This window comes from Brevundimonas vesicularis, from assembly GCF_027105095.1.
In the GTDB taxonomy this organism is placed as follows: Bacteria; Pseudomonadota; Alphaproteobacteria; order Caulobacterales; family Caulobacteraceae; genus Brevundimonas; species Brevundimonas vesicularis_E.
Genome location: NZ_CP114278.1, coordinates 2,929,041 through 2,982,311, shown reverse-complemented (window position 1 = coordinate 2,982,311; position 53,271 = coordinate 2,929,041). Strand labels below are relative to the sequence as shown.

Here is a 53,271-nt window from a genome sequence, read left to right as displayed (position 1 = left end):
AGCGGCGGCCGCGAAGGCGCGCGGCCTCGTCGGCGGCGTAGGCGGCCAGACCCACGCCGACGGCCCGACCATTCGGGTCGATCAGACGCACGCAGTCACCCTTTTCGAAGCCGCCGGACACGCCCGTCACCCCGGCAGGCAACAAGCTCTTACCCGCCTTCAGCGCCGCGACCGCCCCGGCGTCCAGCGTCAGGACCCCCGTCGGCGACAGGCTGCCGGCGATCCACTGCTTATAGGCGGCCATCGGCCCGTCGGGGGCGGCGATCAGGGTGGCGCGCGCGCCGTCGCGGATGGCGCTTAGCGGCGACAGGGTCTGGCCCGACGCGATGATAGTGGCGCAACCCGCCGAGCGCGCGATCTGGGCCGCCGCCAGCTTCGTCGCCATGCCGCCGGTTCCGACGCCGGCATCCGCGTTGGCGCCCCCGCCCATGGCCAGGATGTCGGGGCTCAGCGTCTCGATCAGGGGTAAATGGGCGGCGGTCGGATCGCGGCGCGGATCGGCGGCGTACAGGCCGTCCACGTCCGACAGCAGGATCAGCAGTCCCGCCCGCGCCAGCTGGGCCGTGCGCGCCGCCAGCCGGTCGTTGTCGCCGTAACGGATTTCCTCGGTCGCCACCGTGTCGTTCTCGTTGACGATGGGGATGACGCCGTGGGTCAGCAGGGCCTCGACAGTCGCGCGGGCGTTCAGCCACCGCCGACGGCGTTCGGTGTCGTCGCGCGTCAGCAGAACCTGGCCCGCGATCAGGCCGTGCGGGTCCAACGCACCGGACCAGGCGGCCATCAGCAGGGACTGCCCGACGGAGGCCGCCGCCTGCTTGTCCTCCAGCTTTGCGCCCAGATCGGGCAGACGTCCCCGGCCCAGGGCGATGGAGCCGGACGAGACGACGATGACCTCGCGTCCCTCGGCCCGCAGCGTGGCCAGGTCCGAGGCGACGGCGGCCAGCCAGTCACGCGTCGGCTGACGCGTGGCCGCGTCGATCAGCAGGGAGGATCCGATCTTGACCACGACCCGCCGAGCGGCGCCCAGCGCCGAAGCAGCGTTCGGGCCGATGGGGAGGGCGGCGCGCTGGGACATGAAGCTTTCTCTAACGCCACGGTTCGAGCTTGTCTCTTGCCGTGTCTCGCCGCAATGCAGGCGGATGATGGAATCTCTTTCTCCGATCGCGGCGGGCGGTCTGGGCAGTCTGGCGGCGGGCATGATGACGGCGGTGGGCGCCGTGCCGCTGCTGTTCTTCCGCAAGGCGGGGGTGCAGACGCAGAGCGCCCTGTTGGGCTTCGCCGCCGGGGTCATGCTGGCGGCGTCCTTCTTCTCGCTGATCATTCCCGGCGTCGACGTGCTGCAGGCGGGCGGGGCCAGCCAGGCGGCGGCGGCCGGCGTCATGGGGGCGGCGGTGTTGATCGGGGCGACGGTGATCGGCCTGATGAACCGGTTCGCCCCGGTGGACATGCTGGCCATCGGCCCGGCGGGATCACGCGACCTGTCGCGGCGCATCTGGCTGTTCATCATCGCCATCACCCTGCACAACTTCCCCGAGGGCGCGGCGGTGGGCGTCAGCTTCGGCGGCGGCGACATGCATCAAGGGCTGTCCACGGCGCTCGGCATCGGCATCCAGAACATGCCCGAGGGGCTGGCGGTGTCGGCGGCGATGGCGACCCTGGGATACGGCCGCTGGCCGGCCTTTGCGGCGGCGCTGGCGTCGGGCCTGGTCGAGCCGGTCGGCGGGCTGATCGGCGCCAGCGTGGTCGATCTCTTGCCCGGCGCCCTGCCGTGGGGGCTGGGGCTGGCGGCGGGGGCGATGATCTATGTCGTCACCGCCGAGATCATTCCCGAGACCCGCGAGAAGTCCAAGGGCGAGGGGTCCATGATCGGCCTGATGATCGGCCTGGTCGGTATGATGTTCCTGGACATCGCCCTGGGATGATGGCGGCGAAACGCGGCGTGACCGCGCAGCGGGGCGTTACATCGATTTACATGGCAGGCGGGGGTTGAAGCCGTCGGGGCCGAGAGGCTAGGCCTCTCGCTTCGCTGCTCGATTGTCCCCCGAAAGGAGCGCCAGCCTAAATGACGCGACCTCTCAAGCCTGCGGCTTCCCGTAGAAATTTCTTGTCTGGCCTGGGGCTTTTGGCCCTGATGGGCGCCGGAGTGTTCCCCATGCCTGTTTCCGCCCAAGCGTCCCGCACCGTCGCCCGTCACCGCCAGAAGATCGAGGATCTGATCGCGGCCATGACGGTCGAGGAGAAGGCGGGCCAGCTGAATCTGCTGGCCGATCCGTTCCGCTGGATGCCCACGGCGGTGAACCCGCTGGACGGCACGGGCGATCCCGCGCGCGTCACGGCTCTGATCCGCGAAGGCAAGGTCGGCAGCCTGTTCAATGGTATCGGCGCAGAGGCGGGCCGTCGCATCCAGCGCGTGGCGATGGAGGAGAGCCGGCTGAAAATCCCGCTGCTGTTCGCGGCGGACGTGATCCACGGCCTGTCGACCATCTTCCCGGTACCCCTGGCCGAGGCGGCGGCCTTCGACACCGAACTGGCGCGGCGCACGGCGCGGGCCGCGGCGGTCGAGACGGCGGCGTCGGCGGTTCACCAGACCTACGCCCCCATGGTGGACGTGGCGCGCGACCAGCGCTGGGGCCGAAACGTCGAGGGTGCGGGCGAGGACGTTCTGCTGAACAATCTGCTGGCCGCCGCCCGCGTGCGCGGCTTCCAGGGCGAAAAGGGTCTGGACGACCGTGACGCGGTCCTGGCCACCGCCAAACATATGGCCGCCTATTCCGCCGCTGTCGGCGGGGTCGAATACAACACCACCGACATGAGCGAGCAGACGCTGCGCGGGGTCTTCCTGCCGCCGTTCAAGGCGTCGGTGGACGCCGGCGCCCTGTCGATCATGAGCGCCTTCAACGACGTCAACGGGGTGCCGGCGTCGGGCAGCCGCAAGCTGCTGACCGACATCCTGCGCGGCGAATGGGGCTTCGAGGGATTCGTCGTCTCCGACTACACCTCCGAGCAGGAGCTTGTGGCCCACGGCTTCGCCGAGGACGGCCGCGACGCCGCCCGCCTGGCCTTCAACGCCGGGGTCGATGTGTCGATGGTGTCGGGTCTGTATCTGGAACATCTGCCCAGCCTCGTCGCCTCGGGCGAGGTGTCGATGGCGCGGCTGGACGAGGCGGTGCGCCGCGTCCTCAACACCAAGGCGGCGCTGGGCCTGTTCGACGACCCCTATCGCGGCACCGATCCGGTGCGTGAAAAGGCGGTGGTCGGGGCGCGCGAACACGTCGAACTGTCGCGCGAGGCGGGCCGCAAGTCGGTCGTGCTGCTGAAGAATGACAACGGCCTGCTGCCATTGAAGAAGAGCCAGAAGATCGCCTTGGTGGGCCCGTTCGCCGACGACGTGGACAATGTCTGGGGGCCGTGGACCATCTGGGGCGCGCCCGAGCGCCGCGTTTCGCTGGAGGCGGGCTTCCGCGCGGCCATGAGCGATCCGCAGAACCTGACCCTCGCACGCGGCTCGGGCGTCGAGACGCCGCTGGACGGCGGGATCGAGCAGGCCATCGCCGCCGCCCGCGACGCCGAGGTCATCGTCCTGGCCATCGGCGAGGCGACCAACATGTCGGGCGAGGCCCAGTCGCGCACCGAGATCGTGGTGCCCGCGCCGCAGGTCGCCCTGGTCGACGCCATGGCGGCGCTGGGCAAGCCCATGGTCATCCTGCTGAGGAATGGCCGGGCGCTTGCGCTGGAAGGCAATGTGAAGAACGCCCAGGCCATCGTCGTGACCTGGTTCCTGGGCGAACAGATGGGCCATGCCGTCGCCGACGTCCTGTTCGGCGATCATGGCCCGTCGGCGCGCCTGCCGGTCAGCTTCCCGCACAAATCGGGCCAGCAGCCCTATTCCTACGACCGCAAGACCACAGGCCGCCCGGCCAATCCCGATCTGGCGAGCGAGGAATACAAGGCTCGCTATCGCGAGACGACCAATACGGCGCTTTATCCCTTCGGCTATGGCCTGACCTATGGCGCGGTCAGCTATGGGCCGGTCGAGATGGAGAGCGACAAGCTGGCCTGGGCCGGCACGCTGGATCTGGCCGTGACCGTGACCAACACCGGATCGCATCCGGCCGAGGAGCTGGTGCAGCTCTATATACACGACCGGGTCGCCAGCCTGACCCAGCCGGGCCGATTGCTGAAAGACTTCAAGCGCGTGTCGCTGAAGCCGGGCCAGAGCACGAAGGTGAGCTTCACCCTGAACGCCCGTCAGCTGGGCTTCATCGGCGCGGACGAGACCTGGCGCATCGAGCCCGGTCTGTTCGACGTCTGGCTGGCGCCGCACGCCCAAGGCGGGGCGAAGGCGACGTTCCAGCTGATCGGTCCGGCGTCGATCACCGACGGGCGGTGACGCGCGCCACGTTGACGGGGCAGGCGGCAGGGCTTAACGACGCCGCCGTTTGCCTTCGGCCTTCGTATCGGCCGGATTCGATTTTAGGAGCGCGCCCATGACGACGAAGATTCTTCCGGGCGCCACCGGCGTTCTCGCGCTCGCGGACGGTACGATCCTGCAGGGCGTCGGCGTGGGCGCGGTCGGCTCGGCCCTGGGCGAGGTGGTCTTCAACACCGCCATGACCGGCTATCAGGAAATCCTGACCGACCCGTCCTACATGAGCCAGATCCTGGCCTTCACCTTCCCGCACGTCGGCAATGTGGGGACCAATGTCGAAGACATCGAGCAGATGGGCGGCGGGTCCGACACCTCGGCGCGCGGCGCCATCTTCCGCGACGTGCCGACCGATCCGGCCAACTATCGCTCGGACGCCAGTTTCGACGACTGGATGAAGCGGCGCGGCGTCGTGGGTCTGGCCGGCGTCGACACCCGCGCCCTGACCAAGATCATCCGCGACAAGGGCGCGCCCCACGCCGTCATCGCCCACGACCCGGACGGAAACTTCGACCTGGAGGCCCTGGTCGCCCAGGCCAGGGGCTGGACCGGCCTGGTCGGTCTGGACCTGGCCAAGCCCGCCTCGACCTTGCAGGCGTTCGAATGGAACGAGGGCCTGTGGGACTGGCCTGAGGGTCACCCCAAGACCGAGGGCCGCAAGGACGTGGTGGTCATCGATTACGGCGTGAAGCGCAACATCCTGCGCGCCCTGGCCTCGACCGGCGCGCGCATCACCGTGGTCCCGGCGACGACGACGGCGGAAGAGGTTCTGGCCCGCAATCCCGACGGCGTGGTTCTGTCGAACGGACCGGGCGATCCGGCCGCGACGGGCGAATACGCCGTGCCTGAAATCCAGAAGCTGGTCGCCAGCGGCAAGCCGCTGATGGGCATCTGCCTGGGCCACCAGATGCTGGCCCTGGCGCTTGGCGCCAAGACGGTGAAGATGGATCAGGGCCACCACGGCGCCAACCATCCGGTCAAGGATTTGACCACCGGCAAGGTCGAGATCGTGTCGATGAACCACGGCTTCACCGTCGATCGCGACAGCCTGCCCGACGCCGTGACCGAGACCCACGTCAGCCTGTTCGACGGCACCAACTGCGGCATCGCCGTCAAGGACAAGCCGATCTTCAGCGTCCAGCACCACCCCGAGGCCTCGCCCGGGCCGACCGACAGCCTGTATCTGTTCGACCGGTTCGCCGATCTGATGGGCGTGCGCTGAGGCCATGAAGCAGGGCGCGGTTCGGTCGGACTATCTGGACTGGCTGGCCGAGGCGTTCGAGGTCGCTCGCCGGTTGGCGCCCCTGCCGGACGGTGATGTCGTCGTCGGCTACGCCACCGGATACGACGCGGCTGACATCGCGCCCTTCGTCCTGTCGCTGCGGGCCGTGTTTGAGGGTCCTGTGGCCCTGGTGGTCGACGCCGAACCGGATTTGCGCGCCTTTCTGGCCCAGCATCGGGTGACCGCCGTCGATGCGCCAGTCTGGCGCGGATGGGGGCCGCATCCGGTGATGCAGCGGTTCGTGGCCTTCGCCGGTCTGCTAGGCGAGCGGCCCGGCGCGGCCCTGGCCTGCGACGTGCGCGACGTGATCTTCCAGGCGCCGCCCTTCGATCCTGCGCCCGAGGGGCTTGAGGCCTATGTCGAGGCCGAGACGCCGCTGGCCGATCACGCCTTCAATATGAAGTATCTGCGCGCCCTGTTCGGCGAGGCGCAGGCGCGGCAGTTGGCCGACAAGGCCTGTCTGTGCGTCGGCACCATCGTTGGGCCTCGCGCCGAGGTCTCGCGCCTGTCGCGACTGATCCTGTCGCTGGCGGCGACGCCGCGATCCGAGATCGGCGGGGCGTTCGGCGCCGATCAGGCGGCCTTCAACATGGCGATCCATCAGGGTCTGACGGCGATGACCGTGCGCCCCAACTACGGGCGCGTGGCGACCCTGGGCCTCACGCCCGGCGAGACGCTGAAGTTCGAAGGCGGCAAGGTCGTCAATCCCGACGCCAGCGTCAGCCCCATCGTCCATCAGCATGATCGCCATCCGCATCTTGAAGCGCCGGTCCATGCGCTGTGGGGTGGAGGGCTGGAGCTGCGGCGGCGGGTAAGGCCCAAGTCGGCGGGGCAGAAGTTCGAAAGGCTGAAAGCCTCGCTGCGCCGCCGGTTGCCCGAACTGCGCTGAGCCGGCTGTGCCAGGCCCAGGCGCTGGCGACGATGGAGGCCAGGTCCGACTGGCATGGCGCAAAGCCCAGCGCCTGACGCGCCAGGGTGATGTCCGACACAAGATGCGACGGGTCGCCCGCGCGGCGCCCTCCGGCCACGTCGGGCAGACGAAGGCCGCTGTGGTTCGCGATCGCTTCCAGCACCTGCCGCACCGAATGGCCGCGACCGGCGCCCAGATTACAGGCGAAGAAGCCGCGGCGATCGCCGAGCAACTGGCTCAGGGCGGCGAGGTGGCCCTGAGCCAGGTCGCAGACGTGGACATAGTCGCGCACCGCCGTGCCGTCGGGCGTCGCATAGTCAGTCCCATGAACGGCGAAGTCGTCGATCTGGCCTCGCAAGGCCATCATGGCGCGCGGGATCAGATGGGTCTCAACCGGCCGGTCTTCGCCGATCAGGCCTGACGTCGAGGCGCCGCTGGCGTTGAAATAACGCAGCGCGATCACATTCAGCCCGTGCGCTGCGCTGGCGTCCGACAGGATCTGTTCGCAGCCCAGTTTGGATCGGCCATAGGGGGTGACGGGCGCCAGCGGCGTCGCCTCCGTGATCGGATCGTCGCCGGGATCGCCATAGACGGCGCAGGTGCTGGAAAAGACCAGCCGGTTTACACCCGCTTCCCGCATCCCGCCCAACAGGCCGAACAGACCGCCGACATTGTTGCGATAGTAGTCCAGCGGCGCGCGCACCGATTCAGGGACCACGGACGAGCCGGCGAAATGCATGACGGCGCTGATGTCGTGGGTGATGAGGGTGTGGCGCACCTTGTCCGCGTCCCAGACATCGCCCTCGACCAACGGTCCCCAGCGCACGAAACGGCGCCGGCCGGTGGACAGGTTGTCGTAGGTGACGGGACGATAGCCGGCGGCCGCCAGGGCCTCGCACACATGAGCGCCGATATAGCCCGCGCCGCCCGTGACCAGGATCGCCTTCGCAGATGTCAGCGCCGATCCGACTTCGCCCATCCGCTTTTGTCGGATACCAAGGGTCGGTAAATCAACCCCAAATCACCCACGTATGTATTCAGGGATGTGTGACGACTGTCAGGGGATCGGCGAGAAACTGCGTTCTTCGCGCAGGGCGCTGGCTTTCCGGACGGCGATCGGTGCGGCATGCAGCCAATAGTCGGCGTCTTCGAGACGCTGCTCTCTGCGGCGCTCCAATCCGCGCATGCGGCGCAGGGCGGCATTTTCGAGAAGACGCGCATGCAGGGCGCGGGGCGACAGTTCGGCGATGGCGGGAGAGCCGGGGACGGCGACGGCGTCGGGGCCTTTGGGCTCCACCGCCGGGCGGGCGATGGCGATGAACATGAGGATCTCGGTGCAGGAGGGAGAGGCGCTTCTGCGCCGAGCTAACGAGGGGTTAACCACAGTCCCTGTGGATAGTTCCTGACTGCGTCCGAAAAAAGTCCGTGAATCGAAAGACTTACTGCCCGTTTCCGAACAAAATAGTTACCGAAATCTTAATCCGGGATCGAAGCGTTCGCTCGACAATGGCCGGGAAGGGCGCTGCAAAGGCGCCGCCGGTGGCAGTCCCTAGGGGAGTCGAACCCCTCTTTTCAGGTTGAAAACCTGACGTCCTAACCGATAGACGAAGGGACCGCGGCCGGGGCGGCGCATTTGCCCCGGTTCGGCCCCTCCTGCAAGCAAAAAGTTACGCGGCCGCAGCGGTTGCGGGCACGAGGGCGTCCAGCGCCGGGAACAGGTCGGCGATCAGATCCTCGACATGCTCCAGACCCACCGACAGGCGCACCAGGCCGTCGCCGATGCCGGCCGTCGCGCGCTGTTCCGGCGTCATGGCGGCGTGGGTCATGGTGGCGGGGTGGGCAATCAGGCTTTCGACGCCGCCCAGCGATTCCGCCAGGGTGAAGATCTCCAGCGTCTCGACCAGATCGCGCACGGCGTCCGTGCCGCCTCGCAGTTCGAAGCTGAGCATGGCGCCGGGGCCGGCCTGCTGGGCCGCGACCAGGGCGTGGTTGGGGTGCGACTTCAGGCCCGGATAGTGGACGGCCTTCACCGCCGGGTGGGCGGCAAGCTTTTCGGCGATCTTGCCGGCCGTGGCCTGTTGCCGCTCGATGCGCGCGAACAGGGTGCGCACGCCGCGCAGGGTCAAATAGGCGTCGAACGGCGAGCCGGTCACGCCGGTGCAGTTGGCCCACCAGGCCAGGGTCTGGTGGTCCTCGGCGTCGGCCGAGATGACGGCGCCGCCGACCACGTCGGAATGGCCGTTGATGAACTTGGTCGTCGAGTGGACCACGAAGTCGGCGCCCAGTTTGATCGGGTTTTGCAGCGCCGGCGACAGGAAGGTGTTGTCGCACACGACCTTGGCGCCCGCCGCATGGGCGCGGGTGCAGATGTCAGCGACGTCGACCAAACGCAGCAGCGGGTTGGACGGGGTCTCGACCAGCACCAGCTTGGGCTTCAGCGCCAGGGCGGCCTCGAAGGCGACGGGATCGCCCTGATCGACCAGCAGCAGTTCGAAATGCCCCTTTCGGGCGCGGGCGTTCAGCAGGCGACAGGTGCCGCCGTAACAGTCGTGCGGCGCGATCAGCAGGTCGCCCGGCTTCAGCAGGGTCAGCGGCAGGTCAACCGCGGCCATGCCGGTGGCGGTGATGACGCAGCCGGCGCCGCCCTCCAGCTCGGTCAGGGTTTCGGCCAGCACGTCGCGGGTCGGATTGCCCGAACGGCTGTAGTCGTACTTCCGCTTCTGATCGAAGCCGGCGAAGGAATAGTTGGACGACAGATAGAGCGGCGGCATGACCGCGCCGTGGGCCGTGTCCGTATCCACGCCCGTGCGGGCGGCGATGGTGTGCGGATTAGCGGGACGGGCGGTCATGCTTTGATATCCTTCAAGGCGGCGCGGAGGATGTCGCCGACGAAGGCGTCCTCCTTCAGAAAGGCGTCGTGGCCATAGAGCGAGGGCGCTTCGACGAAGCGCCACAGGGTCGGCAACCGCGCGGCCAGTTCGCGGATGTCGTCGATCGGCACCAGACGGTCGGAGGTGAAGCCGATCAGAGTGACGGGGGTCGTGATGGCTTCCGGCGTCACGCTGTGGCGATCCAGAGAATCGGACATCGACAGCCAGCGGGCCGGGGTGGTGTGGGTACGGTAGGCCTGGCCCCGCGCCGTCAGATAGTCGCAGACGGGATAGGCACCGCCGACAGCCGCGGGCGCGGTGGTGTCGAAGCGGTCGTCGAACTCCTCGGCCGTCCGATAGGTGGTCATGGCCAGTTCGCGGGCCAGGGCGACGCCTTCCTCGGGACGGCCGGCGGCGACGGCGAACTGCAGGATGCGGCGCTGGATGCCGCGCCAGGCGGTGGCCTGGGGATGGGCGCGGTGGGCGGCCGACACGATGATCAGCTGCTCGGCCCAGTCGGGGAACAGTTCGGCGAAGGCCAGGCCGACCATGCCACCATAGGAGCAGCCGACGAAGGCGGCGACGCGCTCGATCTTCAGATGGTTCAGCACCAGGGCCAGCAAGCGGGCCTGATCCTGGGTGGTGATGGTGACGGGCGCATCCAGGAACTCGGCGCCGGGGGCGAAATCGACCGCCAGGACCTGAAGCCGGCTCAGGTCGATGGGCCCGCGCACGGATACGGCGCCGGACCACCAGCCCAGGCCGTTGGTCTCCGTCCGGTGGACGAAGCGTCCGGCCGAGATGCCGCCGGCGACGACGACGACGGGAGCGCCGATCCGGCCATGCAGGCGGCCGACGATATTGGGCTGGTTCAGTTTTTCGCCCGAGGCGAGGCGGAAATCGGCGGGAATGGGAACGATGACGTCGCGGGCGCCGCCGCGCTCACGCGTCGGTTCGCGGACAGGGGGAAGGGCTGTCGCGCGGCGACAGTCGGGGTCTTCGAGCAGGGTGGTTTCGGCCAAGGTCATCGTCGTTCCGCATCGTTCTCGCTCAGCAAGTCTCGATGCGGTGACAGAGCGTGGAGCGTCGTCTCGTCGATGCTCCACTCATCTCTCGCGACCCCGAAGGACCCCGCAGGAGTTGGCACCGTTTCGAGCTGTGAGACCCGATGGTTGCCCCAGCGTCAAAGGGCCTAATCCCTCGGCTGGTCTTGATGAGTGACTTTACGTTGCTGATACGGGCGGCGCCGGTCAAGCGAAAAATTCAACCTCATTGACGGCTTGAGTCGACTCGATGGGGGTGAAAACACACGATAACCGACATGTCGTGAAAAAATCATCCAATCCGACTTGACAGGTCGGGGGTCGTCCGATCACCCTAGGCTCAGATTTCAACCGGACCTGCCCTGTGCAACAGCGCTCGCTCATCGCCGAAGTTTCGACCGTCGCCGGCCTCGCCGCGACGCGTTTCGGCATGATCCTCGGCGGCACGATTATCGGCGGTACCACCGGCACCACCGCCATGCCCGAACGGGCGGGACGAGTTTAGCGCGCCGAACCCCGGCAACCGCAGAACCCGAACCCCGCCCGGTCCGCCAGGCGGGGTTTTTCTTTTCACCCCACCCCATCCCGACCTTTACCGAGAACCCCGATGTCCGCCCAACTCGCCGTCGTAGAAAAATCCGAAAGCCTCGACCCCAGCAGTCAGCCATCACCTGACTTGGTTGGGCCCGAGGTCGTGGTGCTGAAGTTCGGCTCGTCCATCCTGCGCAGCCCGGCGGAGGCGCCGCTGGTCGCCTCGGCCGTCTATGGCCATGTGCGGGCGGGGCGGAAGGTGGTGGCGGTGGTCTCGGCCTTCGGCGGGGCGACGGACCGGTTGCTGGGCGAGGCGAGGGCGCTGGGCCTGGCCCATTCCAACGACCTGCTGCCCGGCTATGTGGCCTTGGGCGAGGAGAAATCGGCGGCTCTGGTCGCCATCGCCTGCGACCGGATCGGGCTGGACGCCTGCGCTCTGTCGGTCCGCGAACTGGGCATCGTGGCGGAGGGCGAGCCGGAGCATTCGCGCCCCTGCGGTCTGCGACCCGACCATCTGAAACAGGCGCTGGACCGGCACGAGGTGGTGGTTGTGCCCGGGTTCGGCGCGGTGCGGCCGGACGGCACGGTGGCCCTGCTGGGACGGGGCGGATCGGATCTGACGGCGGTTTTCCTGGCCGCTGAGCTGGGGCTGAAGAAGGTGCGGCTAGTCAAGGATGTGGACGGCCTCTACGACCACGACCCCAACGACAAGACGGCCCCGGCCCTGCGCTATCGCCGCGCGTCGTGGGACGTTGCGCGCAAGCTGGGCGGGGCGCTGGTCCAGCATGACGCCATCGACCTCGGCGAAAGCCGCGGGGTCGAGATCGAGGTGGCGGCCCTGGACCGCGCCGACGGCACGGTCATCGGCGACAAGTCGGCGCCGCCCGGCCCGGCGCCCGCCCTGCCGCCGCTGAAGGTCGCGGTCGCCGGATGCGGCGTCGTCGGCGGCGGCGTGCTGGGCAAGCTGCTCAATGATCCCCGCTACGAAGTCGTGGGCGTGCTCGTGCGCAACCCGAAAAAGGCCCGCGACGTCGACTGTCCGGGTTCGTTGTTCACCTCCAACCCGGCGGACCTGTGGGCCAAGAAGCCCGACATCGTGCTGGAGGCCCTTTCGGAAGGCGAGGCGGGCCATGCGGTGATCCGCGCCGCGCTCGAGGTCGGCTGCGATGTCGCCAGCGCCAACAAACAGGCGGTCAGTCGCGATCCGGGCGGGCTGCAAGAACTGGCGAAAGCCAACGGGCGGCGCATCTTCTGGTCGGCCTCGGTCGGCGGCGGATCGCCGATGATCGAGACGGTGCGCGCGGCCCGCGCGGCCGGCGAGGTGGTCGGCTTCGAGGCGGTGCTGAACGGCACGGTCAACTTCATGCTGGAACGGCTGGGCGACGGAGCGGCCTTCAACGAAGCTCTGGCGGACGCCCGGGCGGCGGGCTTTGCGGAGGAGGACCCGTCCTCGGATCTGGAAGGTCTGGATGCGGCGGCCAAGGTGCGGCTGCTGTGCCACGAGGCGTTCGGCCGGTCGCCCGACGGCGACGTGCCGCGCGATCACCTGACCGAGGCGACCTCGGCCGCCGGCGGGGTGCGCCAGATCGGCGCCGCCCATTTGAAGGACGGGGTGATCCGCCCGTCGGTGTCGCTGAACGCCGACCATGGCGATCCGCTGTTCTCGACCCTGCGCGGCGAGGGCAATGCGTTGAAGGTCTATGGCGCCGACGGCCGCGTCTGGCGCTGCCGGGGCCGGGGCGCCGGGCGTTGGGCTACGACCGAGAGCATCATGGCGGACCTGGTCGAGATCGTGCGTGCACGGCGCGCCGATGCGGGCCTAAACTAAGCCCATGGCCGTCTTCACCCGCGTTTCCATCGCCGACGCCAAGGCCTTCCTGGCCGGCTACGACATCGGCGAGGTGGTCGAACTGACGGCCATCGCCGAGGGGGTGGAGAACACCAACTATCGCCTGGATACGACGCGCGGCCGGTTTGTGCTGACCCTTTTCGAGGGGCGGACGGACGAGGCCTCGCTGCCCTTCTGTCTGGGGCTGACGGCGCATCTGGCGGCGCGCGGCTTTCCTTGCCCGACGCCGATCGAGGACCGGTCTGGAGCGTGGCTCAGGCGGTTGAACGGCCGGGCGGCGGCGGTGATCGAATGGAAGACCGGCGCCTGGCTGCGCACGCCGTCATCGGCCGATCAGGCGGCGGCGGGGGCGGTGCTGGCGCGGCTTCACCTGACGGCGGCTGACTTCGAGCTGGAACGCGCCAATCCGGTCGGGCCGGCCATGTGGCGAAGGCTGGCCGATCGCTGCGTCGAGGGGGAAGGGCGGGCGTCCGACGCGGATCGCGCGCTGATTAGACAGGTCCAGTCGACGCTGGCGCGGCTGGGCGATCCCTTTACAGACGATCTGCCGGGCGGGGCGATCCATGCCGACTATTTCCCCGACAATGTGCTGTTCGAGGACGGCGCCGTGTCAGCGGTGATCGACTTCTATTTCGGCTGCACGGGCGCCTTCGCCTATGACTTGGCCATCGCCCTGTCCGCCTGGGGCTTCGACGCCGAGGGGCGGGCCATGCCTGACGCGCTGGCGGCGTTTCAGCGCGGCTATGAATCCGTGCGGCCGCTTAACGGCGCGGAGCGGGAGGCCCTGCCGCGTCTGGGCGAAGCGGCGGCCCTGCGGTTCACTGTGACCCGGCTGCACGACCGCATTTTCCACGATCCCGCCAATCTGGTGACGCCCAAGGATCCGGCGGTTTTCCTGCGTCGGATGGACCATTGGCGCTCGACCGAACCGGCCTGAGGCGCCTGCGCGGCTTCGTCGCTGGAACCGAAAGCTTGGCCGGGATTTTGATGGTGCAACGGCGACGTGCGCCGCTCCCCGAGGACGAAGATCATGACTGACGAAACCATCAACGGCGCCGCCTCGCAGGCGCAAGGCAAGTTCCAAAAAGGCGTCGGCACGCTGGTCGGCGACCAGAAGCTGCAGGTCGAAGGCGCCTACAACGACGCCAAGGGCCGCTCGCTGGAAACCTTCGGTAAGGCGATGGATTCGGTCGATCGTCTGGTCGAGAAGGTCCCCGTCGACTACCGCGACAAGGCCCGCACCGTCGCCGCCGAGGCGCGCAAGCGTCCGCTGGTCACGACCCTGTCGGTCGCCGGCGTCGGCCTGCTTCTGCTGCGCGCCCTCACCGGCGGCGGTCGTCGCTAGGGCGAATGTCTTCTGAACCAGTAGCAGGCGGAACTATCCAGCCTGCTACTGCTTTTGAATAACGCCGTTATTGACAACTTGTGATTGTTGTGGCGGTCTCTCAGTGAAGGGGGACCGCCATGATCTTGCGCCTATTGATTCCGTTGGCCTGCATTTTCGCCACGAGTGGTTGCACGACCTTGGCGCTTAAAAAGGATGGGGAGCTTGGGGCCGGCGGTTCGGGCCATCGTCTCGGGTTAGACGCCATCACCGCCCAAACTGTGAGCGACGCCGAAACCTGGATGGACGACGAATGGCTGAAATGGCCGTCAGGTTCGCGCGAGAAACAGTTGATGTACGCCCTGGTCGCGGAGTCTGACCTGCGTTGCGACCGCTATCTGACCGCCGTATCGATCGACCGCAACGCCACCCGCGGCAGTCTTGAGATCGTCGGCCTGGCTCTGGGAGCCATCGGCGGCGTCGCTTCGCCCAACTCCAGCGCCAACTGGTTCTCTGCAGGCTCCACCTTGGCCCAGTCTTCCAGGCGGTCTTTAGAAGATACGGTGCTTGGCGGGCGAGAGTTCAGCCTGATTTACACCGCGATCTGGCAGGGGCGTGACGAAGCGTCAAAGGCCCTGTTGGCCAAGGCTGACAAGGGTGACTTCACGGGCTGGAATTGGCGGCCGATCCTGTCGCTGGCGCGCCAGTACGACGTCAAATGCGGTCTGAACTATGGCCTGTCGCGTCTGACGCTGAGAGTCGCGGCGTCCTAAAATCTGATTAGGGACAGGATGGCGGCCAGATCGGCATCGACCACCTTCATCCGTTCCTGCTTATCGCCCAAGGCGGCGATGACGGTTGCGGGTTCGGGTTCAAAGCCCAAGACGTTCAAGACGAAATCGCCGAACTTGGACGGATGGGCGGTGGACAGGGCGACGACGGGGCCTTTCGAGCGGTTTTGCCGACGCGCGGCGGCCAGCGCCACGGCCGTGTGCGGGCACACGACACGGGCCCAGGCCTCATAGGCGTGGGCGATCTCGGCGCGCGTCTCATCCTCGTCAATGGAGACCGCCGAGACCTGGTCACGTAGGGCGGCGAGAAGGTCCGGATCGAAGGCGATGGCGCCGTCGCGGGCGAAGGTTTCGAAAACCGTGCGGGTCGCCTGGGCGTTGCGGCCCGTCGCCTCGAACACCAGACGCTCGAAGTTGGACGGCGCCTGCACATCCATGGACACGCTGCCGCTTTCGACCGCCGGACGGCGTGAATACAGGCCGTCGTTGAGGGCGCGGGCCAAGGCGTCGTTCTGGTTCACGGCCGCGACGAAGCCGTTCGACGGCAGGCCCATCTTCGTGGCCGCGATGCCGGCGAAGGCGTCGCCGAAGTTGCCGGTCGGCACGACGAAGGTCGCGGCGTCGCCCAGCTGGGCCGTGGCGGAGACATAGTAGGGAATCTGGCCCGCGAGCCGCGCCCAGTTGATCGAATTGACGGAAGACAGGCGGCCGCGTTCGCGCAAGGCCTCGTCGGCCAGCAAGCCCTTCACCAGACGCTGGCAGTCGTCGAAATCACCGCGCACGGCCAGGTTCAAGACATTGTCCGCCTCGACCGTCGTCATCTGTTTGCGTTGAACCGGCGAGACGCGGTCCAGCGGGTGGAGCACGACCAGATCGACGGACTTGGCGCCGGCGAACGCGCGTACGGCGGCGGCGCCGGTGTCGCCTGAGGTGGCGGTCAGAATGGTCAGACGCTCGCCTGAGGCGGCCAGGGCCTCGTCCGTCAGGCTGGCGACCAACTGCATCGCCAGGTCCTTAAAGGCGGCGGTCGGGCCGTGAAACAGCTCCAGCACGAACAGCCCCGGCTCCAGTTCGACCAGAGGCGTGACCAGCGGATGATCGAAACCGGCGGTCAGTCGGTCCAGCGCGCGGTCCAGCGCGCCGTCGGGCAGGGCGTCGCCGATGAAGGGGGCGATGGCTTGCAGCGCGATGGACTTGTAGTCGGCCTTTCCAGTCCAGCTGTCGGGCGACAGGCTGGGCCAGGCGGTCGGCATATAGAGGCCGCCGTCGGGCGCGATGCCGCGCAGCAGGGCGTCGGTGAAATCCGTTTCGGGCGATTGGCCTCGGGTCGAGACGTAGCGGGCGCTGGAGGTGCTCATGACGCCGATGGTCGTAGCCAGACGAGGCGGCGTCGTCACCCGCTTTCTGGATGATTTCGTCGGGTTTTCGCGAGCTGTGGCCCGACAATCCGCGTCGGGACGTTGCAGTAGCGTTTTAGGCGCACATTTTTGCCGCTTCAGAGGCAATGTCATCGGTCCTGCAAGAGGGTTGCGACATCGCCCCGCTGGCGCGGATCGCTGCGACGGTCCATGTCAGGAGCATGAGACGACGCGATCTTCTGATCCGGCTGGGGCTGGTCGCCGGCGGCGCAGGCGGGGCCTGGTGGCTGCGCGACCATGTGGTCTGGCGCGGGCCGACGGTCGCCTTCGCGGCGAACGGCTCCAGCGGCTGGCTGCCCTATGCCGAGCCGCGCGCGCCGACCCCGACGGTCGAGGTGACCGTGAACGGACAGCCGGTGCGCGCCCTGATCGATTCCGGGGCGCAGTATTCGGTCATCGATCGGTCGCTGGTCGAGCGGCTGGGCCTGACCAATGTCTTCAACATCCCGATGGTGGCTTACGGCGTCGGCGGCGACGCCCAGGTCGGACGCGGGACGACGCTGGATGTGGCGATCGGCGGCTTGCGGCTGACCGGATTGCGCGCTGCGATCCTCGGCCTGGGGCCGCTGGCCGGCGATCAAGGATTGGGCGCGGCGCTGATCCTGGGACAGGACGTGCTGCGCGAACTGGTGCTGGAGCTGGACACGGCGGAGCATCGGGTCCGGTTCCTGCCGCGCGAGGGCTGGACGCCGCCGTCGTCGCTAAAACCCGTGCCGGTGACACGGGCCGGTAAGGCGCTGCTGGCGGGCATCACCCTGGAAGGGGCGACGGTCAATGCGGTGATCGACACCGGCGCCTCGGCCGTGCTGGCCGTCACGCGCGAGACGGCCGAGGCCGCCGGCCTGCTGGATGGACGCGAACGCACGCCGGGCCAGAGCATCGTCCTGGGCGGCACGGTGCGCGCCGAGACCGTCGTCGTGCGCACCCTGACCATCGGCGACGAACTGTATCGTCAGGCGACGGTCGCCATCTATGACGACGTCGCCGTGCCGGGCTTCCCCAAGGCCCTGGTCGGCATGGCCGCGTTCGAGAACCGCTGGCTTGCGCTGGACCTGGGCGGCCCCGGCCTGTTCGTCGAACGGCCGATGGAGATCACGGTCGGCGCCTGATCAGGGATTGAGGCTGGATTGGCGCAGAACAACGGCCTAGGTCCGCGCGATGATCGAGTTCGCCCCGGAAATCCTCTTGCTGTTGTTTGCTGCGGCCGTGACCGCCGGGTTCGTGGACGCCATCGCCGGAGGTGGCGGTCTGATCACGGTGCCCGCGCTTTTGGCGGTCGGCGTCAATCCGGTAGCGGCCATCGCCACCAACAAGATTTAGAGCAGTTTCGGCACGGCGTCCGCCACCTGGAACTTCTGGCGCAAGGGGCGGATCGACTTCGCCCTGCTGAAATGGCCGCTGATCGCCACGGTCGTCGGCGCGGCCTTGGGCGCGGTGGTGGTCAGTTTCGTGGACACGACCTGGTTGATGTTCCTGTTGCCGCTGCTGCTGGTTGGGATCGCCATCTATTTTCTGGTTGGACCGAAGGCGAGCGACGAGGATGTCCGGGCGCGCCTGACGCCCTTCGCCTTCGGCGCCGTTGCGGGTGGGATCGGGTTTTATGACGGCTTCTTCGGCCCTGGCGCGGGGTCGTTCTTCGCCCTGGCTCTGGTGACGCTGATGGGGATGGGGCTGACGCGCGCCACGGCCCATACCAAGGCGCTGAACTTTGCCAGCAATCTGGTGTCCGTCGCAGTGTTCGCCGTCGGCGGCCATGTGCTGTGGGCTGTCGGCCTGACCATGGCCGTCGGCCAGGTGCTAGGTGGATGGCTGGGATCGCACGCCGCCATGCGGTTCGGGCCGAAGCTGATCCGGCCGCTTCTGGTGACGATCTGCGTCGGCATGGTGATCAAACTGCTGTCCGATCCCTCCAATCCGCTGAGGGCGTGGATGGCAGGCTTGATCTAGCCCGCCAGCGCGGTCGCCACCACGGCCCTGGCCTCGTCCTGAACCTGAGCGAGGTGGTCGGGGCCGAGGAAGGATTCGGCGTAGATCTTGTAGACGTCCTCGGTGCCCGAGGGGCGGGCGGCGAACCAGGCGTCGGCGGTGACGACCTTCAGCCCGCCGATGGCCTCGCCGTTGCCGGGGGCCTTCGTCAGGATGTCGGTGATTGGCTGACCGGCCAGGGTGGTCGCGGTCACGTCCGAGGGGCTGAGCGCAGCAAGCAGGGCTTTCTCGGTGCGATTGGCCGGGGCGTCGACGCGGGCATAGGCGGGGGCGCCGAACTGGTCGGTCAGGCCGGCGTAGAGTTGGTTGGCGCTCTGGCCCGTGCGGGCCTGGATTTCGGCGGCCAGCAGGCACAGGAGGATGCCGTCCTTGTCGGTCGTCCACACCGTGCCGTCGTGGCGCAGGAAGGACGCCCCGGCGGATTCCTCTCCGCCGAAACCGACCGTGCCGTCCAGCAGGCCGGGCACGAAATGTTTGAAGCCGACGGGAACTTCCAGCAGGCGGCGACCCAGGCTGGCGACGACCCGGTCGATCATGGACGATGAGACCAGGGTCTTGCCCACCGCGACGTCCGCACCCCAGCCGGGGCGGTTGGCGAACAGATAGGCGATGGCGGCGGCCAGGAAATGGTTGGGGTTCATCAGGCCGGCGTCAGGGGTCACGATGCCGTGGCGATCCGCGTCGGCGTCGTTGCCGAAGGCGACGTCATAGGCTGAGCCGCCTTTCATCATGCCGATCAGACCGGCCATGGCGCTGGGCGATGAGCAGTCCATGCGGATCTTGCCGTCGGCGTCCAGCGGCATGAGCGCCCAGCGAGGATCGACGGCGTCGTTGACGACAGTCAGGTCCAGCCGGTGACGTTCAGCGATCTCGCCCCAATAGGCCACGGCCGCACCGCCCAGCGGATCGGCGCCGATGCGGACGCCGGCGTTGCGGATGGCGTCCAGGTCGAGAACGCTGGGCAGATCGTCGACATAGGCGGCTAGGTAGTCGAACCGGCCCGCCGCCGCATGCGCCTGGGCGAAGGGGACGCGATGGACCTCGGTCAGGCCGTTTTCGATCAACTGGTTGGCGCGGGCGGCGATGGCGGATGTGGCCTCGCCCCCGGCCGGACCGCCGGAGGGGGGATTGTATTTGATGCCGCCGTCGCGGGGCGGATTGTGCGACGGTGTGATCAGGACGCCGTCCGCCTCCCGGCTATTCGTGCGGTTGTGCGTCAGGATGGCGTGCGACACCGCCGGCGTGGGGGTGAAGCCGTCGCGGGCGTCGATCAGCACCTCGACCCCATTGGCGATCAGCACTTCCAGCGTCGTGCGGAAGGCCGGTTCGGACAGGCCGTGGGTGTCGCGACCGAGAAACAGCGGGCCGTCGACGCCCTGGGCTGCGCGGTATTCGGCGATCGCCTGGGCGATGGCCAGGATGTGAGCCTGGTTGAAGGCGCCGTCCAGGCTGGATCCCCGGTGGCCGGACGTGCCGAAGACGACCCGCTGCTGCGGATCGCCCATGTCGGGCCGGGTCGTCTCATAGGCGCCGAGCAGGGCGTCGAGATCGATCAGGTCTTCGGGGCGTGCGGTCGTGCCGGCGCGGTCGTGCATCGTCAGTCAATCAATCGTTTTGAAGCGTAGCGGCGATCAGGCGCCGCTGAAGGTGTCGCAGGAAGCCGGGTCGCCCGACTGATAGCCGCGTTGCAGCCATTCGACCCGTTGCGCCGAGGAGCCGTGGGTGAAGCTTTCGGGCGAGACGCGGCCGCCGCTGCGCCGTTGCAAGGTGTCGTCGCCGATGGCCTGGGCGGTCTTCATACCCTCCTCGAACTCGCCAGCATCCAGGGCGACCTGACCGTTCGAAACGGCTGAGGCGTTCCGGGCCCAAACGCCGGCGTAGCAGTCGGCTTGAAGCTCCAGCGCGACGGAATACTGGTTGGCTTCAGCCTGACCGGAGGCGCGCTGCTGGGCCTGGCGAACCTGATCGGAGGTACCGGTCAGGGTCTGGACGTGGTGGCCGAACTCGTGGGCGATGACATAGGCGCGGGCGAAGTCGGCGCCCGAGGCCCCGAGCTTGTTCTCCATCTCCTGCCAGAAACCGAGGTCCAGATAGACGGTCTTGTCGGTCGGGCAGTAGAAGGGGCCCATGGCCGACTGGCCGAAGCCGCAGCCGGTCGATGTGCCCTGTTCGTAGATCACGACCTTCGGCGGCTGATAGCCGTTCAGCTTCTGCGCCCAGACATCGTTGATATTGGCGCCGATGACATCGACGAAGCGACCGGCCTGATCCTCGGGCGTGCCGACTTGACCCTGCTGTTGCTCGGCGCCGACCCCGCCGAACTGGCTGGCGAGTTGAGTCGTGGTCGAAGGATCGATTCCGAAGACCAGATAGCCGATAATGGCCAGAACACCGACGCCCAGACCGCCGCCGGCGATGGCTCCGCCGCCGAGACCCCGTCGATCCTCGACGCCGCCGCCTGTCCGTCCACCTTGCCAGCGCATGCCCTATCCTCCGCCCGATCCTGGTTAAGCTAGGCAGGAACGCGGGTGCAAGGGAAGGGATGCGTCAGTTTGCACGCTTCATTGCGAACGGGCCAGCCAGTTGTCGATCTGGCTCATGCCCTGGGCCGTCTGCTGGCGGCGTTCGGCGGCGGACTGGCGCAAGGACCGCTCCTGCTCGGGGCTGTAGAGCGGGCGGGGCGGCAAGGGCTGGGCGACGGTCGGTTCGCGAGCGCCTTCGATGGCGCGCAGGCGAAGCTGGGTTTCGAACTGCTGTTGACGCGCCTGATCGGCGTTCGACTGCGCCTGAGAACGCAGGCGATCGTTATCATAGCGGTGCTGGTCGGCGATGGCGGCGGGGACGCCCCCCGGATAGGCGCCGTAGGGACGGCCGGCCTGCGGATAAGTCTGCGCCAAGGCCGGCGTGGCGGCGGCGGCCAACAGGGCGGTCAGGGTCAGGAGCGATCGCATGGACACGATGTGGGGACGCGCGCCATCGCCGCCAAGCGGAGCCGCAACCCTTTGAGTTTCTGTGGGTTCATCCCGCCGAACCCCCTTTACGAACGGAGCATTCCTCATGGCCCAATCCCTTTCCGGCAAGACCGTCGCCATCCTCGCGACCGACGGCGTCGAGCTGATCGAACTGAATGAACCGATGAAGGCGCTGAAGGATGCGGGCGCGGTGGTCGAGATCGTGTCGCTGAAGGCCGGCGAGTTCCAGGGCTTTGACCATCTGACGCCGGGCGACAAGGTTACGGCGGACAAGGCGGTGGCGGCGGTCGACGCCTCGACCTATTCCGCCCTGCTGCTGCCGGGCGGCGTCGCCAACCCGGACCTGCTGCGCGCGGACGAGGACGCGGTGAAGTTCGTGCGGGCCTTCTTCGACGCCGGCAAGCCGGTCGCCGCCATCTGTCACGCGCCGTGGCTGCTGATCGAGGCGGGCGTGGTCGAAGGGCGCACGATGACGTCGTTCGAAAGCATCCGCACTGACCTGAAGAACGCCGGGGCCAATGTGGTCAATGAGGCGGTGGTGGTGGATGAGGGCCTGGTGACCAGCCGCTGTCCCGACGACATTCCCGCCTTCAACGCCAAGATGATCGAGGAGTTCGCCGAAGGTCGCCATGAGGGGCAGGCCGCCGCTTAAAGGAGGCCGCCGCCTAAGGCATCGCCCAGACGGAGGACCGTTTGATTTCCTGGTCCTCCAACTCGCGGGAGGTCGAGACGTGGTATTCGGCCAGAAAATCCAGGCCCGTGCGCGGGAAATAGGTGCGTCCCGGATCGCCGATCAGAACACGCGTCCCCCTGGCGCGGGCCTGGGTCAGCCAGGCCAGAACGGCGTCGGTCATCGGGCGCTCGTAGCAGATGTCGCCTGCGCAGATGATCTCCACATCCGGCGGCGCGCCGTCCAACAGATTGGTCTGGGTGAAGTCCAGCGTCACGCCGTTCGCCGCGGCATTGGCGGCGACGGCGGCCTGGCAGAAGGGATCGATGTCGGCGCACAGGACATGGGCCGCCCCCGCCCTCATCGCCGCCACGCCGACCAGGCCCGAACCGGCGGCGAAGTCCAAGACGCGCTTGCCGGCGACTTCCTGCGGATGATCCAGCAGATACCGGCTCAGCGCCTGACCTCCGGCCCAGGCGAAGGCCCAGAAGGGCGGCGGCACGCCCAGTTCGCCCAGTTCTTCTTCCGTCAACCGCCAGATCGGCGTGATCTCGTCGGCCAGCCACAAAGAAATCTCGGGCGCGTGCGGCACAGGCTGAAGTCGCGTGTTGTCACGGATGAAGGCGGAGGGATCGAGGACGGTCATTGCGGCTGGCGCGTAACAGCCTTCAACACGCTGGCATAGCCAGGTGCGACCTCCATGACCTCGGCTTGCGGCTTCGCACGAATGGCGCGGTGGAGGCGCGGCAGCTTCCAGCAGGGCACATGCATGAACAGGTGATGCTCAGCGTGGAAGTTGACCCAGTAGGGCGCGATGAAGGCGCGTTCCCACCAAGAGGCGCGGGTGGTGCGGGCGGCGCGGAACGGATCGACGGCCGAACCCTCGACACAGGCGTGTTCGGCGATGTTTCGCAGACGCGTCACCATCGGAAACCACGTCGCCATCGGCAGCAGCCACAGCATGAAGAAAGCCCACCAGACGCCGGCGACGATGAAGCCCGCCAGGAGGATCGTGTTGAAGGCGAGGAAGGGCAGGACGGATCGGCCCGTCACGATCGACTCATAGTCATGGGCGCCATCATCTCGGGGGCCGCTTGAGCGCGCTTGGGCCAGCGGCAGCAGCACCCGCTGCTTGAAGAAGGTCTGGCCTGTCAGGTCGCGGATCAGCTTGCGGCGCAGCGAGGCCGGACTGACGGGAAACGGCGCCGACAGCATCAGATCGGGGTCCTCCGCCTGCTGGGCGAAGCGATGGTGCGTCAGATGATAGGGGCGATAGGCCTTCAGGCTGGCGCCGATCGGCATGGCGCATAGCCAGTGGCCGAGAAAATCGTTCAGCCGGTTCGACTTCGACAGGCCGCCATGCGCCGCTTCGTGCATCAGAATGGCCAGACCCAGCTGACGCGTGCCGACGACCATGACGCACAGCGGGATCAGCCATGGGATCAGGACGCCCGCGATCACGGCCAGCGCGATCACGGCCCAGCAGTGAGCCACAAGCAGCGGGCCGACCCAGGCCGAGCGTATCTGATATGGCTCCCATTCCTGAGGGGTGAACAGGGCGGACGGAGCGATGCGCGGGGCGGCGGACATGGGGCGAGTCTAGCCCCTGACGCGCGTCCGGAAAAGCAACGGAGGAATGTTGGGCGCACCTGACAAAAAGTCAGGTTGACATGACATTCTGTCGGTGTCAGGTTGTCCTTACACAAGGAGAGCCGACATGTTCACCGCCTGGAAGACCGGAACGCCTGCGCATCGACGCTACATCGTCCGCACGATGGCCTTCTCCGTGCCCTACGTCGCGATCTGCATCGCCATGATGACGACGGACGCGTTCGACGATTTGATGGGAAAACCGGCCGCCTGGGTGCTGGCGGCTGCGGTGTCGGCCCCGGTGATCGGGCAGATTTGGGCGACCCTGGCGCTGATGCGCGAAAGCGACGAGTTCGTGCGCGGCGTGACGGCCAAACAGTTCATCGTCGCCGCAGGGCTGGCCATGGCCGTCGCCACCTTTTGGGGCTTTGGCGAGAGTTTCGCCGGCGCGCCGCATATGCAGACCTGGCTGATCGTGCCGGTGTTCTGGGCGCTGTACGGCATCGTTTCGCCCTTCATCCGGAGCAGCCGATGAAGAACCGTCTGAAGCTTCTACGCGTCGAGCGCGGCTGGACCCAGGAACAGATGGGCCAGGCGCTGGGGGTCTCGCGTCAGGCGGTGATCGCCCTGGAGACCGAGCGGCACGATCCATCGCTGGACCTCGCTTATCGGATCGCCGCCGTATTCGCGCGGCCGGTCGAAGAGATCTTTGAAAACCCGCACGCGGGCTGATCGAAAAGTCAGAATAACCTTACAATTGGAGACTGTGATGTCGAACGTCATTCGCGCTTGCCGGGGCGTCTTCGCCCCATCGCGCCTTGCCGTCATTCTGGGCGTTGTGGTCGCCTGCGCCGTGGCCAGCGATCAGGCCCGCGCCCAGCCCGCGCTGCCAGCGGCGTCCGCCGCAGCGCTCTTCACCTCCGACCGCCTTTCGGTCGAGTTGGTCGGCCAAGGCCCCGACGTGATCCTGATCCCCGGCTTCGGCTGTTCGCGGGAGGTCTGGCGGGCGACGGCCGATCGGTTGAAGGCGACGCACCGGGTGCATCTGGTGCAGTTGGCGGGTTTCGCCGGCGAGCCGTGGTCGCATGGCGACGGCCCCTTCTTGCAGCCTGTGGTGGATGAGCTGGATCGCTACATCCGCCAGGAGGGCCTGAACCGACCCGCAGTCATCGGCCATTCCATGGGCGCGCTTGTCGGGCTGAGGCTGGCGCAGGCGCATCCCGATGCCGTGGGACGATTGATGAGTGTCGACAGCCTGCCCTTCTTCTCCGCCCTGTTCGGGCCGCAGGTCACGGCCGAGACCGCGCGCCCCTTCGCCGATCAGGCGGCGAGCGGCATTCTGAACACCCCGCAGGACGCCTTCCGCAACGGCCAGACGCAGACGGCGGCGGGCTATTCACGCGATCCGGCGACCCAGGCGGACATCGTCGCCTGGTCCATGGCGGGCGACCGACACGCGATGGCGGCGGCGATCAAGGATGTGATGACCACCGACGCGCGACCCGGCCTGGCCGCGATGACGACTCCGGTGACGGCCCTCTACGCCGCCGATGCGGATGGCGGGGCGCCTGCGGCGATGGCCGATGCGATGTGGACGCGGGAGTATGCGACCTTGCCCGGCGCGACCCTGATCCGCGTCGATGGTTCGCGGCACTTCATCATGGCCGATCAGCCGGCGCGGTTCGCCGAGCTGGTCGATGCGTTTCTGGCGAAGTGAGCCCTAAAGATCCTTCCCCGCAGGGGGGGAGGATTGGTTCAGCCGTTCTTCGGCGTCACGTCGCCGGCCTTGGCCGGTGCGCCGTCGAACTGGTCGGCGTAGGCGGGATTGAGCAGGGCGCGGAAGGCCGATTGCGGCAGCGCGATCCAGTAGGGGCCGTCGGAATAGGGGCCGATCTGATAGGGCCCCATCAGGAAGGTCACGCCCCCCGCCTTGCCCGGCGTCGTGCCCGGCGTCAGCACGAACGGGGTCGAGACGGCCTTGGGGCAGGTCCACATCTTGCCGTCCAGGGTCGCGGTTTCCGAGCCGGGCGAGCGGGCCTGTTTGGCGGCGTTGGCGGCGGCGCACAGGGCCTTGTCCAGAACCGACAGGTCGGCGCCCGGTCGGAACAGGTCGGCGAAGCCCAGTCGCTTGTTGGTCGTCTTGTCCCAGATCACGGCGTCGAAACTGGTGTTGGGATGGGCGCCGCCGGTGAACTCGAAATCGGTGCGGGCCAGGCTGACCAGTTTGCCGGTCTCGGCTCCGGGCGCGAAGGCGATGGTCTTTTCATAAGGGTTCGGGCCGCCGCCGGCCTCGCTGAGATCGGCCTGGGCGCCTTCCTCGAACTGTTTCAGGTCGCGCACCGTGTCGGCGTAGAGGGCGGCGTGCAGGGCAGGCGTGGTCTTGATCGCCTGGGGCAGGGTCAGCTTTACCGCGGCATAGGGGGTCTTGCTGTCATAGCCGACGGGGGTGTTTGACGCGGGTGCAGCGACTGCGGCAGGCGCAGGCTTGGCCGGCGCCTGGGCCTTGTCTTCCTTGCGCTGGCAGGCAGCCAGAGACGCGGAAAGCGTGGCGGCGACAGCGGCGGACAACAGGAGGGTGCGGGCGGTGCGCGACATGGGAAACTCCATCATCGGGGGATCACAGGGAGATTGAGCCAAGGGCGATAGCGGCGAGCAGGATCAGGCCGGCCTCGCGATTGGACTTGAACAGTTTCAGCGCCCGGGCGCCGTCGTTGCGGTCCAGCCGCACGACCTGACGCGCCAGATGTGCGGCGTAGATCAGTAGTCCGAGCCAGAACAGTTGACCGAGATTTGCGGACAGGCCCGCAAAGGCAGCGAGCGCGACCGCCAGACTATAGAAGACCGCCACTCCCGGCCGCACGGCCGAGGCCAGGCGGCGGGCCGAGGACTTGACCCCGATCATGGCGTCATCCTCGATGTCCTGAAGCGCGTAGATCGTGTCGTAGCCCAGGGTCCAGAAGACGCCGCCGATCCACAGCAGAACGGCGGGAAGATAGGCCTGCCAGGCCAAGGCGATCGCATGGCCGCTGTCGCTGGCCGGGGACCACAGGAAGGGCCGGAACTCGCCGGCGAGATCGGCGGGCAGCAGCAAGGCGGCCGCCGCCAGCGGCAGGGCGGCGGCGAACCCCATAAGGGCGCCCCAGTTGAAGGTCAGGCCCAGCCAGGCCTGGGGCCACCAGGTGATCCGCTTCATGAAGGGATAGGCCGCGACCAGGCCCAGCGACCCGACCCCCAGCAGAATGGCGACGGTCGACAGGGTCAGCAGGACCAGAAGGCTGATCAGGCTGCATACCACCACAAAGACCCAGGCCTGCTTGACCGAGATGTGGCCCGACGGAATGGGGCGCTGAGCCGTGCGGGCGACCTGGGCGTCGAAATCCCGATCGACGATGTCGTTGAAGGCGCATCCCGCCGCTCGCATCAGGCAGGCGCCGATGCCGAAACCAACGAACAGCCACAGATCATAGAGACCCGGCGCCTGCTGATACTGCGCCAAAGCCAGCGCGATCCCTTGCCAGCCGGGCAGCAGCAGCAGCCAGATACCGATGGGCCGATCGAACCGCCCCAGCTTCAACCACGGCTTCAGCCCCTCCGGCGCATGCCGATCGACCCAGTTGGCGCCGGCGTCGGGGAGGGGAGCGAAAGTCATGCGGCCGACTTAGCGCGAAGGGGACTAGGGGTGAAGGCGCCGCTCCCCGTTTCCAAGGCGGGCGCACAGAAAAAAGGGGCTGGAGGATCCAGCCCCTTTCCACGGTGATCGGCGCGACCGTCAGTCCTGATAGACGTCGCCGGAGCCGGAGACGGTGCTGTTCAGGTTGGCGGGGCGGGTGGCCAGGGCCACGTCGCCGGAGCCGGCGATGGCGACCTTGACGTCGCCGGTCGGGGCGATGCGGGCGTCGCCGGAGCCGGCGATGTCCACCCAGGCGTCGCGGGTCGCCAGGTCGCCCAGGGAGGCGTCGCCCGAGCCGGCGATGTCCAGCTTCAGCTCGTCGGTGCGACCCGAGGCGGTGACCTCGGCCGAGCCGGCGATGTCGACCGTCAGCGACGGCTGGTCATAGCCTGTGATCTGCAGGTCGCCCGAGCCCTTGGCGTTGAAGCGGTTCACCTTGGGCGCGGTGATGACGACCTTCAGTTCGTCGCGCTCGGAGCGGGCGGAGAAGCCGTCGTTGTCCCAGCCGAACACGACCCGCTCGTCGCCGTGGCCCAGATCGAGGCGGCCGTCGACCAGGCGGACCCGGTCGGTCAGACCCTTGGGCCCGGTGATGACGACGGTGTTCGCGTCGCCCTGGACATAGTCGACGTCGATGCTGGAATCGACGGTCAGGGTCTCGCCTCCGGTCCAAGCCAGGGTGCGGGTGGTCAGGGGACCGAGGTCGTCGGTCCCGCCGCCCTTGACCCGCTCGAAGCGGATGGTCTCGCCGTCCTGGTCCTTGATGGTCCAGGCCCAGCCGTGGCGCTGGAGGTCGTGGCCGCCGATCGCCAGCGCGCCGCCGACGGTGACCAGGCACAGCACCAGGGCGGCGCCGGCGATGATGAACAGGGTGCGGATCATGCCGAAACTCCCGAGGTCGAGGGGGATTGAACGCTGGTCGGCTCAAGCGCCGGCTTCAGCAGGCGGTAGTGCAGGCGGGCGAACCAGACGACGCCGTTGACCAGCCAGATGGTGAAGATGGTCAGCAGGGCGCCGAGGAAGACGGACCCGGCCATCAGGCCCAGCCCCATCAGGATCGCCGCGAACGGCCCGCCGGGGAAGCCGGCGAAGGGGCCGGCGACCATGATCACGCCGCCGCCGATGAACAGGCCGATGGCGGCGATGAAGAAGCCGAACACGGTCCCGATCACGCCCATCAGCAGGGGCAGAAGGATCAGGATGTCCAGCGCCCCCAGGCCCAGGACCGCGAAGACGGCGCCGGCGGCGGCGGAGGGGTTCTTCTCCTGATGCCAGCGCTGGATGCCGGCCTCGGCCTTCAGTTCGCGAGCCAGGCGGACCGGATCGCCGAGCGCGGAGGCGACCTCGGCCTCGGTGCGGCTGGCGGCGATGCCGTCGTCGAAGTGGGTCTGATAGTCGGCGATGATGTCGTTGGCGGTCGTGGTCGGCAGGCCGACGAGACCTTCCTTCAGACGATCGATGAATTCGGCGCGCGTCATTGAGCGGCTCCCTGATCGGCGTCGTTCGCCACGATGGCGTCGACGGCCCTGGTGAAGGCGGACCATTCGGCGGTCTGGGCGGCGAGGGCCCCCCGGCCCGCTTCGGTCAGTCGATAGTATTTGCGTGACGGCCCGGCGGAGGATTCGACCAGATAGGTCTCCACCTGTCCTTCGGACTGCATGCGGCGCATCAGGGGGTAGATCGTGCCTTCCCCCATATCGATCGCGTCCGACAGGCGGCTGGCGATCTCGTAGGCGTAGCTGTCCGCCCGGTTCAGAAGGGCCAGGACGCAAAGCCCCAGCACGCCCTTCTTCAGCTGTATCTCGATGGTATCTGGCACCTCGGCTCTCCCTTTGATGACCATTGACTACGACAAGGTATCTTGTGACGCAAGGTAGCTGGCGAAACATGACAGCGATTTAATCGAGGCCGGCTGAAGGCGGCTTTGCGGCCTGAGCGCCGTTGATCGCTTGGCAAGCCGAAAGCGATCCGATAGGTGACCGAGAACGCCGGGCGTGGGAATCGCGCCAGCGTGATCTCTTGCGAGCCATTCGCAAGTATCTGCTGCATAACGGTTTTATGGGGAAGTCTCATATGGGGATGGGCAAGCGAGCCCAAGGGACGTTGAGGAAGGCCGCGACTTGCGCGTCCTCCATCGTTCTGGGCGCCGGACTGGCGATGTTCGCTGCGGCGCCGACGTGGGCGCAGGACCTGATGGGTCAGCCGACCCCGGGCGGCATCACGCTGCAACCGGCGGCGTCGCCGCTGAAGCATGATGCGCACTTCTTCCACGACGTGATCCTGATGCCGATCATCACGGCCATCACCCTGCTGGTGCTGGGCCTGCTGGCGTGGATCGTGTTCCGCTACAACAAGAAGGCCAATCCGACGCCCGCGCGCTGGAGCCACAACACCACGATCGAGATCATCTGGACCGTGCTGCCGGTGCTGATCCTGGTCTTCATCTCTCTGTTCTCGTTCCGCCTGCTGTTCGCCTATCACGACATGCCGTCGCCGGACGTGACGGTGAAGGTGACCGGCAACCAGTGGAACTGGGCCTATGAGTATCCGGACCAGGGCGTCGCGGAATACATCTCCAACATGCTCCCGGAAGAGGAAGCCAAGGCCAAGGGCGTGCCCTATCGCCTGGCCGCGACCGAGCCGATGGTCGTGCCGGTCGGCAAGACGGTGCAGCTGGTCATCACCGCCTCGGACGTCATCCACGCGGTCGCCCTGCCGGCGTTCGGCCTGAAGACCGACGCCGTTCCCGGCCGCATCAACACCACCTGGTTCAAGGCCGAGCGCACCGGCGTCTTCTATGGCCAGTGCTCGGAACTGTGCGGCGTCGACCACGCTTTCATGCCGCTGGAGATCCGGGTCGTGACCCAGGCTCAGTTCGAACAGTGGATCGCCTCCAAGGGCGGCTCGATGACGCCCAAGGTCGCCGCGCCCGCCGCAGCCGCCGCTCCGGCCGCAGCCGCGCCTGCGCCCGCCGCCGACGCCGCGACCCCGGTCGCCGCCCCCGTCGGCGCCACCGCCGACCAACCCGTTCCCGCCGCGGCGTCCGCCGCGCCGGCCGCCCAGTAAGAGGCGAACAGAGACCCATGGCTGACGCTACCGTAACCCGCGACGCGACCCACATCGGTCACGCTCACGACGACCACAATCACGACCACAAGCTGGGCTTCTTCACCCGCTGGTTCCTGTCCACCAACCACAAGGACATCGGCACCCTGTATCTGATGTTCGCCATCATGGCGGGCATCGTGGGCGGCGCCCTGTCGGGGCTGATCCGCTGGGAACTGGCCGAGCCGGGCATCCAGATCTTCAAGGAAGGCTCGTCGATCCAGCTGCTGGGTCTCGTGGAGCAGTCCAAGCACGGCTATAACGCCGTCGTGACGGCCCACGCCCTGATCATGATCTTCTTCATGGTCATGCCCGCCATGATCGGCGGCTTCGGCAACTGGTTCGTGCCGATCATGATCGGCGCGCCGGACATGGCCTTCCCGCGCATGAACAACATCTCGTTCTGGCTGCTGGTCGCCGCCTGGTGCCTGCTGATCCTGTCGATGTTCACCGACGGCGGACCGGGCAAGGGCTTCGGCGGGGGCTGGACGGCCTATCCGCCGCTGTCGACCACGGGCCACGTCGGCCCCGCCTTCGACCTGGCCATCTTCGCCCTGCACGTCGCGGGCGCCAGCTCGATCCTGGGCGCGATCAACTTCATCACCACCATCCTGAACATGCGCGCGCCGGGCATGACGCTTCACCGGATGCCGCTGTTCGCCTGGTCGGTGCTGATCACCGCCTTCCTGCTGCTGCTGTCGCTGCCCGTGCTGGCCGGCGCAATCACCATGCTGCTGACGGACCGCAACTTCCACACCCACTTCTTCGATCCCGCCGGCGGCGGCGACCCGATCATGTATCAGCACCTGTTCTGGTTCTTCGGTCACCCGGAAGTGTACATCCTGATCCTGCCGGGCTTCGGCATCATCAGCCACATCGTCTCGACCTTCAGCCGCAAGCCGGTGTTCGGATATCTGGCCATGGCCTACGCCATGGTGGCCATCGGCTTCGTCGGCTTCATCGTGTGGGCCCACCACATGTACACGGTCGGCATGAGCATCAATCTGCGCGCCTATTTCATCGCCGCCACCATGATCATCGCGGTGCCGACGGGCGTGAAGATCTTCAGCTGGATCGCCACCATGTGGGGCGGCTCCATCAGCTTCAAGACGCCCATGCTGTGGGCGATCGGCTTCATCTTCCTGTTCACCGTCGGCGGCGTGACCGGCGTGGTCCTGTCGAACGCCGGCATCGATTACAGCCTGCACGACACCTATTACGTGGTGGCGCACTTCCACTATGTGCTGTCGCTGGGCGCCGTCTTCGCGATCTTCGCGGGCTTCTACTACTGGTTCGAGAAGATGTTCGGGGTGAAGTACAACGAGTTCCTGGGCGCCACCCACTTCTGGATCATGTTCGTGGGCGTGAACCTGGTGTTCTTCCCGCAGCACTTCCTGGGTCTGCAGGGCATGCCGCGTCGCTACATCGACTATCCGGAAGCCTTCACCTTGTGGAACCACGTTTCGTCGATCGGCTATGCCGTCACCGTCGTCGGCGTGATCGTCTTCCTGATCATGCTGGCCGAGGCGGCGATCCGTCGTCGTCCGGGCGTCGCCAACCCGTGGGGCGAAGGCGCCACGACCCTGGAGTGGACCCTGTCCTCGCCGCCCCCGGCCCACCAGTTCAACGAACTGCCGGTCATCAAGGCGGAAGAGCACTAAGCCTTTCCAGCGATATGAAATCGAAGGCCGCTCTTTCCGTCGGAAGGGGCGGCCTTCTTCATTTGGTTATGCTATGCGGCCCTCACAGATGACCGAAGTTCAGACCCGACCCGTTCTCTCGACCGCCCAGCCGGAGGATTTCTTCCAGCTGTTGAAGCCGCGCGTGATGTCGCTGGTGGTGTTCACCGCCGCGACCGGGCTGATCGTCGCGCCGGGATCGGTCAATCCGCTGGTCGCGGCCATCGCCATCCTGTGCATCGCCGTGGGGGCCGGGGCGGCCGGGGCGCTGAACATGGCGCTGGAAGGCGAGACCGACGCCCTGATGCGGCGCACGCGCGGCCGGCCGGTGGCGGCGGGGCGCGTGCGCAAGAACGACGCCATGGCCTTCGGCGTCATCCTGAGCCTGTTCTCGGTCATGCTGCTGGGGATGAATGCGAACTGGCTGGCGGCGGGTCTGCTGGCCATGACCATCGTCTATTACGCCGGCTTCTACACCCTGCTGCTGAAGCGGCGGACGCCCCAGAACATCGTCATCGGCGGGGCGGCGGGCGCCTTTCCGCCCGTGATCGGCTGGGCGGCGGCGACGGGCCATGCGCCGTGGCAGGCGTGGCTGCTGTTTCTCATCATCTTCCTGTGGACCCCGCCGCACAGCTGGGCGCTGGCGCTCTATTCGGCCGGCGACTACGCCAAGGCGGGCATTCCGATGATGCCGGTGGCCAGGGGCGCCAAGTCCACGCGGTTGCAGATCCTGCTCTACACCCTGGTCTTCGTGCCGGTCGCGATCGCCCCGGCCTTCGCGGGCCTGGGCGGGATCATCTATCTGGTCGTGTCCGTCGCGGGCGGCCTGGGCTTCCTCGGCCTGGCGGTGCGTCTCTATCGCTCGCGCGCGGGCGACGAGCCGGACAAGGCCGAGGCCGTGGGACGCGAGGCCGCATTGTATGACGTCAAGGTCCAGGCCAAACCGGCGCGGGACCTGTTCGCCTTTTCCATCCTCTATCTGATGGCGCTGTTTTCGGCGCTGCTGGTCGAGGCCCTGTCCGGTCTGGGAGCGTAAAACCATGCGTCTGACGCCTGAGGAACTTCGCGCGCGCAAGCGTCGCAACGTCTGGATCGCCTCGGCGCTGGTGGCCTTCATCGTGCTGGTCTTCGCCACCACGGTGCTGCGCCTGCAACAGAACCAGGCGGCCGAGCGCGCGCTGGCGACGGCGGTGGAGAGGTCCCAGCCATGAAGGCGGGTCGCAAGAATCTGATCGCCATCATCTGCGTCTTCGGCGTGATGGGCATGACCGGGGCGGCGTTTGCGGCGGTGCCGCTCTATCGGATGTTCTGTCAGGTCACGGGCTTCGGCGGCACGACGATGAAGGCGGATAAGGCCTCCGACACCGTGCTGGACGAGACGGTGCTGGTGCGGTTCGACACCAATGTGCGTGGCGTTCCGATGACCTTCCGCGCAGAGCAGTCGACCCAACGGGTGCGGATCGGCGAGACGGGCCTGGCCTATTTCGACGTGACCAACACCGCGGACAAGCCGATCCAGGTGCGCGCCAGCTACAATGTCTCGCCCGAGCAGACGGGGCCGTATTTCCAGAAGCTGCAATGCTTCTGCTTTACCGACCAGACGCTGGCGGCAGGCGAGACGCGCCAGTTCCCGGTCCAGTATTTCATCGCCCCCGAACTGGCCACGGACCGTGAGGCAAAGGGCGCGCGCGACATCACCCTGAGCTACACCTTCTATCCTTCCGTGGACGCACCCAAGGCGTGACCATGAAGCCGGGCGTGGACTTTCCCGGCGTCGGCTGCGGCCTGGTGATCCAGCGCGGCGACGGGCGGGTCTTGCTGTGCAAACGGCTGAAGGCGCCCGAGGCCGGGTTCTGGAACATCGTGGGCGGCAAGGTGGACCTGATGGAACGCTCCATCGACGCCGCGCGGCGCGAGGCCGAGGAGGAGAGCGGGCTGACGATCGGCGACGTCGATTTCCTGTGCCTGGCCGAAGAGATCATTCCGGCCGACGGCCAGCATTGGGTTTCGCTGATCTATGTCACCCGCGACTTCACCGGCGAGCCGACGCTGACCGAGCCGGACAAGCTGTCGGACATCGGCTGGTTCGCGCTGGACGACCTGCCTCAGCCGCTGTCGGCGTTCTCGGCCAAGGCGTTCAGAGCCTTGAACAAGGCGGAATAGCGGCACGGCTCTGGCGTCGGGGAAAATCGAACGCTATAGCCGCTATAACAACCGACTCTGGCCGACGAAGAGACGCGATTCATGGCTGACGCCCACGCCACTCCGCAGCACGACTACCACCTGGTGGCGCCCAGCCCTTGGCCGCTGGTGTCCTCGGTCGCTGCGACCATCATGTTCATCGGCGCGGTGATCTGGATGAAGGGCCTGGCCCCGGCGGACGGCGGCCCGATCGCCGCCAACTTCCTGGCTGAGGGCAAGCCGGGCGTCTTCTTCGCCGGTCTGGCCGGCGTGCTGATCTCGGCCTTCTGCTGGTGGGCGGACGTCATCAAGGAATCCAAGGCGGGCGACCATACGCCGGTCGTGTCGCTGGGCCTGCGCTACGGCATGATCCTGTTCATCGCATCGGAGGTGATGTTCTTCGTCGCCTTCTTCTGGATGTTCTTCGACATGGCGCTGTTCCATGAGTCGCGGGCGCTGACGCCGGAAGTCGGCACCTGGGCCGACACCGCCAAGGCCTGGTCGACCTGGCCGCCGAAGGGCGTCGAGGTCCTGTCGCCGTGGCAACTGCCGCTGTTGAACACCGTGACCCTACTGCTCTCCGGCTGCACCGTCACCTGGGCCCACCACGCGATCCAGGTCGGCGACCGCAAGGGCGCCAAGCTGGCCCTGATCATCACCGTGGCCCTGGGCGTGCTGTTCACCTGCGTCCAGGCCTATGAGTACAACCACATCCTGCACGAGAAGCTGTTCTTCAACGAAGAGGCCGTGAACTCGGGCCTGTACGGCTCGATCTTCTTCATGGCGACGGGCTTCCACGGCTTCCACGTCCTGATCGGCACCATCTTCCTGGCGGTCTGCCTGATCCGCCTGCTGAAGGGCGACTTCACCCCGCAGAAGCATTTCGGCTTCGAGGCGGCCGCCTGGTACTGGCACTTCGTGGACGTGGTCTGGCTGTTCCTGTTCGCCTTCGTCTATGTCGTCTTCGGTTGAACCAAGACGGCCCTGAAGACATCGCAGCGGCGCGGGACGAGGAATCGTCCCGCGCCGTCGTCGTTTCCGATACGCCGGTTCGCTGGGCGCTTCGGGGGCGTTGTCCCCGGCGTGGCCAGGGCGCGCTGTTCGAGGGCTTTTTGAAGGTGGCGCCCGGCTGCACGGCCTGCGGTCTGGACTATTTCACCATCCAGACGGGCGACGGCCCCGCCAGCTTCATCATGCAGATCGCCGGCTTCATCGTCGGCTTCTCGGCCCTGTTCGTCGAAATCAAATACCATCCGCCCATGTGGGTGCATCTGATCGTCTGGCTGCCGCTGGTGGTCGCCCTGTCGCTAGCCCTGATGCGGCCGGGGCGGGGACTGATGATCGGGCTGCAATATCGAAACCAGCGATGAAGCGTTTCCCCTGGATCCTGACCGTGCTGACGGTGCTGGCCCTGATCCTGCTGATCGGGCTGGGCGTATGGCAGGTCGAGCGGCTGAAGTGGAAGGAAGGCCTGATCGCGGCGGCCGATGCGGCGGCGGCGAAACCGCCCGCGCCGCTGGAGCAGGTGCTGGCCGAAACAGGGACTGGGGACGATCTGGAGTTCAGGAAGGCGCTGATCGGCTGTCCGGGCCTGGCCAGCGCGCCTTTCGTCGAGCTTCAGAGCATCCATGACGGCGAGGCCGGGGTGCGACTGATCTCGGCGTGCAAGCCGGCGGGGGCGGATTTCACCCTGCTGGTCGATCGTGGCTTTGTCGGCGACGGCGTGACGGCGCGTCCGCGCGTGCTCGAAACCACTCTGCCGCTGGTGATGGTCGGAGAGTTCCGCACCTTCGACAAGCCCGGCGCCATGAGCCCGGCGCCCCGCGACGGCCGCTTCTACGCCCGCGACACGGCGGCGATGGCCAAGGCGCTGAACGTTACCGGCCCGGTCCGACCCGAGGCCGTGTTCGCCATCACCGCCGTCAATCCCGAGTTCCCGGCGCTCAGGCCGTCCGCGCCGCCGGCGGCCTTTTCCAACAACCATTTCGGATACGCCCTGACATGGTTCGGACTGGCGATCGCGCTTGCGGGTTTCTATGTGGCCCTGCTTCGCCGTCGAATGAAGAAAGACGGTCCTCAAGCAGCCGCGCACCGCGTGCGCGGCGATAGGAAAGACTAAAGTCCTGACTTCCCTGCACACCCTGTCCAACGGCGTTCGCGTCATCTGCGATCCGATGCCGGGGCTGAAGACTCTGGCCGTCGTCGTCACCGTCAAGGGCGGGGCGCGGTGGGAGCCGCTGGATCGGTCCGGCTGGTCGCACCTGTTGGAGCATCTGGTGTTCAAGGGCGCCGGCGACATGGCCGCGCGCGAGATCGTCGAGCGGATCGAGGCCGAGGGCGGCACCATCAACGCTTCCACCGGCTATGAGCGGACCAGTTTCGAGGTGCGGGGGCTGGACGGCTCGCTGCCGCTGGCGATGCAGGTGCTGTCGGACCTGGTATTCCGGCCAACGCTGGACCCGGCCGAGATCGAGCGCGAGAAGGACGTGGTGGCCCAGGAGATCGCCGAGGCCTTCGACACGCCTGACGACCATGTGTTCGAGATGGTGCAGACGCGCGCCTTCGCCAAACAACCGCTGGGCCGCCCCATCCTGGGCTCTGTCGCCAGCCTGAAGCCGGCCGACAAGGCGTCGGTTGAGGCGTGGCGCGCGCGGCTGTATTCGCCCGATCGGATGGTGGTGTCGGTCTCAGGCGCGGTGGACGAGACCGAACTGCTGGCCTTGGCCGAGCGCTGGTTCGGCGATGCGGTCGCGACGCCGGCTGACGCACCCGCGCCGGCCGCCTTCGTCGGCGGCCATGCGAAGCTGACGCGCAAGATCGAACAGGCCAATCTGGTGTTCCAACTGCCGGCCCTGTCCGCGACCGATCCGGCGCTTTCGGCCATGCGGCTGTTCGGCGAGATCCTCGGCGGCGGCATGGCCTCGCGCCTGTTCCAGAGCGCGCGCGAGGAGCGGGGCCTGGCCTACGCCATCGACGCCTATCAGGAGCCGTACGAGGATACGGGCGTGCTGGGCATCTACGCCGGGGCGGCGGCGGATCGGGCGAAAGAACTGGCCGAGGTCTCGGCGACCGAGGTGCGGGCCCTGGCCGAGGTTGGGCCCACCGAAAAGGAGCTGTCGCGGGCCAAGGCGGTGATGAAGGCCGGCCTGTGGATGTCGGACGAAAACCCGATGAGCCGGGCCGGGCGCAACGCGGCCCAGACCCTGATCTTCGGCGCCCCGCGCTCCAGCCTGTCGATGACCGAGCAACTGGAAGCCCAGACGATCGAGGATGTGCGCGCGGTCGGCGGCCGGGTGCTGGCCTCTGGCCAGGCGGCCAGCGCCGTGCTGGGACCGAAGTCGGCCGGACCGGCGGGCGAAGCGTTCGCGGCGGCCCTGTTCGCGGGTTAGGCTTTCGGCTGGTCTTTGCTGACTTCAGTCGCTCTCGCGCGGAGGTTCAGCGGCAGATTATCCCAGCGGCGGCCGTCTGAATGTCCGGACCAGGGCACGAGGCAAACTTCTCTTCACGACCCATTGCGGACATCTCGGACAGCCGCCGGGGCTATCGATTCGTCAAAAAGTTCAGCGCGGCGACCAGCTTGGCGTCGGTGTACGGTTTCGCGAGGAAAATCGTCCTTTCCGGAAGGATTTCTTTTGCTGGTCGCAGGTTGCCCGAGGTTAGAATGATCTCGATAGGAGGCCACCGATCACGTATCGCTGCGGCAAGTTTGGTTCCATCCAGACCGCCGGGCATCTCGATGTCACTGAAAAGAATCCGAATGTCAGTTCGGGTCTCAAGAATGTGGATTGCCTCGGTCGCATTTCTAGCTTCGACCGGAAGGAAGCCGGCAGCAGCTACAGCTTCCATAGCTGCCATCCGAACGATTGGCTCATCGTCCACTACCAGAACATACCGCGACGGATCGTGCGGTGGGAAACGATCGTCATGGGTCATGGAAGGCGAAGCTCCTCAAGCGACGCCGTGAAGACAACGCGGAGACCGGATGGCTCGTAACGAACGTCTGCGCTACCCGATCCCACCAGTCCAAGATTAATAAGTTTAGAGCCAAAACCGAACTTCGCTGGTTGGACAGCTGGAGGGCCGCCCTTTTCAGTCCAATCAAGTGTGAGGAGATCGCCCACCGACGACCAGGCAATGTCGATCATCCCAGCCTCTCGCGACAGCGCACCATGCTTCATGGCGTTGGTGGTGAGCTCATGCGCGACCAAAGACGTGGACAGCGCAGCGCGAGCTCCGAGCGTCACAGGGGGGCCACTGATTTTGAAGCGGTCAACAGGAGCGATCTGACCGACAACCTCGCGCAAGACTGCTTCCATGCTTGCGGCATCCCAGTCCTGCCTAAGCAGGATATCGTGCGCTGATGCCAACGACTGCATCCGAGCTTGGAACTGGGCCAAAGCCCCGGCTGACGCGTCCTTTCTCAGTGTCTGGCTGGCGATGGCCTGCACCATGGTCATCGTGTTCTTCAGTCGGTGCGTTGTTTCCTGCTGGATGAGAGTACGCTGTGTTAGAAGCTCGTCCTTCTGCGCAATGGCGCGCCGAAGTTCGATCTGCGACATCACCTGCCTGCCCAAGACTTCCAACGCGCGGCGTTGAAGTGAGTTAAGCGAGCGAGGGCGCGTGTCGAGTACACACAGCGTGCCAATTGGCAGCCCATCGCCGGTCTTCAGAAGCTTCCCTGCATAAAAGCGTAATCCCGCCTCTCCAGTGACTAGAGGATTACACTCGAAACGAGGATCCCGCGTAGCGTCCGGAACTTCGAGGTAATCGTCCTCGAGGATCGCCTTTGCACAGAAAGAGCTTTCCAGTGGGGTTTCTCGCACGCCCAGTCCAACTTCGGCCTTGAAAAATTGTCTCTGGGCGGCGATCAGATTAACCACGGCAATCGGGGTCTCGCAGATATCAGAGGCCAGCTTCGCGACCTCGTCGAAGTCACGCTCGCGTGGCGTGTCCATAATGCGATAGGACGCGAGCGCCTCCAATCGCCGCAGCTCTAGTATATCCCGCGATTTTCGTTCGGTGATGTCCGAAGCGTGTTCCATGGTCATTCCTTAGCATCTCGCAAAGGGAAAACCATCAGGCTGGACCACCCCGCCGCACCGTCGCTGTGAGGAAACACGACGAACTCTTCTCCGGCGTTGTCGATCAGACTGCAAGCCAAGCGATTGAACTCAACCTGTCGCACGGCCACGGGATGAAGCACGAAGCTCCCTTCCCGCATCTCGACCCTGGAAAAATCTGACCCTGCGATGAGGGCCGAGAGAAAGGTTTTCACCAGATGAAAACTGTAACAGCACAGCTAGGTTCCCACGGCTGTTTTAAGGTCCGCTTCCCACCCGTAACAGCCCTTCGCGATGTCCGCTTTGTGCGCAGGTGAACGGCTGGGCGGGTTAAAACGGAACATCCGACCGCCGCGATCGGTTATGCTGGCGCTTGAACCCAGCCCGGAGACCTTCCATGACCGTCCGCGTCGCCCTGATCGTCGGCAGCCTGCGCAAAGGCTCCTATTCGCGCGCCATCGGCATGGAGTTGAAGGCGCTGGCCGAGCCGGGGCTGGAGATCGAGTTGGTCGAGATCGGCGACCTGCCGCTCTATGACCCCGATCTGGAGACCGAGAACCCGCCGCCCGCCTGGGAGCGGTTCCGCGAGGAGGTGGCGACGACCGAGGCGGTGCTGTTCGTCACGCCCGAATACAATCGCTCCATTCCCGGCGCGCTGAAGAACGCGCTGGACGTCGGCTCGCGCCCCTATGGCCACAGCATCTGGCAGGGCAAGCCCGCCGCCATCGTCAGCGTCTCGCCCGGCGCCGTCGCGGCGTTCGGCGCCAACCACCACCTGCGCCAGCCGCTTGTGTTCCTGAACATGCCGACGATGCAGCAGCCCGAGGCCTATATCGGCAATGTCGCGGACCTGCTGGACGAGAACGGCAGGTTGAAGAAGGACGACACCAAGACCTTCCTGAAAAGCTTCACCGACGCCTTCGCCGCCTGGATCGACAAGACGAAGGCGTGAGGCCGCCGCCTCAACCGATCCATGAAATCCCTGTCATGAGCGAACGGTAAGCTGTGCCGTTGAGCGCGACATGTCACTAGAGCCGTGAGGGCTTGCGTTTCGCATCCGCGAGATGAGGCCGAACACGGGACGAGATGACATGAAGGCTTTGATGATCGCGCTGGGCGCCGCGCTGCTGCCGGGCCTGACCCTCGCGCAGGAAGCGCCTCGCGAGGTGTCCATCCCGTCGGGCGATGCGACGATGTCGGCGCGGCTCCTGCAAGGGGTCGGAGAGGGCGCGCGTCCAGCCGTGGTCCTGTTCAACGGTTTCCCCGCCGGGCCCAACATCCCACGCATCGCACTGGATCTGCAGAAGGCCGGCTTTAGCGTGCTGCTGCCGCAGTATCGCGGCACGGGAACGTCCGGCGGGACGATCAGCCTGCAGCATTCGCGCGAGGATAGGGCGGCGGACGTGGCCTGGCTGAAGACCGATCCGGCCAGCGGAGCGGACGCCTCGAAGATCGGCGTGATCGGCGTCAGCTATGGCGGCTGGGTGGCGTTGCAGACGGCGGCGGCGGATCACGGCGTGCGCTGCGCCGTGGCTTTGGTTCCGGCCGACATGGGCGTGATCGGCGCACGCTGGGGGACGGACGCGGACTATCGTGCGGCCTGGAAGACGGATCTGGACAGTTTCGCCGCCGAGCCCGAGACGACCCGTTTCGGCCCCGAAGGCGTGGACGGCTTCATGAACGCCATCACGCGCGACGCCGCCATGTCCGGTCTGGCCCAACGCGCGCCCGATCTGGCGGACCGTCCGATCTTCGTCGCGGGCGGCCGCAAGGATCCGGCCGCGCCGTTCGCAGACCACTATGCACCGCTGGTCGAGGCCCTGCGCGTGGCCAAGGCGCCGTTCGCGGCTCTGGAGTTCGACGGTGGGCACAATCCCTCAGAAGCCTCGGCCGCCGCGCAGGGCTTCATCGAGCGGACCTGCTTCGGGCGATAGGCTAAACCCCAATTGAAAACGGCGGCTCCGTGAGGAGCCGCCGTCGCCAGTTCAGCTGTGACGCTGAAATCAGCCGATGGTTTGCAGCTGGCCAGCCGATTCCTTGCCCGAACGCTTGTCGCGTTCCAGCTCGTAGGAAACCTTCTGGTTTTCATCCAGGCCGCGCAGGCCAGCGCCCTCGACGGCCGAGATGTGGACGAAGACGTCCTTGCCGCCGTCGTCGGGTTGGATGAAGCCGTAACCCTTGGTCGGGTTGAACCATTTGACAGTGCCGGTAGCCATTTTGAGACCTCCGTTAGAAATTGACCGAGGGAACGTCCCTGCGGCCTGTCGGGTCTGAATGGGAGCGGCCTTGACTCGTGCGTTCGCAGAGAGAGTGGGCGTTACGCAGAGAGATCGACGAGCTCTATGTGCGCAGATATTCATGACAGATGCAAGCGCGGGCCGGGCGGGACGAAAATCCAATAGTGGGAACGGTTTAGCTTGGCGCGCGTTGTGGGAAGGCACGAAAGGCTTCCAACATGAACCGCACCCACGTCGTGGAGCGCGCCTACCAGCTCGCTCGGACCAACGATTGTTTGAACACCGGCGACGTCGTCAAGGCGCTGTCGGGCGAGGGCTATTCGGGCGCCGAAATCTCGCACTTCCAGGGCAGCTCGATCCGGGCCGACCTGAACCGCATCTGCAAGATGCCGAAGCCCGAAGCCGCCTAATCCCTAATGCGCGCCGGCGCCGTCCGGCAGATGCATCTTCTCGAACCGCCCCACCCGCGTGACCAGGGTGCGGGCGGCGTCGTTCATGCCCGTGACCTGAACGTTCGCGCCCTGACGGCGATAGCGGAAGACGACCTTGTCCACGGCGGCGACGCCGGTCAGATCCCACAGATGGGCGTCGCCGAGATCAATCTCGACGCGTGTTGGATGGCCGTGATGCTCAAAGCTGGCGGCGAACAGATCGGCCGAGGCGAAGAACAGCTGGCCTGAGACGCGGTAGCGCAGCACGCCCGGTTCCGGCGTCGGAACCTCGGTCACGGCGATGGTCTTGCCGACCTTGCGCATGAAGAAGATCGCCGACAGCAGCACGCCCAGGATGACACCCTTGGACAGGTCGTGGGTGGCGACGACGGTCACGGTCGTGGCGATCATTACGATGGACGACTGAAGCGGAGTGGAGCGCAATTTCATCACCGACGACCAGTCGAAGGTGCCGATGGAGACCATGATCATGACGGCGACCAGCGCCGCCATCGGAATCCGGGCGACCCAGGTCTGAAGCGCCAGCATCAAGAACAGCAGGAACAGCCCGGCCCACAGGGTCGACAGTCGTCCCCGCGCGCCCGAGGTGACGTTGATCATCGACTGGCCGATCATGGCGCAACCGGCCATGCCGCCGAATAGGGGCGACAGGATGTTGGCGATCCCCTGGCCGCGCGTCTCGCGATCCTTGTCCGACGGGGTGTCGGTGATGTCGTCGATCAGATTCGCGGTCAGCAGGCTTTCCAGCAGGCCGACGAAGGCCAGGGTCGCCGAGATGGGCGCGATGATGACCAGCGTCTCCCACGTCAGGGGGACGGCGGGCAGGTGGAACATCGGCAGGCTGGTCGGCATCTGGCCCATGTCGCCGACAGTGCGCACGTCCAGCTTCAGCACGATCACCAGGGCGCTGATGGCGACGATAGCGACCAGGGGTGAAGGCACGGCCTTGGTGATGCGCGGAAAGCCGTAGATGACGACCAGGGCCGCCGCGACCAGGGCGTAGGTGATCCAGCCCCGGCCGATCAGCTCGGGCATCTGAGCCAGGAAGATCAGGATCGCCAGCGAGTTGACGAAGCCGGTCATGACGCTGCGGCTGACGAACTTGATGTAGCGGCCCAGCTTCAGCAGGCCGATGACGATCTGGAACACGCCGCACAGGATCGAGGCGGCGAACAGATATTCCAGCCCGTGGTCGCGCACGAGCGTGACCATCAGCAGGGCCATGGCACCGGTCGCGGCCGAGATCATGGCCGGACGGCCGCCCACAAAGGCGATGGTCACGGCGATGACCACGCTGGCATATAGGCCGACGGCGGGATCGACGCCGGCGATGATGGAAAAGGCGATGGCTTCGGGGATCAGGGCCAGGGCCACGACGGTCCCCGCCAGAAGATCGCGGCGAGGATTGGCGAGCCATTGCTGGCGCGCGGAGGCGATGATGGACATGTCAGGATTTCATCTGGATGAGCCTTACCGATGCTTCGGTTTCTGGCGGCTCGGTTTCCCAGCGGATCGGCGGCGGGGATAGCCACCCGTCGCCTGCGAACAGGGCCGGGTCCAAGGTGATGGCGTCCTGATGCGGTGTTGCGCCGCGAAAAGCAAGCGTGACGGCTAGACCAATCCGTTCATCGCCGGCGCTTCGGCGGCGCTGCCGGGGAAGACGCGGGCGTCCAGGGCGGCGCGGTCGAGGCCCATGTGATCTCGCAACACGCCCTTGAACACCGAACGGATATCCAGGGTCGGCGCCAGGTCGCGGTTCTCGAACAGGCGGTTGTCGGCCAGGGTCGGCCAGTCGCCGATGGGGCCGCCGCGCTTGACCGCGCCGCCCGCCAGCAGAAGCGACGAGCCAGTGCCGTGGTCGGTGCCTTGGGTGCCGTTGGCGCGGGCGGTGCGGCCGAACTCGGTGGCGACGATGACCACCGTGCGAGACCAGGTGTCGCCCAGGCCGTCCTTCAGGCCCGTGACCAGTTGATCCAGGCCCGTCAGCCGGGTCTGAAGCTGGGCCCGCTGGCCTGCGTGGGTGTCCCAGCCGTCCAGCGAGACGGCGACGATATCGGCGCCCCCCGGTCCGGTCATCAGCTTGGCGACGGCCTGGCCCAGGCCCTGGACGTCGTTGCGACGCAGGCGTTGATCGCCGCCCTCCATGCTGACCAGCTGCTCGGTCGCCAGACCCCGCGCCAGGTTCTGGCCTAGCATCGGATCCTCGACATAGAGATCCTGCAGCAGGGAGGCGATGCGGTCGCCGTCGCGCACCAGACCGCCAGGCGCCCAGCTGGACACCGGGGCGTCGCCGCGCAGGATCAGGGGCGTCTGGGCGCCGATCGACAGGCCTTTCAGCGACGTTCCGCCGGCCGCGACGATGGCGCGGTTCAGCCAGCCGTCGGATTGCTGGCGCAGACCCTCGCCGCCGTTCTCCAGCACGTCCTGGGCGTCGAAGTGCGACCGGATGTGTACGGGCAGGGCGACGGCGGGGGCGAACCGCATCTGACCCTGACCATAAAGGGCGTGCAGGCCGGCGAGGGCCGGGTGCAGGCCGAAGCCTTCGCTCAGGGCCAGGGCGCCGTTCGCCTCGCCGGGTGCAGCGATGGCCAGACCGCCACGCAACGGGACATAGTTGGCGTCGCCGTAGGGCACGGTGACGGACAGCCCGTCCATCGCGCCGCGCGCGATGACGACGACCAGCTTGTTGGCGGGGCCGGCGGTCTGGGCGGCGACACGGCCGGCGAAGGCCAGGCCGATCCCGGCGGAGGCCGCGGCCAGCAGATGGCGGCGGTTCATATTGAGGGCGGTCATCGGCGTTGGAACTCCGGCGACATGAACAGAAGGGTGAGGGCTTCGGGACGGCTTTCGGCGCGGGCGACGGCGAGGCGGGTGCGCTCGCCGAGGCGCGGGCCGAGGGCGGCGGCGGCGACCGCGTTCGGGTCGGCCGCCTGGGCCAGATCGGCGGCGGTGCGCGACCAGTTCAGCCGCTTGACAAGAGCGTCGGGACCGGCCCAGTCGGCGGCCGTGTCGGGCCAACCCTCGGGCGACGGGGGCGCGAACGGCGGCTGGCCCATGTCGAGCAGGGCCTGGCGCAACGGCTGGATCCGCTGAGGCCGCGTTCCCAGCGCGCGGTGGGCCGAGACGATGAAGTCGTAGGGCGTCTTGATCTTGGCGGGCTGGGGCGTCCAGGTCTCGGGCGCGTCGATGAGGGCGCGGGCGACCTGGGCCAGATCGCCGCCGGACCCCGTCCAGGCCGCTTCCAGTCGGGCGACCAGGGCGGGCGGCGGATCGTCGGCGACGAAATGGGCGGCGAGACGGCGCGACAGGCGTTTGGCCGTGGCCGGATGTCGGGCGAGGTCACGCAGTATGGCCTGACCCTGGGACAGGCCCGTCGCCGGATAGGTCTTGCCCATCACCGTGCGGGCGCCCGGTTCATGGACATTGGCGCGGAAGACGAAACCGTCGGGACCGGGCTCGGTCGGGGCAACCATCCTGCGGGCTCGCTGAGGGCGACCCGGCTGACGCTGGTCGCGCGCGGCGGGGATCGACCAGCCGGTCAGGGCGCGGGCCAGTTCGGTCACATCGCCCTGCGTATAGCCGCCGTCGGCGCCGACGGTGTGCAACTCCATCATCTCGCGGGCCAGGTTCTCGTTCAGCCCGGCGTTGCGGCGCGCGCCGGCCAGGCTGTCGGGACCGACCGAGCGGGCCTGATCCAGATAGAGCAGCATGGCGGGATGCTGTTCGGCGGCCAGGATCAGATCCTCGAACCGGCCGAAGACGTGCGGGCGGATGGCCTCGCGCTCGTACTGGCCGACGAAGGCGCCGCTGGCGAACTTGGCGGCCGAGACGGTCAGGGCGTTCGACCAGAACAGGGCCCAGCGCTCGGCGAAACCGTCGTCGGTGGTCGCGCCGAGCTGGGCGCGGGCCAGGAACTCCTGCGCCGTGTCCTGAGTGATGTCACGGCGGGCGTCCTGACGGGCTTCGCGTCGGGCGACGGCCTGCGGATCGGCGGCGTCCGGCATACCGGGAGCGGGGGCAGGGGAGCGTGCGGACTCGGCCATCGCCGGAGCGGCGGCGCGTCGGTCGCGGCGGACCAGACCGGCGTCGCTCTGATAGTCGATATATTGGCCAACGCGTTCGGCGGTGTCGGCGAACTGGCCAGACGGCTGGGGCGCGCCCTGGGACCGAATCTGGCCCGTGGCCCAGCCGCGCGGATCGGCGGCGACGCGGTCGATCTCGCCCGGCCGAGCGCCCAGACCCAGGCGCGTCAGGGCGACGGCGGCGTCGGTCGGTGATGAAGCCATGGCCTTCTCCTCGTCCGTCCCCCGCACACTGTAACGCCTTCGGGCGAAAACTCCGTCGCGGGGTCGGATTTGAGGGTAGGCGGCCAATCAGGCGGGTTGGGCCAAACCGGCCTCCGCGTCCGCGATCAGGTCGCGGTCATCGACCTGCCACGGGTGGAAGTCGGGTTTGTAGAAGGCCAGGTAGTCGCCGATCATCCGGCGATACAGACCCGGCTTCAGCCACAGCCAGCGGAACAGGCCCAGACGCGCTTGCCAGCCGACGATGCCGTCCTGCTTCAGCAGCATGAAGGTCGTCTCGCGCACCGTGCGGGTGAACAGCAGCGTCGTCAGGAACATGGCCCAGCGTCGGATGCGCCAGCGCTTCAGCGGACTGAGGTCCCGGGTCGCGTGCAGGAAGACGTCATAGGCCACGCCCTTGTGCTCAATCTCCTCGATGGAATGCCAGCGCCACAGGCGGGCCAGGTCGTGGGGCGAGCCCTTCAGCAGTTCGGGATCGGCCAGAAGCCTATGAGCGAAGGCGGCGGTAAAATGCTCCAGCGCCATGGTCGCCGCCAGCTGGGCCAAGGCCGGACGGGCGCGGGCGATGTCGAGACGGGCGGTGACATAGGCCTCGATCTCGGCGGTGTCGTAGCCGGCGCGTTCGGTGATGGCGTTGAAGGCCATGTGTTCGCGGGTGTGGGCGCCCTCCTGGACCGTGAAGGCGCGGATGTCGGCGGCCAGGGCCGGGGGCGCGTCCTTGGCGAACCGCTTGACCGACTGGATGAAGAACCGCTCGCCGTCGGGGAAGGTCAGGCTGAGGGCGTTCATTACGGCGGTGCCGAACGGGTCGCCGTTCAGCCACCACCGTGGCGTCGGAGCCTCGCGGTCGATATGCAGGTCGCGCGGCTTGATCTGGAGGTCTGCGGGGGTGGCGGATTTCGCCATGGTTCTGCTCCTCGATTTCGAGCGGATGATGGAGTTAACTGACATCAATGTCAACTAATGGTCCGGTGAAGCGGCGACGCGGGGCGGTGGCGCGCGAAGAGGCGCTGGAGGCGGCGCGCGACCTGCTGCTGTCCGGCGGCCCGGCGGCGGTGACGCTGAAGGCGGTGGGCGAGCGGATGGGCGTAGGCCACGCCAATCTGATCCATCATTTCGGCTCGGCGGCCGGGCTTCAGGGCGCGCTGATGGATGCGATGGTGCGCGATCTGGCGCAGCGAATCGAGGCTGGCCTGAACGCGGGAGTGGGAGAAGGGCGCGACGGCGTCGAGCCGGGGCGGCTGATGAGCGTGGTGTTCGACGCCTTCGGGCCGGGCGGCGCCTCTCAGATGGCGGCTTGGCTGGCGCTGGCGCGCGAGCAGGGCCGGGCCGAGAGCTTCGCCGAGGTGGTGCGCGATCTGGCCGAACGGCTGGCGGCCATGGCGCCCGAGGATCCCAAGGCGGCCGAGCGGGCCAAGGCCCTGGTGGTGACGGCGGCCTATATGGCCTTCGCCGAGGGGCTGATCGGGGACATCCTGACGCCGATGCTGGGTGCGCCCGCGGGGCTGGGCCGCGACCTGGCGCTGAAGCTGACCGCGACACTTTTGGCCGAACCGTAAGGTTCAGAGCCGAATCTTGATGCTATAGTCCCCATCGATGGCGCTTCTGGATTGGATGAGCGATGTGGCCGGCCCCGTGATCCGGGGGGACGGCGTGCTGCTGCGCCCGCCGCGCGCCGCCGATTACGCCGCCTGGTCCACGCTGCGCGACGGCTCGCGCGACTATCTCCAACCGTGGGAGCCGGCCTGGCCCGAGGACGACCTGACCAAGGCGGCCTTCCGGCGCCGGCTGTCGATCTATGCGCGCGAGATGGAACTGGGCAACGCCTGGCCCTTCTTCGTCTTCGTTCAGGACGGCAAGACCCTGGCGGGGGCGGTGACCCTGTCGAACGTGCGGCGCGGCGTCGCCGAGACGGGGACGCTGGGCTACTGGATCGGCCAGCCGTTTTCCGGTCAGGGCGTGGCGACGGCGGGCGTTCGGGCCGTGGTCGGATACGCGTTCGACAAGCTGAAGCTGCACCGGCTGGAGGCGGCCTGTCTTCCCACCAATCACGGGTCGCGACGGGTGCTGGAGAAATCCGGCTTTCGCAACGAAGGTCGGGCTCGCGCTTATTTGAAAATTAACGGCGAGTGGGCAGACCATTTGTTGTTCGGCCTGGTCGAGGACGAGCGTTGACGGCCGGGGGCCGTCTGGAAGGGCGAGACGCGTGACACCACGATCCCGATCGCTGGCCTGGGACGCCACGACCGCCATCGAGGCGCTGGCCGCCGCTGAGACAGCCCTGTGGGTCTGGACGCCTGCGGCGGACGAACTGCGGTTCACCGGCGCGACGCGATCGCTGGGCCTGGGACCGCTGGCACCGGAATGCACGGCCGCCGGTTTCGTCGCCCTGGCCATGCCGCAGGATCGCAGCCTGGCCGAGCGGATGCTCAAACCCCAGGACGAGGGGGCCGAGATCGCCGTGCGTCTGCGCATGCGCGGGTCCGAGACCTGTCTGTGGCGCGGCGTCTGGCTGGAGGACGGCCTGCGCGCCGCCGGCGTCGTGGCGCTGGAGACCAAGTTCGCCGGGTCGGACCGCGACACCCTGACTGGTCTGCTGGATCGTCGCGCCTTTTTGGCCCGCGTCAGCGAGGTGCTGACCCAGCCCGGCGAATACGAGATCGTGGTCGGCGACGTGGACCGGCTGAGGCGCCTGAACGAGGCGCTGGGTCATGAGCGGACCGACCTGGTGCTGTCGGCCCTGGGTTCGCGCCTCGCCGCCGCCTTCAACAAGGACGCCTCGGCCGCGCGGATCGGCGAGGACGAGTTCGCCATCATCGTGCCCAAGACCGCCTCGCACACCAGCTACCGCGTGCGCGACGCGCTGGAACAGCCGCTGCGGGTCGCGGGCTTCGACATCTATCCGACCGTCTCCATCGGGGCGGTGATGGTGGAGGGCGGGCCGGATGCGCCCGACGCCGCCGAACTGTTGCGCCGGGTCGAGTTGGCGGTGGAATCAGCCAAGGGCGCCGGGCGCGGCGGATCGGCCGCCTATGGCCGGGCGCTGGAAAGCGACAGCCTGAGCCGTCTGGCGCTGGAGGCGGATCTGAGGAACGCCTTCGTGCGCGGCGAGATCGTGCCCTTCTTCCAGCCTATCGTGAACCTGAACACCGGGGCTGTCGCCGGTTTCGAGGCCTTGGCGCGCTGGCGTCACCCACGCCGGGGTCTGGTGCCGCCGGACGAGTTCCTGGGCCTGACCGCCGACCTGGGCATGATGAACGACCTGGGCCTGCTGATGATGACCCAGTCGGCGCGGCAGCTGGCCGAATGGATCGAACGCCATCCGCTGGCCGGCAAGATGTTCTGCAGCGTCAACCTGTCGGTCGGCGAGATCGAGCGCCCGCACCTGTGCGAGGACGTGGCGCGCATCATCAAGGAGACCGGCCTGCCCAAGGGCGCGCTGAAGCTGGAAGTCACCGAAGGCGACATCATGCGCGACACCGCCCGCGCCGCCGAGGTGCTGCAATCGCTGAAGGACGTCGGGGCATCGCTGGCGCTGGACGACTTCGGCACCGGCTTCTCGTCCCTGTCCTATCTGGCGCGCTTGCCGTTCGATACGCTGAAGATCGACCGCTATTTCGTGCTGACGATGAACAAGGACGAAGGCTCGGCCAAGATCGTCAAGTCGGTGGTCAACCTGGGCCGCGACCTGTCGCTGGAAGTCGTCGCCGAGGGCGTGGAGAACGCCGAACTGGCCCGCCTGCTGCTGGACGCCCAATGCCACTACGGCCAAGGCTTTGGCTATGCGCCCGCCCTGCCGGCGCAGGAGGCCGAGGTCTATCTGGCCGAAAGCCTGGCCGACGGCACGGCCCCGCTGAAGCAGCGGTCGGCTTAGGGCTCAGATCGCGTTTAGGGGCAGGCGCAGGTAGCGCTGGCCGTTGGTTTCCTGCGGGGGCAGGTCGCCGGCGCGGATGTTGACCTGAAGCGAGGGCAGGATCAGCTGCGGCGCGCCCAGCGTGGCGTCGCGGGCCTGTCGCATGGCGACGAAGGCGTCTTCCGATACGCCGCCGCCGATGTGGATGTTCTGCCCGCGCTGTTCGGCCACGGTCGTCTCGAAACGGTAGTCGCTGCGGCCCTGGGGCAGATAGTCGTGGCCGACGAAGATGCGGGTCTCGTCGGGCAGGGTCAGCAGGCGCTGGATCGAGCGATACAGGGTCCGGGCATCGCCGCCCGGAAAGTCCGTTCGCGCCGTGCCGTAGTCGGGCATGAACAGGGTGTCGCCGGTGAAGACCGCATCGCCGATCTGGTAGCTGACGCAGGCGGGGGTGTGGCCGGGCGTGTGGATCACCTCGACCCTCAGATCGCCCAGCGCAAAGGCGTCGCCGTCGGCGTACAGATGATCGAACGCGGCGCCGTCCGGGCGCACGTCGTCGGCGCCGAAGAGAGGACCGAAGGCCGACTGAACCTGGGTGATCCGTCCGCCGATGCCGATCGACACGCCCGTCGCCGCGCGAAGGTGCGCCGCCGCCGTCAGGTGGTCGGCATGGGCGTGGGTTTCGAGCACCAGGGCCAAGGTCAGGCCCTGCGACCGCAGCGCCGCCATGACGGCGTCGATCGATCGCGTCGACGTGCGGGCCGAGGGGGCGTCGAAGTCCAGAACGGGGTCGATGATCGCGGCCTGACCGGTCGCCGGGTCGCTGACCACATAGGTGACGGTATGGGTCGCGCTATCGAAAAAGCCGCGGACGTCGGGGGATTGGACCATGGAGGAAGCTCCTTTCGCAGTCCAATATATTAGGTATTGATTATTTAGCAAGTGCGCATATATTGCGCTCCATGATCGACTTTCAGACCATCGGACTTGAGCGATTCCAGGCCAGCGCAGGCGAGGCGGCGGCGTTGCTGCGCGCCCTGTCCAACGAGAAGCGGCTGATGATCCTGTGTCAGCTGGGCGAGGGCGAGATGTCCGTCGGCCAGTTGCTGCCTCAAGTCGGGCTGTCGCAATCGGCCCTGTCCCAGCACCTGGCCAAGCTGCGCGACGAGGCGCTGGTGAGCACGCGGCGCGACGGCACGACCATCTTCTACCGCATCGCCGATCCGGCCGTCTTGAAGGTCATCGCCGTGCTGGCCGAAATCTACTGTCCCCCTGTTTCTTCCGAAGAGGCATGATCCCCATGAGCGTCCTGACCCCCCTGTCGCCCGCCGAGGTTTCGCGTCGGCTGAAGCAAAACACGGCCGTGCTGGTCGACATTCGCGAGCCGGATGAGTTCGCCAGAGAACATGTCGTCGGCGCCGTCCATGCGCCGCTGTCGGCCTTTGACGCCTACACGCCGGCGGGCGCCGACGGGCGCGACGTCATCTTCACCTGCCGGACCGGCAATCGGACGGGCGTCAACTGCGACCGTCTGGCGGCCAAGACGACGGGCCAAGCCTTTGTTCTGGAAGGCGGGCTGGACGCTTGGAAGGCGCAGGGCCTGGCCACCCATGCCGATCGTTCAAAGCCGATCGAACTGATGCGTCAGGTGCAGATGGTCGCGGGCGGCCTGATCCTGATCGGTGCGGCGTTGGGGACGTTGGTGCATCCGGCCTTCTGGGGTCTTTCGGCCTTCGTCGGCGCGGGCCTGTTCTTCGCGGGCGCGACGGGCTTCTGCGGCATGGCGCGGCTGTTGGCGGTGATGCCCTGGAACAGAGCCGCGACCCGGCCCGTGACGACAGCGGCGTGATCCGGTGACGACCGAACTGACCCCGCTGGTCCTGACCGCCTTCAGCGGCGGCGTCGTCGCCCTGCTGCTGACCCTGTTTGGCGGCGGCGGGTCAGTTCTGGCCGTGCCGCTGCTGCTGTATGTCGTCGGCGTCGCCGATCCCCATGTCGCCATCGGCGTGTCGGCGGCGGGCGTAGCGCTGAACGCCCTGACGGCTTTGGCCGGTCACGCCAGGGCAGGGCGGGTGCGCTGGCCCTGCGCGACCCTGTTCGCCATCACCGGGGCGGCCGGGGCCTGGTTCGGATCGTCCCTGGCCAAGAGGATCGACGGCCATCAGCTGCTGTTGATCTTCGCCGTCGCCATGGCGGCCGTGGGCGTATCGATGCTGCGCCCCAAGGCGGCGGTCGCGCGGGTCGAGCCCCGGCTGAACTGGTCGATGTCGCCAAAGGTCGGCATGGCGGGCGCCGGCGTCGGCTCGGCCGCAGGCTTCTTCGGCATCGGCGGCGGCTTTCTGATCGTGCCCGGCCTGATGGCGTCGACGGGCATGAGCCTGGCGACCGCCCAGGCGACGTCTTTGCTCAGCGTCGCCGCGTTCGGGGCGACGACGGCGGGCAACTATGCGCTGTCGGGCTGGGTCGATCCGGGCCTGGTCGCCGCCATGGCGGTCGGCGGGGTCGCCGGGACGGCGGCAGGCCTGCCGCTGGCGCGACGGCTGGGGTCGAACGCCCGGCTTGGGCGCATCCTGTTCGCAGGCCTGATCCTGGTGGTCGCCGCCTATGTCGCGGTGCGAGCGATCCTGGCGGTTTGAGACCTCTGTTCAGCGGGCCGTCTTTCGACGACAGTTCCGCCCATGACCGACGCCAGACTGGAGATCGCCGCCGGCTTTGCCACCTTGCAGGGGCCCAAGGCGGATAATCAGGATTTCGGCGGCGTCCACATCGGCACGGCGGCCGAGCAGCGCGAGCATGGGGTCGTGGCGGTGATCGCCGACGGGGTGTCGGGGTCAAAGGCCGGGCGAGTGGCGGCGGAGCTGACGACGCGCAGCTTCATCGACGGCTATCTGGATCAGAACCCGCTGAACGGCATCGCGGCCAACGGCATCAAGGCGCTGCGGGGCTTCAACCGCTGGCTCCATTCGCGCGGACGGATTGATGCGGCGATGGAGGGGGCGGCGACAACCTTTACGGCCCTGATCCTGCGCGGGCGCGAGGCGACGGCGCTTCATGTGGGGGACAGCCGG

Annotated in this window: 58 protein-coding genes, 1 tRNA gene, 2 pseudogenes, 1 riboswitch and 1 other annotated feature (2 of these 63 running past the window's edge); of the genes and pseudogenes, 35 read left to right on the top strand and 26 right to left on the bottom strand. The window is 67.3% G+C overall.

Annotation, left to right across the window (positions count from 1 at the left end; all coding sequences use genetic code 11):
* Window positions 1-1,075: the 5' portion of a glutamate 5-kinase gene (proB, locus tag O2K97_RS14840; protein WP_269219866.1), read on the bottom strand. It extends 83 nt beyond the left edge of the window; 1,075 of the gene's 1,158 nt are visible here — the first part of the coding sequence; it begins with the start codon at window positions 1,073-1,075; its stop codon lies beyond the left edge, outside the window.
* 67 nt (window positions 1,076-1,142) lie between these two features.
* Between proB and O2K97_RS14835 the strand changes: the two genes are divergently transcribed.
* The 4 genes from O2K97_RS14835 (at window position 1,143) to O2K97_RS14820 (ending at window position 6,597) form a co-directional block, all read left to right on the top strand.
* Entirely contained in the window at window positions 1,143-1,922 is a 780-nt protein-coding gene (locus tag O2K97_RS14835) for a ZIP family metal transporter (protein WP_045809883.1), read from the top strand.
* A gap of 230 nt (window positions 1,923-2,152) precedes the next feature.
* A complete protein-coding gene (locus O2K97_RS14830) occupies window positions 2,153-4,390 on the top strand; it encodes a glycoside hydrolase family 3 N-terminal domain-containing protein (protein ID WP_269219865.1) in 2,238 nt (745 codons plus the stop codon).
* 97 nt (window positions 4,391-4,487) lie between these two features.
* Entirely contained in the window at window positions 4,488-5,648 is a 1,161-nt protein-coding gene (carA, locus tag O2K97_RS14825; RefSeq protein WP_269219864.1) for a glutamine-hydrolyzing carbamoyl-phosphate synthase small subunit, read from the top strand.
* A gap of 4 nt (window positions 5,649-5,652) precedes the next feature.
* The gene (locus O2K97_RS14820) at window positions 5,653-6,597 is read left to right on the top strand and encodes a hypothetical protein (RefSeq protein ID WP_269219863.1); all 945 of its coding nucleotides are present in this window, start codon (window positions 5,653-5,655) and stop codon (window positions 6,595-6,597) included.
* Between the two features lie 58 nt (window positions 6,598-6,655).
* Here O2K97_RS14820 and galE read toward each other — a convergent pair.
* The 5 genes and pseudogenes from galE to metX all read right to left on the bottom strand — a co-directional run.
* Window positions 6,656-7,597: pseudogene (gene galE / locus O2K97_RS14815) on the bottom strand (UDP-glucose 4-epimerase GalE); the annotation flags it as partial.
* A gap of 78 nt (window positions 7,598-7,675) precedes the next feature.
* Complete coding sequence (locus O2K97_RS14810; protein WP_205681691.1) at window positions 7,676-7,942, bottom strand: hypothetical protein; 267 nt, start codon at window positions 7,940-7,942, stop codon at window positions 7,676-7,678.
* 216 nt (window positions 7,943-8,158) lie between these two features.
* Window positions 8,159-8,233 (bottom strand) — tRNA-Glu (locus O2K97_RS14805).
* Window positions 8,234-8,285: 52 nt separating this feature from the next.
* Entirely contained in the window at window positions 8,286-9,467 is a 1,182-nt protein-coding gene (metB, locus tag O2K97_RS14800) for a cystathionine gamma-synthase (protein ID WP_269219862.1), read from the bottom strand.
* Window positions 9,464-10,516 carry a homoserine O-succinyltransferase MetX gene (gene metX / locus O2K97_RS14795; protein WP_269219861.1) on the bottom strand — a complete coding sequence of 351 codons (1,053 nt, stop codon included), beginning with the start codon at window positions 10,514-10,516 and terminating at the stop codon, window positions 9,464-9,466. Before metX ends, metB begins: the two co-directional genes overlap by 4 nt.
* 75 nt (window positions 10,517-10,591) lie before the next feature.
* Window positions 10,592-10,708, bottom strand: a riboswitch (SAM riboswitch).
* Between the two features lie 187 nt (window positions 10,709-10,895).
* On the opposite strand from metX, the gene O2K97_RS14790 reads away from it, so the two are divergent.
* The 5 genes from O2K97_RS14790 to O2K97_RS14770 all read left to right on the top strand — a co-directional run bounded on the left by O2K97_RS14790 (window position 10,896) and on the right by O2K97_RS14770 (window position 15,008).
* A complete protein-coding gene (locus tag O2K97_RS14790) occupies window positions 10,896-11,036 on the top strand; it encodes a hypothetical protein (protein ID WP_269219860.1) in 141 nt (46 codons plus the stop codon).
* 102 nt (window positions 11,037-11,138) lie between these two features.
* Window positions 11,139-12,890, top strand: a complete 1,752-nt coding sequence (locus O2K97_RS14785; RefSeq protein WP_269219859.1) for a homoserine dehydrogenase — start codon at window positions 11,139-11,141, stop codon at window positions 12,888-12,890.
* Between the two features lie 4 nt (window positions 12,891-12,894).
* Window positions 12,895-13,848 (top strand): homoserine kinase, encoded by a 954-nt coding sequence (gene thrB, locus O2K97_RS14780; protein WP_269219858.1) that lies wholly within the window; start codon window positions 12,895-12,897, stop codon window positions 13,846-13,848.
* Window positions 13,849-13,941: 93 nt separating this feature from the next.
* Window positions 13,942-14,256: a CsbD family protein gene (locus O2K97_RS14775; RefSeq protein WP_269219857.1), complete on the top strand. Its 315-nt coding sequence runs from the start codon at window positions 13,942-13,944 to the stop codon at window positions 14,254-14,256.
* 260 nt (window positions 14,257-14,516) lie between these two features.
* Window positions 14,517-15,008 carry a hypothetical protein gene (locus O2K97_RS14770; RefSeq protein ID WP_269219856.1) on the top strand — a complete coding sequence of 164 codons (492 nt, stop codon included), beginning with the start codon at window positions 14,517-14,519 and terminating at the stop codon, window positions 15,006-15,008.
* Here the strand turns inward: O2K97_RS14770 and thrC are convergent.
* Window positions 15,005-16,423, bottom strand: a complete 1,419-nt coding sequence (gene thrC, locus O2K97_RS14765) for a threonine synthase (protein WP_269219855.1) — start codon at window positions 16,421-16,423, stop codon at window positions 15,005-15,007. The two genes, O2K97_RS14770 and thrC, sit on opposite strands and share 4 nt — an antisense overlap.
* 107 nt (window positions 16,424-16,530) lie before the next feature.
* On the opposite strand from thrC, the gene O2K97_RS14760 reads away from it, so the two are divergent.
* A complete protein-coding gene (locus tag O2K97_RS14760; protein ID WP_269219854.1) occupies window positions 16,531-17,553 on the top strand; it encodes a retropepsin-like aspartic protease in 1,023 nt (340 codons plus the stop codon).
* Window positions 17,554-17,602: 49 nt separating this feature from the next.
* Window positions 17,603-18,391 (top strand): annotated as a pseudogene (locus O2K97_RS14750) (TSUP family transporter).
* Here O2K97_RS14750 and pgm read toward each other — a convergent pair.
* The 3 genes from pgm to O2K97_RS14735 all read right to left on the bottom strand — a co-directional run bounded on the left by pgm (window position 18,388) and on the right by O2K97_RS14735 (window position 21,381).
* Entirely contained in the window at window positions 18,388-20,025 is a 1,638-nt protein-coding gene (gene pgm / locus O2K97_RS14745) for a phosphoglucomutase (alpha-D-glucose-1,6-bisphosphate-dependent) (RefSeq protein WP_269219852.1), read from the bottom strand. The pseudogene O2K97_RS14750 and the gene pgm overlap by 4 nt on opposite strands.
* A 36-nt stretch (window positions 20,026-20,061) precedes the next feature.
* Window positions 20,062-20,913 (bottom strand): neutral zinc metallopeptidase, encoded by an 852-nt coding sequence (locus tag O2K97_RS14740; protein ID WP_269219851.1) that lies wholly within the window; start codon window positions 20,911-20,913, stop codon window positions 20,062-20,064.
* Window positions 20,914-20,991: 78 nt separating this feature from the next.
* Window positions 20,992-21,381, bottom strand: coding sequence for a hypothetical protein (locus O2K97_RS14735; protein ID WP_269219850.1), 390 nt, complete (start codon window positions 21,379-21,381; stop codon window positions 20,992-20,994).
* 106 nt (window positions 21,382-21,487) lie between these two features.
* On the opposite strand from O2K97_RS14735, the gene O2K97_RS14730 reads away from it, so the two are divergent.
* Window positions 21,488-22,054 carry a type 1 glutamine amidotransferase domain-containing protein gene (locus O2K97_RS14730; protein ID WP_269219849.1) on the top strand — a complete coding sequence of 189 codons (567 nt, stop codon included), beginning with the start codon at window positions 21,488-21,490 and terminating at the stop codon, window positions 22,052-22,054.
* A gap of 13 nt (window positions 22,055-22,067) precedes the next feature.
* On the opposite strand, the gene O2K97_RS14725 is transcribed toward O2K97_RS14730, so the two are convergent.
* On the bottom strand, window positions 22,068-22,718 hold the full coding sequence (locus tag O2K97_RS14725; RefSeq protein WP_269219848.1) for a class I SAM-dependent methyltransferase: 651 nt from the start codon (window positions 22,716-22,718) through the stop codon (window positions 22,068-22,070).
* Window positions 22,715-23,662, bottom strand: a complete 948-nt coding sequence (locus tag O2K97_RS14720) for a fatty acid desaturase family protein (RefSeq protein WP_269219847.1) — start codon at window positions 23,660-23,662, stop codon at window positions 22,715-22,717. Before O2K97_RS14720 ends, O2K97_RS14725 begins: the two co-directional genes overlap by 4 nt.
* Window positions 23,663-23,789: 127 nt before the next feature.
* Here O2K97_RS14720 and O2K97_RS14715 point away from each other — a divergent pair, with 127 nt between their 5' ends.
* Genes O2K97_RS14715 through O2K97_RS14705 form a run of 3 tightly spaced genes read left to right on the top strand, consistent with a single transcriptional unit; the run spans window position 23,790 to window position 25,379 of the window.
* Entirely contained in the window at window positions 23,790-24,197 is a 408-nt protein-coding gene (locus tag O2K97_RS14715) for a hypothetical protein (RefSeq protein WP_269219846.1), read from the top strand.
* Window positions 24,194-24,394, top strand: a complete 201-nt coding sequence (locus tag O2K97_RS14710) for a helix-turn-helix transcriptional regulator (RefSeq protein ID WP_066626879.1) — start codon at window positions 24,194-24,196, stop codon at window positions 24,392-24,394. The genes O2K97_RS14715 and O2K97_RS14710 overlap by 4 nt, the downstream gene beginning before the upstream one ends.
* A 37-nt stretch (window positions 24,395-24,431) precedes the next feature.
* Window positions 24,432-25,379 carry an alpha/beta fold hydrolase gene (locus tag O2K97_RS14705; protein ID WP_269219845.1) on the top strand — a complete coding sequence of 316 codons (948 nt, stop codon included), beginning with the start codon at window positions 24,432-24,434 and terminating at the stop codon, window positions 25,377-25,379.
* 38 nt (window positions 25,380-25,417) lie between these two features.
* On the opposite strand, the gene O2K97_RS14700 is transcribed toward O2K97_RS14705, so the two are convergent.
* The 5 genes from O2K97_RS14700 to O2K97_RS14680 all read right to left on the bottom strand — a co-directional run bounded on the left by O2K97_RS14700 (window position 25,418) and on the right by O2K97_RS14680 (window position 29,151).
* Window positions 25,418-26,257 (bottom strand): DUF3298 and DUF4163 domain-containing protein, encoded by an 840-nt coding sequence (locus O2K97_RS14700; protein WP_269219844.1) that lies wholly within the window; start codon window positions 26,255-26,257, stop codon window positions 25,418-25,420.
* Window positions 26,258-26,279: 22 nt separating this feature from the next.
* On the bottom strand, window positions 26,280-27,311 hold the full coding sequence (locus O2K97_RS14695; RefSeq protein ID WP_269219843.1) for a UbiA family prenyltransferase: 1,032 nt from the start codon (window positions 27,309-27,311) through the stop codon (window positions 26,280-26,282).
* Window positions 27,312-27,431: 120 nt separating this feature from the next.
* On the bottom strand, window positions 27,432-28,214 hold the full coding sequence (locus tag O2K97_RS14690; protein ID WP_269219842.1) for a GIN domain-containing protein: 783 nt from the start codon (window positions 28,212-28,214) through the stop codon (window positions 27,432-27,434).
* Complete coding sequence (locus O2K97_RS14685) at window positions 28,211-28,810, bottom strand: DUF1700 domain-containing protein (protein WP_269219841.1); 600 nt, start codon at window positions 28,808-28,810, stop codon at window positions 28,211-28,213. The genes O2K97_RS14690 and O2K97_RS14685 overlap by 4 nt, the downstream gene beginning before the upstream one ends.
* Window positions 28,807-29,151, bottom strand: coding sequence for a PadR family transcriptional regulator (locus tag O2K97_RS14680; RefSeq protein WP_269219840.1), 345 nt, complete (start codon window positions 29,149-29,151; stop codon window positions 28,807-28,809). Before O2K97_RS14680 ends, O2K97_RS14685 begins: the two co-directional genes overlap by 4 nt.
* 260 nt (window positions 29,152-29,411) lie before the next feature.
* Between O2K97_RS14680 and coxB the strand changes: the two genes are divergently transcribed.
* The 10 genes from coxB to O2K97_RS14630 all read left to right on the top strand — a co-directional run bounded on the left by coxB (window position 29,412) and on the right by O2K97_RS14630 (window position 37,686).
* Complete coding sequence (coxB, locus tag O2K97_RS14675; RefSeq protein WP_112862517.1) at window positions 29,412-30,398, top strand: cytochrome c oxidase subunit II; 987 nt, start codon at window positions 29,412-29,414, stop codon at window positions 30,396-30,398.
* Window positions 30,399-30,415: 17 nt separating this feature from the next.
* Complete coding sequence (ctaD, locus tag O2K97_RS14670) at window positions 30,416-32,098, top strand: cytochrome c oxidase subunit I (RefSeq protein WP_269219839.1); 1,683 nt, start codon at window positions 30,416-30,418, stop codon at window positions 32,096-32,098.
* Window positions 32,099-32,186: 88 nt separating this feature from the next.
* A complete protein-coding gene (cyoE, locus tag O2K97_RS14665) occupies window positions 32,187-33,152 on the top strand; it encodes a heme o synthase (RefSeq protein ID WP_269219838.1) in 966 nt (321 codons plus the stop codon).
* Window positions 33,153-33,156: 4 nt separating this feature from the next.
* Window positions 33,157-33,327 carry a hypothetical protein gene (locus O2K97_RS14660; protein WP_269219837.1) on the top strand — a complete coding sequence of 57 codons (171 nt, stop codon included), beginning with the start codon at window positions 33,157-33,159 and terminating at the stop codon, window positions 33,325-33,327.
* Window positions 33,324-33,860 (top strand): cytochrome c oxidase assembly protein, encoded by a 537-nt coding sequence (locus O2K97_RS14655; RefSeq protein ID WP_269219836.1) that lies wholly within the window; start codon window positions 33,324-33,326, stop codon window positions 33,858-33,860. The genes O2K97_RS14660 and O2K97_RS14655 overlap by 4 nt, the downstream gene beginning before the upstream one ends.
* A 2-nt stretch (window positions 33,861-33,862) precedes the next feature.
* A complete protein-coding gene (locus tag O2K97_RS14650; RefSeq protein WP_269221146.1) occupies window positions 33,863-34,279 on the top strand; it encodes an NUDIX domain-containing protein in 417 nt (138 codons plus the stop codon).
* An 81-nt stretch (window positions 34,280-34,360) separates the two neighbouring features.
* A complete protein-coding gene (locus O2K97_RS14645; protein ID WP_017505724.1) occupies window positions 34,361-35,269 on the top strand; it encodes a cytochrome c oxidase subunit 3 in 909 nt (302 codons plus the stop codon).
* Complete coding sequence (locus O2K97_RS14640) at window positions 35,266-35,667, top strand: DUF983 domain-containing protein (RefSeq protein WP_269219835.1); 402 nt, start codon at window positions 35,266-35,268, stop codon at window positions 35,665-35,667. Before O2K97_RS14645 ends, O2K97_RS14640 begins: the two co-directional genes overlap by 4 nt.
* Window positions 35,664-36,416 carry an SURF1 family protein gene (locus O2K97_RS14635; RefSeq protein WP_269219834.1) on the top strand — a complete coding sequence of 251 codons (753 nt, stop codon included), beginning with the start codon at window positions 35,664-35,666 and terminating at the stop codon, window positions 36,414-36,416. Before O2K97_RS14640 ends, O2K97_RS14635 begins: the two co-directional genes overlap by 4 nt.
* A 55-nt stretch (window positions 36,417-36,471) precedes the next feature.
* Window positions 36,472-37,686, top strand: a complete 1,215-nt coding sequence (locus tag O2K97_RS14630; RefSeq protein ID WP_269219833.1) for a M16 family metallopeptidase — start codon at window positions 36,472-36,474, stop codon at window positions 37,684-37,686.
* Between the two features lie 151 nt (window positions 37,687-37,837).
* On the opposite strand, the gene O2K97_RS14625 is transcribed toward O2K97_RS14630, so the two are convergent.
* Genes O2K97_RS14625 through O2K97_RS14615 form a run of 3 tightly spaced genes read right to left on the bottom strand, consistent with a single transcriptional unit; the run spans window position 37,838 to window position 39,572 of the window.
* On the bottom strand, window positions 37,838-38,230 hold the full coding sequence (locus O2K97_RS14625; protein WP_269219832.1) for a response regulator: 393 nt from the start codon (window positions 38,228-38,230) through the stop codon (window positions 37,838-37,840).
* Window positions 38,227-39,345, bottom strand: a complete 1,119-nt coding sequence (locus O2K97_RS14620) for a sensor histidine kinase (protein ID WP_269219831.1) — start codon at window positions 39,343-39,345, stop codon at window positions 38,227-38,229. Before O2K97_RS14620 ends, O2K97_RS14625 begins: the two co-directional genes overlap by 4 nt.
* Complete coding sequence (locus tag O2K97_RS14615; RefSeq protein ID WP_269219830.1) at window positions 39,342-39,572, bottom strand: hypothetical protein; 231 nt, start codon at window positions 39,570-39,572, stop codon at window positions 39,342-39,344. Before O2K97_RS14615 ends, O2K97_RS14620 begins: the two co-directional genes overlap by 4 nt.
* 182 nt (window positions 39,573-39,754) lie before the next feature.
* Between O2K97_RS14615 and O2K97_RS14610 the strand changes: the two genes are divergently transcribed.
* The gene (locus tag O2K97_RS14610; RefSeq protein WP_269219829.1) at window positions 39,755-40,309 is read left to right on the top strand and encodes an NADPH-dependent FMN reductase; all 555 of its coding nucleotides are present in this window, start codon (window positions 39,755-39,757) and stop codon (window positions 40,307-40,309) included.
* Window positions 40,310-40,448: 139 nt separating this feature from the next.
* Window positions 40,449-41,291, top strand: coding sequence for an alpha/beta hydrolase family protein (locus O2K97_RS14605; RefSeq protein ID WP_269219828.1), 843 nt, complete (start codon window positions 40,449-40,451; stop codon window positions 41,289-41,291).
* A gap of 69 nt (window positions 41,292-41,360) precedes the next feature.
* Here O2K97_RS14605 and O2K97_RS14600 read toward each other — a convergent pair whose 3' ends face one another.
* Window positions 41,361-41,573, bottom strand: a complete 213-nt coding sequence (locus tag O2K97_RS14600; RefSeq protein WP_008260410.1) for a cold-shock protein — start codon at window positions 41,571-41,573, stop codon at window positions 41,361-41,363.
* 239 nt (window positions 41,574-41,812) lie between these two features.
* On the opposite strand from O2K97_RS14600, the gene O2K97_RS14595 reads away from it, so the two are divergent.
* Complete coding sequence (locus tag O2K97_RS14595) at window positions 41,813-42,004, top strand: hypothetical protein (RefSeq protein ID WP_017505732.1); 192 nt, start codon at window positions 41,813-41,815, stop codon at window positions 42,002-42,004.
* 3 nt (window positions 42,005-42,007) lie between these two features.
* On the opposite strand, the gene O2K97_RS14590 is transcribed toward O2K97_RS14595, so the two are convergent.
* The 4 genes from O2K97_RS14590 to O2K97_RS14575 all read right to left on the bottom strand — a co-directional run bounded on the left by O2K97_RS14590 (window position 42,008) and on the right by O2K97_RS14575 (window position 47,256).
* A complete protein-coding gene (locus O2K97_RS14590) occupies window positions 42,008-43,486 on the bottom strand; it encodes a SulP family inorganic anion transporter (protein WP_331276152.1) in 1,479 nt (492 codons plus the stop codon).
* Between the two features lie 58 nt (window positions 43,487-43,544).
* Window positions 43,545-43,608: a sequence feature (sul1 is cis-regulatory element that is thought to sense ions involved in sulfur or methionine metabolism; They are found in Alphaproteobacteria), on the bottom strand.
* Between the two features lie 49 nt (window positions 43,609-43,657).
* Window positions 43,658-44,839, bottom strand: a complete 1,182-nt coding sequence (locus O2K97_RS14585; RefSeq protein ID WP_269219826.1) for a DUF1501 domain-containing protein — start codon at window positions 44,837-44,839, stop codon at window positions 43,658-43,660.
* Window positions 44,836-46,332, bottom strand: a complete 1,497-nt coding sequence (locus O2K97_RS14580; protein WP_269219825.1) for a DUF1800 domain-containing protein — start codon at window positions 46,330-46,332, stop codon at window positions 44,836-44,838. Before O2K97_RS14580 ends, O2K97_RS14585 begins: the two co-directional genes overlap by 4 nt.
* Before the next feature lie 87 nt (window positions 46,333-46,419).
* Window positions 46,420-47,256 (bottom strand): metal-dependent hydrolase, encoded by an 837-nt coding sequence (locus tag O2K97_RS14575; protein ID WP_269219824.1) that lies wholly within the window; start codon window positions 47,254-47,256, stop codon window positions 46,420-46,422.
* 47 nt (window positions 47,257-47,303) lie between these two features.
* Here O2K97_RS14575 and O2K97_RS14570 point away from each other — a divergent pair, with 47 nt between their 5' ends.
* The 3 genes from O2K97_RS14570 to O2K97_RS14560 are packed head-to-tail and all read left to right on the top strand — an operon-like array spanning window position 47,304 to window position 50,224.
* Window positions 47,304-47,909 carry a helix-turn-helix domain-containing protein gene (locus tag O2K97_RS14570; RefSeq protein ID WP_269219823.1) on the top strand — a complete coding sequence of 202 codons (606 nt, stop codon included), beginning with the start codon at window positions 47,304-47,306 and terminating at the stop codon, window positions 47,907-47,909.
* A 37-nt stretch (window positions 47,910-47,946) separates the two neighbouring features.
* Window positions 47,947-48,525: a GNAT family N-acetyltransferase gene (locus O2K97_RS14565; RefSeq protein ID WP_039244861.1), complete on the top strand. Its 579-nt coding sequence runs from the start codon at window positions 47,947-47,949 to the stop codon at window positions 48,523-48,525.
* A 31-nt stretch (window positions 48,526-48,556) separates the two neighbouring features.
* Window positions 48,557-50,224, top strand: a complete 1,668-nt coding sequence (locus O2K97_RS14560) for a putative bifunctional diguanylate cyclase/phosphodiesterase (RefSeq protein WP_269219822.1) — start codon at window positions 48,557-48,559, stop codon at window positions 50,222-50,224.
* A gap of 3 nt (window positions 50,225-50,227) precedes the next feature.
* Here O2K97_RS14560 and O2K97_RS14555 read toward each other — a convergent pair whose 3' ends face one another.
* The gene (locus O2K97_RS14555; protein ID WP_269219821.1) at window positions 50,228-51,094 is read right to left on the bottom strand and encodes an MBL fold metallo-hydrolase; all 867 of its coding nucleotides are present in this window, start codon (window positions 51,092-51,094) and stop codon (window positions 50,228-50,230) included.
* Window positions 51,095-51,165: 71 nt separating this feature from the next.
* Between O2K97_RS14555 and O2K97_RS14550 the strand changes: the two genes are divergently transcribed.
* The 4 genes in view from O2K97_RS14550 to O2K97_RS14535 are tightly spaced (at most 42 nt apart) and all read left to right on the top strand, a layout consistent with a single transcriptional unit that may run on beyond the window.
* Window positions 51,166-51,498: an ArsR/SmtB family transcription factor gene (locus tag O2K97_RS14550; protein WP_269219820.1), complete on the top strand. Its 333-nt coding sequence runs from the start codon at window positions 51,166-51,168 to the stop codon at window positions 51,496-51,498.
* 5 nt (window positions 51,499-51,503) lie between these two features.
* Window positions 51,504-52,052: a rhodanese family protein gene (locus O2K97_RS14545; RefSeq protein WP_269219819.1), complete on the top strand. Its 549-nt coding sequence runs from the start codon at window positions 51,504-51,506 to the stop codon at window positions 52,050-52,052.
* 4 nt (window positions 52,053-52,056) lie between these two features.
* Window positions 52,057-52,839: a sulfite exporter TauE/SafE family protein gene (locus O2K97_RS14540; RefSeq protein WP_269219818.1), complete on the top strand. Its 783-nt coding sequence runs from the start codon at window positions 52,057-52,059 to the stop codon at window positions 52,837-52,839.
* 42 nt (window positions 52,840-52,881) lie between these two features.
* Window positions 52,882-53,271, top strand: the 5' portion of a protein-coding gene (locus O2K97_RS14535; RefSeq protein ID WP_269219817.1) for a bifunctional protein-serine/threonine kinase/phosphatase. Its footprint extends 1,311 nt past the window's final position; only the first 390 of its 1,701 coding nucleotides appear in the window; its start codon is at window positions 52,882-52,884; its stop codon lies beyond the right edge, outside the window.

What these genes read in the sequence shown, in the direction of transcription:
- O2K97_RS14835 (WP_045809883.1), top strand. Translation starts at nt 1,143, where the DNA reads ATGGAATCTCTTTCTCCGATCGCGGCGGGCGGTCTGGGCAGTCTGGCG.
- O2K97_RS14830 (WP_269219865.1), top strand. Translation starts at nt 2,153, where the DNA reads ATGCCTGTTTCCGCCCAAGCGTCCCGCACCGTCGCCCGTCACCGCCAG.
- carA (WP_269219864.1), top strand. Translation starts at nt 4,488, where the DNA reads ATGACGACGAAGATTCTTCCGGGCGCCACCGGCGTTCTCGCGCTCGCG.
- O2K97_RS14820 (WP_269219863.1), top strand. Translation starts at nt 5,653, where the DNA reads ATGAAGCAGGGCGCGGTTCGGTCGGACTATCTGGACTGGCTGGCCGAG.
- O2K97_RS14810 (WP_205681691.1), bottom strand. Translation starts at nt 7,942, where the DNA reads ATGTTCATCGCCATCGCCCGCCCGGCGGTGGAGCCCAAAGGCCCCGAC.
- metB (WP_269219862.1), bottom strand. Translation starts at nt 9,467, where the DNA reads ATGACCGCCCGTCCCGCTAATCCGCACACCATCGCCGCCCGCACGGGC.
- metX (WP_269219861.1), bottom strand. Translation starts at nt 10,516, where the DNA reads ATGACCTTGGCCGAAACCACCCTGCTCGAAGACCCCGACTGTCGCCGC.
- O2K97_RS14785 (WP_269219859.1), top strand. Translation starts at nt 11,139, where the DNA reads ATGTCCGCCCAACTCGCCGTCGTAGAAAAATCCGAAAGCCTCGACCCC.
- thrB (WP_269219858.1), top strand. Translation starts at nt 12,895, where the DNA reads ATGGCCGTCTTCACCCGCGTTTCCATCGCCGACGCCAAGGCCTTCCTG.
- O2K97_RS14775 (WP_269219857.1), top strand. Translation starts at nt 13,942, where the DNA reads ATGACTGACGAAACCATCAACGGCGCCGCCTCGCAGGCGCAAGGCAAG.
- O2K97_RS14760 (WP_269219854.1), top strand. Translation starts at nt 16,531, where the DNA reads ATGTCATCGGTCCTGCAAGAGGGTTGCGACATCGCCCCGCTGGCGCGG.
- pgm (WP_269219852.1), bottom strand. Translation starts at nt 20,025, where the DNA reads ATGCACGACCGCGCCGGCACGACCGCACGCCCCGAAGACCTGATCGAT.
- O2K97_RS14740 (WP_269219851.1), bottom strand. Translation starts at nt 20,913, where the DNA reads ATGCGCTGGCAAGGTGGACGGACAGGCGGCGGCGTCGAGGATCGACGG.
- O2K97_RS14735 (WP_269219850.1), bottom strand. Translation starts at nt 21,381, where the DNA reads ATGCGATCGCTCCTGACCCTGACCGCCCTGTTGGCCGCCGCCGCCACG.
- O2K97_RS14730 (WP_269219849.1), top strand. Translation starts at nt 21,488, where the DNA reads ATGGCCCAATCCCTTTCCGGCAAGACCGTCGCCATCCTCGCGACCGAC.
- O2K97_RS14725 (WP_269219848.1), bottom strand. Translation starts at nt 22,718, where the DNA reads ATGACCGTCCTCGATCCCTCCGCCTTCATCCGTGACAACACGCGACTT.
- O2K97_RS14720 (WP_269219847.1), bottom strand. Translation starts at nt 23,662, where the DNA reads ATGTCCGCCGCCCCGCGCATCGCTCCGTCCGCCCTGTTCACCCCTCAG.
- O2K97_RS14715 (WP_269219846.1), top strand. Translation starts at nt 23,790, where the DNA reads ATGTTCACCGCCTGGAAGACCGGAACGCCTGCGCATCGACGCTACATC.
- O2K97_RS14710 (WP_066626879.1), top strand. Translation starts at nt 24,194, where the DNA reads ATGAAGAACCGTCTGAAGCTTCTACGCGTCGAGCGCGGCTGGACCCAG.
- O2K97_RS14705 (WP_269219845.1), top strand. Translation starts at nt 24,432, where the DNA reads ATGTCGAACGTCATTCGCGCTTGCCGGGGCGTCTTCGCCCCATCGCGC.
- O2K97_RS14700 (WP_269219844.1), bottom strand. Translation starts at nt 26,257, where the DNA reads ATGTCGCGCACCGCCCGCACCCTCCTGTTGTCCGCCGCTGTCGCCGCC.
- O2K97_RS14695 (WP_269219843.1), bottom strand. Translation starts at nt 27,311, where the DNA reads ATGACTTTCGCTCCCCTCCCCGACGCCGGCGCCAACTGGGTCGATCGG.
- O2K97_RS14690 (WP_269219842.1), bottom strand. Translation starts at nt 28,214, where the DNA reads ATGATCCGCACCCTGTTCATCATCGCCGGCGCCGCCCTGGTGCTGTGC.
- O2K97_RS14685 (WP_269219841.1), bottom strand. Translation starts at nt 28,810, where the DNA reads ATGACGCGCGCCGAATTCATCGATCGTCTGAAGGAAGGTCTCGTCGGC.
- coxB (WP_112862517.1), top strand. Translation starts at nt 29,412, where the DNA reads ATGGGCAAGCGAGCCCAAGGGACGTTGAGGAAGGCCGCGACTTGCGCG.
- ctaD (WP_269219839.1), top strand. Translation starts at nt 30,416, where the DNA reads ATGGCTGACGCTACCGTAACCCGCGACGCGACCCACATCGGTCACGCT.
- cyoE (WP_269219838.1), top strand. Translation starts at nt 32,187, where the DNA reads ATGACCGAAGTTCAGACCCGACCCGTTCTCTCGACCGCCCAGCCGGAG.
- O2K97_RS14660 (WP_269219837.1), top strand. Translation starts at nt 33,157, where the DNA reads ATGCGTCTGACGCCTGAGGAACTTCGCGCGCGCAAGCGTCGCAACGTC.
- O2K97_RS14655 (WP_269219836.1), top strand. Translation starts at nt 33,324, where the DNA reads ATGAAGGCGGGTCGCAAGAATCTGATCGCCATCATCTGCGTCTTCGGC.
- O2K97_RS14650 (WP_269221146.1), top strand. Translation starts at nt 33,863, where the DNA reads ATGAAGCCGGGCGTGGACTTTCCCGGCGTCGGCTGCGGCCTGGTGATC.
- O2K97_RS14645 (WP_017505724.1), top strand. Translation starts at nt 34,361, where the DNA reads ATGGCTGACGCCCACGCCACTCCGCAGCACGACTACCACCTGGTGGCG.
- O2K97_RS14635 (WP_269219834.1), top strand. Translation starts at nt 35,664, where the DNA reads ATGAAGCGTTTCCCCTGGATCCTGACCGTGCTGACGGTGCTGGCCCTG.
- O2K97_RS14630 (WP_269219833.1), top strand. Translation starts at nt 36,472, where the DNA reads ATGCCGGGGCTGAAGACTCTGGCCGTCGTCGTCACCGTCAAGGGCGGG.
- O2K97_RS14625 (WP_269219832.1), bottom strand. Translation starts at nt 38,230, where the DNA reads ATGACCCATGACGATCGTTTCCCACCGCACGATCCGTCGCGGTATGTT.
- O2K97_RS14620 (WP_269219831.1), bottom strand. Translation starts at nt 39,345, where the DNA reads ATGACCATGGAACACGCTTCGGACATCACCGAACGAAAATCGCGGGAT.
- O2K97_RS14610 (WP_269219829.1), top strand. Translation starts at nt 39,755, where the DNA reads ATGACCGTCCGCGTCGCCCTGATCGTCGGCAGCCTGCGCAAAGGCTCC.
- O2K97_RS14605 (WP_269219828.1), top strand. Translation starts at nt 40,449, where the DNA reads ATGAAGGCTTTGATGATCGCGCTGGGCGCCGCGCTGCTGCCGGGCCTG.
- O2K97_RS14600 (WP_008260410.1), bottom strand. Translation starts at nt 41,573, where the DNA reads ATGGCTACCGGCACTGTCAAATGGTTCAACCCGACCAAGGGTTACGGC.
- O2K97_RS14595 (WP_017505732.1), top strand. Translation starts at nt 41,813, where the DNA reads ATGAACCGCACCCACGTCGTGGAGCGCGCCTACCAGCTCGCTCGGACC.
- O2K97_RS14585 (WP_269219826.1), bottom strand. Translation starts at nt 44,839, where the DNA reads ATGACCGCCCTCAATATGAACCGCCGCCATCTGCTGGCCGCGGCCTCC.
- O2K97_RS14580 (WP_269219825.1), bottom strand. Translation starts at nt 46,332, where the DNA reads ATGGCTTCATCACCGACCGACGCCGCCGTCGCCCTGACGCGCCTGGGT.
- O2K97_RS14575 (WP_269219824.1), bottom strand. Translation starts at nt 47,256, where the DNA reads ATGGCGAAATCCGCCACCCCCGCAGACCTCCAGATCAAGCCGCGCGAC.
- O2K97_RS14570 (WP_269219823.1), top strand. Translation starts at nt 47,304, where the DNA reads ATGTCAACTAATGGTCCGGTGAAGCGGCGACGCGGGGCGGTGGCGCGC.
- O2K97_RS14565 (WP_039244861.1), top strand. Translation starts at nt 47,947, where the DNA reads ATGGCGCTTCTGGATTGGATGAGCGATGTGGCCGGCCCCGTGATCCGG.
- O2K97_RS14555 (WP_269219821.1), bottom strand. Translation starts at nt 51,094, where the DNA reads ATGGTCCAATCCCCCGACGTCCGCGGCTTTTTCGATAGCGCGACCCAT.
- O2K97_RS14550 (WP_269219820.1), top strand. Translation starts at nt 51,166, where the DNA reads ATGATCGACTTTCAGACCATCGGACTTGAGCGATTCCAGGCCAGCGCA.
- O2K97_RS14545 (WP_269219819.1), top strand. Translation starts at nt 51,504, where the DNA reads ATGAGCGTCCTGACCCCCCTGTCGCCCGCCGAGGTTTCGCGTCGGCTG.